This window comes from Sphingobacteriaceae bacterium (assembly GCA_002319075.1).
In the GTDB taxonomy this organism is placed as follows: domain Bacteria; phylum Bacteroidota; class Bacteroidia; order B-17B0; family Aurantibacillaceae; genus Aurantibacillus.
Genome location: NVQB01000001.1, coordinates 115,343 through 173,013 on the forward strand (window position 1 = coordinate 115,343; position 57,671 = coordinate 173,013).

General features: G+C 38.7%; 52 protein-coding genes (1 of these 52 cut by a window edge). 22 read left to right on the forward strand and 30 right to left on the reverse strand.

Annotated features, from left to right (window positions below; translation table 11 throughout):
* The 5 genes from CNR22_00515 to CNR22_00535 form a co-directional block, all read right to left on the reverse strand.
* Positions 1–1,869, reverse strand: the 5' portion of a protein-coding gene (locus tag CNR22_00515) for a hypothetical protein (protein ID PBQ30303.1). It extends 456 nt beyond the left edge of the window; only the first 1,869 of its 2,325 coding nucleotides appear in the window; its start codon is at positions 1,867–1,869; its stop codon lies off the left edge, out of view.
* Entirely contained in the window at positions 1,751–2,662 is a 912-nt protein-coding gene (locus tag CNR22_00520) for a hypothetical protein (protein ID PBQ30304.1), read from the reverse strand. Before CNR22_00520 ends, CNR22_00515 begins: the two co-directional genes overlap by 119 nt.
* A gap of 26 nt (positions 2,663–2,688) precedes the next feature.
* Positions 2,689–7,479: a hypothetical protein gene (locus tag CNR22_00525; protein ID PBQ30305.1), complete on the reverse strand. Its 4,791-nt coding sequence runs from the start codon at positions 7,477–7,479 to the stop codon at positions 2,689–2,691.
* A 232-nt stretch (positions 7,480–7,711) separates the two neighbouring features.
* Positions 7,712–8,767, reverse strand: a complete 1,056-nt coding sequence (locus CNR22_00530) for a UDP-glucuronosyltransferase (protein PBQ30306.1) — start codon at positions 8,765–8,767, stop codon at positions 7,712–7,714.
* A 71-nt stretch (positions 8,768–8,838) separates the two neighbouring features.
* Positions 8,839–9,606: a hypothetical protein gene (locus CNR22_00535; GenBank protein PBQ30307.1), complete on the reverse strand. Its 768-nt coding sequence runs from the start codon at positions 9,604–9,606 to the stop codon at positions 8,839–8,841.
* Between the two features lie 114 nt (positions 9,607–9,720).
* On the opposite strand from CNR22_00535, the gene CNR22_00540 reads away from it, so the two are divergent.
* Together CNR22_00540 and CNR22_00545 are read left to right on the forward strand one after the other, a co-directional pair.
* Positions 9,721–10,785 carry a hypothetical protein gene (locus tag CNR22_00540; GenBank protein PBQ30308.1) on the forward strand — a complete coding sequence of 355 codons (1,065 nt, stop codon included), beginning with the start codon at positions 9,721–9,723 and terminating at the stop codon, positions 10,783–10,785.
* 7 nt (positions 10,786–10,792) lie between these two features.
* A complete protein-coding gene (locus CNR22_00545) occupies positions 10,793–11,425 on the forward strand; it encodes a hypothetical protein (protein PBQ30309.1) in 633 nt (210 codons plus the stop codon).
* Here the strand turns inward: CNR22_00545 and CNR22_00550 are convergent, their stop codons facing one another.
* Positions 11,426–11,845 (reverse strand): hypothetical protein, encoded by a 420-nt coding sequence (locus tag CNR22_00550; GenBank protein PBQ30310.1) that lies wholly within the window; start codon positions 11,843–11,845, stop codon positions 11,426–11,428. It abuts the gene before it with no gap.
* 264 nt (positions 11,846–12,109) lie between these two features.
* Between CNR22_00550 and CNR22_00555 the strand changes: the two genes are divergently transcribed.
* The 3 genes from CNR22_00555 to CNR22_00565 are packed head-to-tail and all read left to right on the forward strand — an operon-like array spanning position 12,110 to position 13,840.
* Complete coding sequence (locus CNR22_00555; protein ID PBQ34781.1) at positions 12,110–12,793, forward strand: Tat (twin-arginine translocation) pathway signal sequence containing protein; 684 nt, start codon at positions 12,110–12,112, stop codon at positions 12,791–12,793.
* A gap of 24 nt (positions 12,794–12,817) precedes the next feature.
* A complete protein-coding gene (locus CNR22_00560; protein PBQ30311.1) occupies positions 12,818–13,648 on the forward strand; it encodes a hypothetical protein in 831 nt (276 codons plus the stop codon).
* 9 nt (positions 13,649–13,657) lie between these two features.
* Entirely contained in the window at positions 13,658–13,840 is a 183-nt protein-coding gene (locus CNR22_00565) for a twin-arginine translocase TatA/TatE family subunit (protein ID PBQ30312.1), read from the forward strand.
* 102 nt (positions 13,841–13,942) lie between these two features.
* Here CNR22_00565 and CNR22_00570 read toward each other — a convergent pair whose 3' ends face one another.
* Together CNR22_00570 and CNR22_00575 are read right to left on the reverse strand one after the other, a co-directional pair.
* Complete coding sequence (locus CNR22_00570; protein PBQ30313.1) at positions 13,943–14,878, reverse strand: hypothetical protein; 936 nt, start codon at positions 14,876–14,878, stop codon at positions 13,943–13,945.
* A 157-nt stretch (positions 14,879–15,035) separates the two neighbouring features.
* Positions 15,036–16,463: an ATPase gene (locus tag CNR22_00575; protein PBQ30314.1), complete on the reverse strand. Its 1,428-nt coding sequence runs from the start codon at positions 16,461–16,463 to the stop codon at positions 15,036–15,038.
* 237 nt (positions 16,464–16,700) lie between these two features.
* Here CNR22_00575 and CNR22_00580 point away from each other — a divergent pair, with 237 nt between their 5' ends.
* Genes CNR22_00580 through CNR22_00590 form a run of 3 tightly spaced genes read left to right on the forward strand, consistent with a single transcriptional unit; the run spans position 16,701 to position 20,679 of the window.
* Positions 16,701–20,003: a hypothetical protein gene (locus CNR22_00580; protein PBQ30315.1), complete on the forward strand. Its 3,303-nt coding sequence runs from the start codon at positions 16,701–16,703 to the stop codon at positions 20,001–20,003.
* A 1-nt stretch (position 20,004) separates the two neighbouring features.
* Entirely contained in the window at positions 20,005–20,226 is a 222-nt protein-coding gene (locus CNR22_00585) for a hypothetical protein (protein PBQ30316.1), read from the forward strand.
* Positions 20,227–20,268: 42 nt separating this feature from the next.
* The gene (locus tag CNR22_00590) at positions 20,269–20,679 is read left to right on the forward strand and encodes a hypothetical protein (protein ID PBQ30317.1); all 411 of its coding nucleotides are present in this window, start codon (positions 20,269–20,271) and stop codon (positions 20,677–20,679) included.
* A 4-nt stretch (positions 20,680–20,683) separates the two neighbouring features.
* On the opposite strand, the gene CNR22_00595 is transcribed toward CNR22_00590, so the two are convergent.
* From CNR22_00595 to CNR22_00605, 3 genes are read right to left on the reverse strand one after another with little or no spacing between them, the layout of a single operon-like run.
* Complete coding sequence (locus CNR22_00595) at positions 20,684–21,439, reverse strand: MBL fold metallo-hydrolase (protein ID PBQ30318.1); 756 nt, start codon at positions 21,437–21,439, stop codon at positions 20,684–20,686.
* 45 nt (positions 21,440–21,484) lie between these two features.
* Positions 21,485–21,886 carry a hypothetical protein gene (locus CNR22_00600; protein PBQ30319.1) on the reverse strand — a complete coding sequence of 134 codons (402 nt, stop codon included), beginning with the start codon at positions 21,884–21,886 and terminating at the stop codon, positions 21,485–21,487.
* Positions 21,887–21,905: 19 nt separating this feature from the next.
* Positions 21,906–23,252, reverse strand: a complete 1,347-nt coding sequence (locus tag CNR22_00605; protein PBQ30320.1) for an amino acid permease — start codon at positions 23,250–23,252, stop codon at positions 21,906–21,908.
* Between the two features lie 98 nt (positions 23,253–23,350).
* Between CNR22_00605 and CNR22_00610 the strand changes: the two genes are divergently transcribed.
* Positions 23,351–23,734: a hypothetical protein gene (locus CNR22_00610; protein PBQ30321.1), complete on the forward strand. Its 384-nt coding sequence runs from the start codon at positions 23,351–23,353 to the stop codon at positions 23,732–23,734.
* On the opposite strand, the gene CNR22_00615 is transcribed toward CNR22_00610, so the two are convergent.
* Complete coding sequence (locus CNR22_00615) at positions 23,727–24,119, reverse strand: hypothetical protein (GenBank protein ID PBQ30322.1); 393 nt, start codon at positions 24,117–24,119, stop codon at positions 23,727–23,729. The genes CNR22_00610 and CNR22_00615 overlap by 8 nt on opposite strands.
* Before the next feature lie 82 nt (positions 24,120–24,201).
* Positions 24,202–24,516: a hypothetical protein gene (locus tag CNR22_00620; GenBank protein ID PBQ30323.1), complete on the reverse strand. Its 315-nt coding sequence runs from the start codon at positions 24,514–24,516 to the stop codon at positions 24,202–24,204.
* Between the two features lie 335 nt (positions 24,517–24,851).
* Here CNR22_00620 and CNR22_00625 point away from each other — a divergent pair, with 335 nt between their 5' ends.
* Complete coding sequence (locus tag CNR22_00625; GenBank protein PBQ30324.1) at positions 24,852–25,172, forward strand: hypothetical protein; 321 nt, start codon at positions 24,852–24,854, stop codon at positions 25,170–25,172.
* A gap of 2 nt (positions 25,173–25,174) precedes the next feature.
* Here CNR22_00625 and CNR22_00630 read toward each other — a convergent pair whose 3' ends face one another.
* Positions 25,175–25,597 carry a hypothetical protein gene (locus tag CNR22_00630; protein PBQ30325.1) on the reverse strand — a complete coding sequence of 141 codons (423 nt, stop codon included), beginning with the start codon at positions 25,595–25,597 and terminating at the stop codon, positions 25,175–25,177.
* A 521-nt stretch (positions 25,598–26,118) separates the two neighbouring features.
* On the opposite strand from CNR22_00630, the gene CNR22_00635 reads away from it, so the two are divergent.
* Positions 26,119–26,535, forward strand: coding sequence for an energy transducer TonB (locus CNR22_00635; GenBank protein PBQ30326.1), 417 nt, complete (start codon positions 26,119–26,121; stop codon positions 26,533–26,535).
* A gap of 7 nt (positions 26,536–26,542) precedes the next feature.
* Here CNR22_00635 and CNR22_00640 read toward each other — a convergent pair whose 3' ends face one another.
* Positions 26,543–27,727, reverse strand: coding sequence for a hypothetical protein (locus CNR22_00640; GenBank protein ID PBQ30327.1), 1,185 nt, complete (start codon positions 27,725–27,727; stop codon positions 26,543–26,545).
* Positions 27,728–27,986: 259 nt separating this feature from the next.
* Entirely contained in the window at positions 27,987–29,921 is a 1,935-nt protein-coding gene (locus CNR22_00645) for a hypothetical protein (GenBank protein ID PBQ30328.1), read from the reverse strand.
* 323 nt (positions 29,922–30,244) lie between these two features.
* Here CNR22_00645 and CNR22_00650 point away from each other — a divergent pair, with 323 nt between their 5' ends.
* Together CNR22_00650 and CNR22_00655 are read left to right on the forward strand one after the other, a co-directional pair.
* Positions 30,245–30,673, forward strand: coding sequence for a VOC family protein (locus CNR22_00650; GenBank protein PBQ30329.1), 429 nt, complete (start codon positions 30,245–30,247; stop codon positions 30,671–30,673).
* Between the two features lie 179 nt (positions 30,674–30,852).
* Positions 30,853–31,302, forward strand: a complete 450-nt coding sequence (locus tag CNR22_00655) for a molecular chaperone DnaJ (protein ID PBQ30330.1) — start codon at positions 30,853–30,855, stop codon at positions 31,300–31,302.
* 152 nt (positions 31,303–31,454) lie between these two features.
* On the opposite strand, the gene CNR22_00660 is transcribed toward CNR22_00655, so the two are convergent.
* A complete protein-coding gene (locus CNR22_00660) occupies positions 31,455–34,268 on the reverse strand; it encodes a hypothetical protein (protein ID PBQ30331.1) in 2,814 nt (937 codons plus the stop codon).
* Between the two features lie 55 nt (positions 34,269–34,323).
* Here CNR22_00660 and CNR22_00665 point away from each other — a divergent pair, with 55 nt between their 5' ends.
* The 3 genes from CNR22_00665 (at position 34,324) to CNR22_00675 (ending at position 36,692) form a co-directional block, all read left to right on the forward strand.
* A complete protein-coding gene (locus tag CNR22_00665) occupies positions 34,324–34,701 on the forward strand; it encodes a response regulator (GenBank protein ID PBQ30332.1) in 378 nt (125 codons plus the stop codon).
* A 510-nt stretch (positions 34,702–35,211) separates the two neighbouring features.
* Positions 35,212–36,183 carry a ribonuclease BN gene (locus CNR22_00670; GenBank protein ID PBQ30333.1) on the forward strand — a complete coding sequence of 324 codons (972 nt, stop codon included), beginning with the start codon at positions 35,212–35,214 and terminating at the stop codon, positions 36,181–36,183.
* A 182-nt stretch (positions 36,184–36,365) separates the two neighbouring features.
* Positions 36,366–36,692 carry a hypothetical protein gene (locus CNR22_00675; protein ID PBQ30334.1) on the forward strand — a complete coding sequence of 109 codons (327 nt, stop codon included), beginning with the start codon at positions 36,366–36,368 and terminating at the stop codon, positions 36,690–36,692.
* Here the strand turns inward: CNR22_00675 and CNR22_00680 are convergent.
* From CNR22_00680 to CNR22_00690, 3 genes are all read right to left on the reverse strand, one after another.
* On the reverse strand, positions 36,681–37,904 hold the full coding sequence (locus tag CNR22_00680) for a hypothetical protein (GenBank protein ID PBQ30335.1): 1,224 nt from the start codon (positions 37,902–37,904) through the stop codon (positions 36,681–36,683). The genes CNR22_00675 and CNR22_00680 overlap by 12 nt on opposite strands.
* Entirely contained in the window at positions 37,905–39,119 is a 1,215-nt protein-coding gene (locus tag CNR22_00685; GenBank protein ID PBQ30336.1) for a hypothetical protein, read from the reverse strand.
* Positions 39,120–39,349: 230 nt separating this feature from the next.
* On the reverse strand, positions 39,350–39,577 hold the full coding sequence (locus CNR22_00690) for a hypothetical protein (GenBank protein ID PBQ30337.1): 228 nt from the start codon (positions 39,575–39,577) through the stop codon (positions 39,350–39,352).
* Positions 39,578–39,807: 230 nt separating this feature from the next.
* Between CNR22_00690 and CNR22_00695 the strand changes: the two genes are divergently transcribed.
* From CNR22_00695 to CNR22_00705, 3 genes are all read left to right on the forward strand, one after another.
* The gene (locus tag CNR22_00695) at positions 39,808–41,523 is read left to right on the forward strand and encodes a hypothetical protein (protein PBQ30338.1); all 1,716 of its coding nucleotides are present in this window, start codon (positions 39,808–39,810) and stop codon (positions 41,521–41,523) included.
* 122 nt (positions 41,524–41,645) lie between these two features.
* Positions 41,646–42,077, forward strand: a complete 432-nt coding sequence (locus CNR22_00700) for a calpastatin (protein ID PBQ30339.1) — start codon at positions 41,646–41,648, stop codon at positions 42,075–42,077.
* Positions 42,070–42,831, forward strand: a complete 762-nt coding sequence (locus tag CNR22_00705) for a hypothetical protein (GenBank protein ID PBQ30340.1) — start codon at positions 42,070–42,072, stop codon at positions 42,829–42,831. The genes CNR22_00700 and CNR22_00705 overlap by 8 nt, the downstream gene beginning before the upstream one ends.
* Before the next feature lie 68 nt (positions 42,832–42,899).
* On the opposite strand, the gene CNR22_00710 is transcribed toward CNR22_00705, so the two are convergent.
* The 4 genes from CNR22_00710 to CNR22_00725 all read right to left on the reverse strand — a co-directional run bounded on the left by CNR22_00710 (position 42,900) and on the right by CNR22_00725 (position 44,873).
* Positions 42,900–43,229, reverse strand: a complete 330-nt coding sequence (locus CNR22_00710) for a hypothetical protein (GenBank protein PBQ30341.1) — start codon at positions 43,227–43,229, stop codon at positions 42,900–42,902.
* Positions 43,230–43,301: 72 nt separating this feature from the next.
* On the reverse strand, positions 43,302–43,940 hold the full coding sequence (locus CNR22_00715; protein ID PBQ30342.1) for a DNA-binding response regulator: 639 nt from the start codon (positions 43,938–43,940) through the stop codon (positions 43,302–43,304).
* A 48-nt stretch (positions 43,941–43,988) separates the two neighbouring features.
* Entirely contained in the window at positions 43,989–44,423 is a 435-nt protein-coding gene (locus CNR22_00720; protein ID PBQ30343.1) for a hypothetical protein, read from the reverse strand.
* A gap of 252 nt (positions 44,424–44,675) precedes the next feature.
* Complete coding sequence (locus tag CNR22_00725) at positions 44,676–44,873, reverse strand: hypothetical protein (GenBank protein PBQ30344.1); 198 nt, start codon at positions 44,871–44,873, stop codon at positions 44,676–44,678.
* A gap of 344 nt (positions 44,874–45,217) precedes the next feature.
* Between CNR22_00725 and CNR22_00730 the strand changes: the two genes are divergently transcribed.
* The gene (locus CNR22_00730) at positions 45,218–45,424 is read left to right on the forward strand and encodes a hypothetical protein (protein PBQ30345.1); all 207 of its coding nucleotides are present in this window, start codon (positions 45,218–45,220) and stop codon (positions 45,422–45,424) included.
* A gap of 144 nt (positions 45,425–45,568) precedes the next feature.
* On the opposite strand, the gene CNR22_00735 is transcribed toward CNR22_00730, so the two are convergent.
* Positions 45,569–46,312 carry a hypothetical protein gene (locus CNR22_00735; GenBank protein PBQ30346.1) on the reverse strand — a complete coding sequence of 248 codons (744 nt, stop codon included), beginning with the start codon at positions 46,310–46,312 and terminating at the stop codon, positions 45,569–45,571.
* A 294-nt stretch (positions 46,313–46,606) separates the two neighbouring features.
* Here CNR22_00735 and CNR22_00740 point away from each other — a divergent pair, with 294 nt between their 5' ends.
* Positions 46,607–47,509, forward strand: coding sequence for a hypothetical protein (locus CNR22_00740; protein PBQ30347.1), 903 nt, complete (start codon positions 46,607–46,609; stop codon positions 47,507–47,509).
* Between the two features lie 30 nt (positions 47,510–47,539).
* On the opposite strand, the gene CNR22_00745 is transcribed toward CNR22_00740, so the two are convergent.
* The 5 genes from CNR22_00745 to CNR22_00765 all read right to left on the reverse strand — a co-directional run bounded on the left by CNR22_00745 (position 47,540) and on the right by CNR22_00765 (position 56,020).
* Complete coding sequence (locus tag CNR22_00745; GenBank protein ID PBQ30348.1) at positions 47,540–51,382, reverse strand: hypothetical protein; 3,843 nt, start codon at positions 51,380–51,382, stop codon at positions 47,540–47,542.
* A gap of 99 nt (positions 51,383–51,481) precedes the next feature.
* Positions 51,482–52,984 (reverse strand): MFS transporter, encoded by a 1,503-nt coding sequence (locus CNR22_00750; GenBank protein ID PBQ30349.1) that lies wholly within the window; start codon positions 52,982–52,984, stop codon positions 51,482–51,484.
* 63 nt (positions 52,985–53,047) lie between these two features.
* Positions 53,048–54,583, reverse strand: a complete 1,536-nt coding sequence (locus CNR22_00755) for an MFS transporter (GenBank protein ID PBQ30350.1) — start codon at positions 54,581–54,583, stop codon at positions 53,048–53,050.
* A 180-nt stretch (positions 54,584–54,763) separates the two neighbouring features.
* Positions 54,764–55,510 (reverse strand): beta-ketoacyl-ACP reductase, encoded by a 747-nt coding sequence (locus tag CNR22_00760; protein PBQ30351.1) that lies wholly within the window; start codon positions 55,508–55,510, stop codon positions 54,764–54,766.
* A 102-nt stretch (positions 55,511–55,612) separates the two neighbouring features.
* Positions 55,613–56,020 (reverse strand): dehydrogenase, encoded by a 408-nt coding sequence (locus CNR22_00765; GenBank protein PBQ30352.1) that lies wholly within the window; start codon positions 56,018–56,020, stop codon positions 55,613–55,615.
* A gap of 296 nt (positions 56,021–56,316) precedes the next feature.
* Between CNR22_00765 and CNR22_00770 the strand changes: the two genes are divergently transcribed.
* A complete protein-coding gene (locus CNR22_00770) occupies positions 56,317–57,495 on the forward strand; it encodes an RlmI/RlmK family 23S rRNA methyltransferase (protein ID PBQ30353.1) in 1,179 nt (392 codons plus the stop codon).
* Positions 57,496–57,671: the final 176 nt, after the last annotated feature.

Here is a 57,671-nt window from a genome sequence, read left to right on the forward strand (position 1 = left end):
TTTACTGTAATTTGAATGTTTACGCAGGTAGCCTTCTTTCTCTATATAAATATCATAGTTCAGAAAATCGTTTAAACGTTTTTCAGGTAACTCTTTAATGTATTGTCCGTTTGCGCCCGTTATAATCGTTTCGGTAGTTTTAGCAAGAACATCTGTAATGGTTATTTTCACACCCTCTAAAGGCGTTCCCGTTTTTTTATCCGTTATCAAAGCCACAATAACAATGTTAGGATGTTTTTCGAGTTCAACATTCGCTATAATTACGTCTTGCGGTGAAGTGCTTTTAACAGGAGTAATTCCATCAAAATATTTTTCTTTTGTTCCTCTTAATTTGAAGTTGCGATTTTCTTCTACATCAAAAGAATAAGCACCGTCTTCCTTTGTAATAACCGTGCGTAATACAACATCATTGCTATCCAGTAAATTTACTTCAGTATTGGCTAAAGTAGTTCCTTCGAGATCTTTTGATGTTCCTTTAATTGTTTTTCCAAACACAAAAGGTTTTAATAAATTGAAACCGTAAATATCGTCGTTGCCTTTCCCACCGTCGCGGTTAGATGCCATATAGCCCGACTTTCCATCTTCACTCAAAATAAAAGCAAAATCGTCTTTATTACTGTTGGCAGGCACGCCAGGATTTACAAGCTTGCTGAATTGATTATTCGTAACCTGAACTGCAAAAATATCGAGTCCGCCCAGGCCAGGATGTCCATCTGAGGAGAAAAACAAGACGCCGCTTTCATGAATAAATGGAAATACTTCGTTGCCTTCTGTATTGATCTTTTCACCCAGGTTTTCTGCTGTTCCCCATGTACCATCTGCATTGCGGGTTACTTTGTATAAGTCTGCCCCACCCTTTCCACCGGGCATATCTGAAGAGAAATACAAAACATTACCATCTGCACTCAGCGCTGGTTGAGCTACTGAATAGTCTTTATTATTTAAGGGAAAGGTGATTTTAGATCCCCACTTACCATCTTTAAATTTACGTTCATAAATTTGAAGGTTACGAACTCCGTCTTTGCTTCTCTTTTTATAATTATCGCTCGTGTAAAAAAGATCATTTCCATCTTTTGAAAAACTTACGGCCCCTTCATGGTATTTTTTATTTAAGTTTTTTACGGGCTTTGGATCCATGATCTCACCATTGGCATTTCTTTTTCCCGAATAGATATTTAAAAAATGTAATTGATTAGCGTTCCAACTATACCAGGTAGGACCGATTTTATGATAACTCGAAGCATAAAAAACCTGGTCTTTATAAAACACTGCTCCAAATTCCTGCTCTGCTGAATTCACAAGTAAATTTTTTAACTCAAATTGCCCTTTGTCTTTCAAAAGTTCAGCAGTGTAATTCGGATTTTTATTGAATAACATAGCTCTGCTATCGGACGCGTTTAATTGAGCATAAGCCGTCATTTGAGTTTGCGCCTCTGCATGCTTGTTATTTATTTTAAGAACCTGCGCATAGTCATAAACATCTTTCGCGGTTCTGTCATTCGAGCTTACCACTTTTTCATACGTAGATTCAGCTTTCTGATAATTGCCGGTTCTTCGGTAACTATCCGCTAACTCACGGTTAGCATTGGTTGGAAGGGTTTTTCTATCCTCCAGTTTAAAAATAACTTTAGGATAATTGTAGTTAAGGTAATGCTTATGCGCTTTTTTCAGATAGGCTTGTCCGAAAATTGCCAAAGGGAAAATAAGCGTAAGAAGTAGAAGTATTTTTTTCATAGTATAATGTGTGATGTTAAAAATAGCGCATGGATTTAATCTTGCGTGTCGACTTGTAAATAAGATCGTAACGCAACATAATTTCGTGACTTCCCGAATTATACTTTCCCGTAGTATTTTGGGTAGAGAAATCATAAGAGTAACCGGCAGTGAATTGATCAGTGAATTGAAAGCCTATGAGTCCGCCAAAAGCATCACCTGTTCTGTACATTGCACCCAGGCTAAACTTGTCAAACATTAAAAAACTAGCTGTTACATCGCCTTGAATTGGCGCTCCCGCAGTAGCTTTAATAAATCCGGTAGGTTTAAATTTGAGATTCTTATTCATAGGAATAACACCTCCGATGATAAAATAAAAATGTCTCTGTTCCTGTGAAGCTGAAACCAAGCTACCATTCAGTTTATTTTGTAAAAGTTGCGGTGTAGATATTCCAGCATAAAAGCGTTCTCTGTAATAATAGATTCCGGCGCCGGCGTTTGGCAATGTAGCATTGTAATTTTGGCCGAAGGAATTATCGGCATCGTCGTTTAATCGTAAGGTACTTATAGAATTTTTATAAATATCCACAAGTCCCTTTATACCCAAACCTAATTTACTTTTCTTGGTGAGTTGGATGTGATAGGCGACATCTACAGCTATCATTGTTCTTTGTACAGGGCCAATCTTGTCGTTCACTACACTTAATCCCAATCCCATTTTTCCATTAAGGACAGGCGTGTGTAAAGTTAATGACTGATCTTGCGGCGCGCCGTCAAAACCCACCCACTGAGAGCGATGGATACCTGTAATAGTCAAAGCTTCCCGGGTTCCGGCATATGCGGGATTCATCCAAAGCGTGTTGAACATATAATGCGTAAACATGGGGTCCTGCTGCGCCCATGAAAGACGGCTGATAAAGAGCAGGCTGAGTATTAATATTCTATTCATAGTGAGTTATAATTAGGCAAAATAAATTAACGTACTGATCTGTTTAAATAGATGTATCCTTTTAAAGGTTTTTGATCGGTTCCTAAATCTATGATGTAGAAATAAGTTCCTTCGGGAAGATCGCTGCCACCATATTGAAGGCCTTCTTTGCTTGTACCATCCCAACTATTATCATACTGAGCTTTTGAATAAACAAGGTTACCCCAACGGTTTAAAATACTCACTTCCATATTCGGATACTCTTTAAGGCCTTTTATTTCGAACCTGTCGTTAACCCCATCACCGTTAGGAGAGAATCCTTGTGGAATCTCAAAGTCCTCGCTAGGTTCAAACACGGTAGGTTGATTTTCATCTTCGTCGCGTGCACTATTATTATTGTTTAAATCAGGATTTGTTCCGTTCGTGGAAATATCAACTCCTGTAAAACCTCCATTCGGAATGCCATACGCATAAGCTGTCGCCGTGTTTGAGAAAGTTCTAACTTGCAAACTACGGTACTTAACACGCAGATATAAAGTGTCGGTTGTACCAAACCCTAACTGACTGGAATATTGAATAAGATTATTATTGGCGGATCCATTGTAAGAATTATCCGGAATCAAAAATCCGTTAGCGCTTGTTGGTGATCCAAGAACTGTATAGTTAGCCGGTGAGCCAAAAGTCATATCCAAATTATCAAAAACCAGCACGTTGTAGATATTCGCGCTTCCGTAGTTTTTAACGGTGAATTTGAAAGTGACCTCATACAAGCCGTTACCCACGCTTTGTGATCTGCCTGCTGACTTGGCAATACCTATTTTTACAAGATTGTAACTAAAAGTCGTAGCGGCGGTATTATTAGAAGGATCAAAATCATTATCCGGATCAGGATTTATACCATTTACAGAAACATCAGAAATACTTGAATCGCCAAGTAAAGCTTTTCCCAGAGCACTGTTTGAATAAAAAACCAGCACGTCATGCGGATCAACAGCTACTGTAAACACAAGCGTATCTGAGCGACCCGGAGCAAGTGTAGATGCTCCTGGAACGAGTAAGTCTATACCATTGCCTGATCCTGTATACTGATTATTGACAGCGATTTGTGATAAAGGCAGACTTTTTAATTGCGGTGTAGCGATGATAGTATAAGTGCTTGGAGAAGGAAAGGTCGCTGAAAGATCATCCGTTATCGAAACATTAACAAGCTGTGTACTGCTGTAATTTTTTACAACAAACCTATAACTCAATTCAATGGTTCCGTTATTCGGATAATTTACCTTTTGTATAGATTTAGCAATACCAATGGCAGAGCCACCATTCGAGACCACAAACGTTACGGTGGTAACACTGGTTTGAATTTGCAAGGCGCCCACATACTGAGAAAGCGTGTAACTGGTTACTGTACTGCCTGTAAATCCAGCAAAAGGAGTAAATGTAAATTGACCTGTAGAACTATTCACGACAACAGTTCCTACCGTTGCAGGAATTGGACTTACAACAACACTGTAAATGCCTCCGGTAACAAGCCCTGAATCATTGGTAGCTAAATTACCTGTAACAGACGAACTGATAACGGCATTTACCAAATCAGGATTTGCTTTCAAGAGCGGATAAACGGTAAAAGTAAGAACTGCACTCGCACAAGGTGGTGAAATTGCTGTACAAAGCGTATAACTTACAGAGAGCGTTCCAGTGAATCCGTTTCCGGGAGTAAAAGTATATTCACCTGTTGCAGCATTCGTTGTGAGTGTTCCAGAAGATGGATTTGCAAAAGAATAAGTTCCGCCCAGAGTGTTTGTATCATTTGTACTTACATCTCCACTCACCGTTGTATTCAGCAAAGTATAAGTAGCATCATTTGCAGCCATCGGAAAATTGCCCACTGCAATAGCAATGGTTGCAGAACTACACTGCTGAGGATTCACGCTGATGTTACAAACCGTGTAAGTAGTCTGCGCAACACCTGTAAACGTTGGCGCAGGAACAAATGTGTAAGATCCGCTTGCCGCATCCACAATTAAAGTACCCGTTGTTGCAGAAATTTGAGTGATAGATACGGAATACGACGCGCTTGTTGTAATACCATTGTCGTTGGTTAACAAATTTCCATTAGCAGTTGTAGACGGGGTTGTTACAATAGCATCTGCAACTGCGTTAATAAGTGGATAAACTGTAAAAGTAATTGTAGCTGTAGAACAAGGAGGAGGACTCAAATTACAAAGCGTGTAAGTAACAGAAGTTGTTCCGGTGAAACCAGCGGCCGGAGTGAAAGAATATTGTCCCAGTAGATTTCCTGTTATTGTTCCGGTAGAAGGATTGAGTATACCGAAAGTATAGATCCCCCCTAAGGTTCCTGAATCATTCACACTTGCATCTCCGGTAACAGGTGTATTTATTACTGTTGCAGCTCCATCATCAATTGCTACCGGTAAATTAGAGACATTTATAGTTATAGTAGCACTACTGCATTGCTGAGGATTGACGCTTATATTGCAAACGGTGTAAGAAGCTTGCGCCGTGCCATTAAAAGATGCTCCTGGAGTAAATGTATAGTGGCCTGTAGCTGGATCAAAGGTAATGCTTCCCGACGAAACTGCAGGCTGTGTTAATGAAACGGAATAAATGGCAGTAGAAGAAATGCCAGTATCATTCGTAAGTAAACTTCCGCTTGTGGCGGTTGAGGGGGTGGTATAAATAATATCTGCATTGGCTACTAATAGTGGGTATACAGTTACATTAATTGCCGCTGTTGCACACACAACCGGCAAACCATTACAAACCTGATAAGTGGCAGTGGTAACGCCCGTAAAGTTTGCAGCGGGAGTAAAAGAATAAATTCCAGTAGATGCATTCATGGTTATAGTGCCGTTAGCCGGCTGCGTAAGAATTGCAAATGTTCCGTTAGGAATTCCGTTAATATCGTTGGCTGCTGCATTTCCACTAACACTGGTATTGATTACTGTAGTAGTAAAGTCGTCGGTAGCTGCTGGCGGACAATTGATAACGCTAAGCGATGTTGTTGCAACAGCAGAACAAGTGGTAGCAGGAATAGTGAGGGTAACTGTATAAATACCCGAAAGAGAAGTAGTAATCGCAGTAAGCGTTGGTGACATGCCCGTTGCCGTATAAGCATTGGGACCAGACCATACATAACTTGCTTCCGGATCAAAACTCGCATTAAGAGTAACACTACCCCCTGAACAAGCCGGAGAGGAATTTGAGGCACTGGGTGCAGCACAAGTAGAAGTACTAACGGTTGACGAGGTGACGCCTGAAATCGCGCAGCCATTTGTAAATGTCCCCGGAGTACTCAAAGACGTTACGGTGTGATTGAGCGCTGCTCCTACCCCACTGATAACAGCCGATGCGGTAAAAGTACTGTTGCAGGATAATCTTAAACAACTTGATGAAACCATCACACTATATGTAACAACAGTACTGTCAACTCCCGAAGAAGAATTAGTAATTGTTCCACCAGTTGTTGCCGAAGAGCCGCTTCCAACTCTTATTCTTAAAACATGCGTGGTTGCATTGTAGTCGACTTCGTCATCGCTTGAGGCATCTGTTTTAGAGCCTGTACCCGATCCATACACTATAGAAGTTGAGTTAGCTATATACGATACACGGGGATCGAGTGAGCATGTAATAATAGAATTAATGGCATTGTCTGTGCCGACATTATTTCCTGTTGCTCTGTAACGCACAATATCACCAGGCGCAAGACTACCTCCGTTCACATCAGACGCACTTAAGGTTACTCTAAGATCCGGCTCCTGCGAATCGATCGCAGATGTTAGAACCTGTGCCAGGTAATTATCTGTTGCTGTTGTTAACTGAACAGTAGCCGTTGTTGCGCTGTTATTCAAATAAGGAGTCAACACAGGTGTATTAAGCGGAACAAAAATATCTGCATCGTAACCGGTGGTATTTAACACCGAAGGATTTCTAAAACTGCTGCTGATTCCATTGTTAGTGGCAGTGCTGTTAAACACATCACCTAGGGGATTTGAAATATCAACCAGGGGGGTAAAGAGTAAGCTTCCGTTAAACGAAATGCCATCTGTTCCGCTTCCTCTGTCACCATCATGACTATAAACACCAATTTCAAATGAAGGAGTTAACACTGCCGGAGTTAAAAACCCCGAGATGGGAATATTGATCAAAGGAGATAAAGCTGAAACATACGCCAGACCATTATAAACATTCAGATGGCGCATTGTCATTGCGTCGTTCTTATAAACAACAACAAGATTCCAGCTTCCAAAAACATTTGCCAATCCCACAGAGGATGAAGGAATATCTGCAACTGTTATGGTGGCATTACCTGTGGCACCCGCCAGTAAGGCAGTTACATCCGCATAGCAGTGGTAAGAGTTAAAACCGGTTGTATTGGCCAGAGACGATGTAGAAACTACATTCTGATAAGACCCACTGTTTACCTTTAGTTTAATCTGGTTGTAACCAGGGGTAGTATTGTCAGATGCTCCCCAAAATAAAAAAGCTTTCGTTATTTGTGAACACGAAGGTAAATTAAGTGCATCCGAGCTTGACATAAATGTAGTTGCATCTCCATCAATATCAATATATGCAGCCGTGTAATTGTTATTAGTTGTAGTACCAAGGAGCGGAAGTTCCTGAGATGCAACCTGGCAGGTTCCTGTAGCCGTTGAAGGGTCGGCCGAACATCCCAGCGCAGAGTTAGAAAGAAATACGATTCCACCTTTCTGGTGTGTTTGATAAATACTCGAAAAAGGCGTTACTATCTGGGCTTTTGTAAAAAGAAAAGCATGCAACATTAAAAATAGCGCACTTGTTTTTAGGTAATGTTTTATCATGAAGATGATTTTATAAGATCAACGTTAAAGTTCTAGAGGCACTACCACGTATGTTAATTTTATGCCAAAAAATCAAAAATTGATATTATTTAACCCTCCTTGCTCGCCACGCATAAGGCTATGTAGGCCCTCCACGGTTTTTCAGATGGGAGAATAATTGCCGAAGCTGGGATCAGAAGTCAAACACGTAAAGAGTGGGAAGTATTTTTCCCAAAACAGGAATCAAGGATATCTACTTTATTTTTTGCAGAAGGCGGTCCAGATTCGCAAACAACAGGTCGTTTGCTGACTGATGATAAGAAGACAGATTTTTTTTAAAAAGCGGAAGATCAAAAAGAAAAGCTTTTAAATTATCAGGGTGAAGATCTTTAAAGTGCCTTCCATATCCGAGCCGTTCAATATAAGCTGCATTCATCCATTGCTCAAATTGATTTTGAATTGGAAAAGAATAAATGGGTTTCTTTAAATAAACGGCTTCACTTATAAATGAAAACCCGCCATTAGCAACCACCGCTTTTGCCGAAGCTAAATCGCTGATAAATCCCTGTTCGCTGAAAGATTTAAAAACAACATTTCCATCTGTTTCATCCTGGTTCATACCATAAACATAAAATACTTCAGATGGAATTTTATGTAAAATTTCGCGAACTGTTTTTAAACTGCTACTAGTCTGATACATTAAAATATGGTTCCCTTCACTTGTTTTTTCTTGCTGAATGGCCTTACGCACAATGGGTGGAACTATACTGGTATTTTTTTTCCTTATATCTGCATCAAAAAAACTGCTTATCAAATAATGATCACAAAACGGAACTTTTGCTTTCACAATGTTTTTAGCTAGTTTATAATTATTTTTCTCTTCACTGCTTATGTCAATAGCCAGATCACAGCGGTCCATTATCTGCATATTGTCAATACTTACAATGGGAAGTTTATGCGTTTTTGCATAGAAAAAACTGAAGCTCTCAAAATCACTGATCACAAAGTCTGCCACAAATAAGCGCTCTATCTCCAGTTTTTTATAAGTATTGTGAATCAAATTTTTAGCTGCAGATTTCAGATTACTCAAAAATGTTGCACTTTTAGAAACCTTCGCATTTTTATAAGCAAAATGAAATCCTTTAATTTCGATAACCTTTCCAGGGAAACTTTTATCCAAAAACTGAAAAGCTCTTCCGCTCGACACGATACATAATTCATGTCCCTTCCCGAGGAGATGGTCGATTACAACCTTACTGCGTGTTGCGTGTCCCATGCCTTCTCCAGGCACTCCATAAAGTATATTCATATATCCGTTTAACTGCTTTTAATTAGTCTTTATTGGTACTCTTTTAATAGCCACCAGAATAGATCAGGATCTTAATTTTTTCGGGTTAACCAATGCCTTGTCTTACCCATATACAAAAAAAGAAACCCTAAAATAATTCCCAAACCAGCGCCGGCGCAAACATCAAATGCTGAGTGAGCGCCAATAGCAACACGCGACACTGCTACCAATACCGCCCACACGAAAGGAATCAAAAACAAAAAACGCAGCTTCGGATAACTGCGGTTCAAATAAATAGCGTATGACAAAATCATAGCAAATAAAAAAGCATTAAAACTATGTCCGCTTGGAAACGAAAAGCCTGCTTCATCCACCCAGTGATGCTGGATCTGCGGGGCTATCTGACTGAATTCAGCAGGATGGGTTTTGACAAGGGCATCAAAAAAGTCTTTTCTTGCCTGTTTGTCCAACTGGTAAAGGGAATCAATGACGTTGGAGAGTCCTGTTTTATTTAGCATATAAACGTGACTCGGTCTTTGTGATTTTAAAATAGGTTTTGTATAACGCTCATTTATAAATGCCAGCACCGCAAAAAAAACAACAAGGGTTAAAAACGATTTGCAAAAAACAAGAAGTTTATCCCGTTTCCCCTGAGCACTCGAGGCATAAAAAAAGCTGGTAATAACCAATAAAATAAAGAAACCAATTGGTCCCCCCGAACTCGTTATAGCATAAGCTATCTCGCACCAATAACTGTTTGGTGAACAGGCCGTAAACGGGATAGCCGTAAAAAACACCAGAAGCAGTAAGACCGCAAGGGAAATAGTGGCAGTATAAAATATGGTTTTGATACTCTTGATTTAGAAATGAAAGATAACAATAAAAGAGATAAATTTCTTAAAAACCAGTATCTTAGTGCATAGCAAGTATTTAATTTTTACCCAAATTCTCATCTCTATAATTTATACTTAACAATGAAGAAATCACGTTATAAAATCGGTCTGCTGTTTTTTTTATATACCTTCTCTTTGCACCTTACCGCACAACTTTCATTTTCAGTAAATACTTCTACAGGCACAAATACCATCACTTGTACAAATTCATTAATTACTCTTTATGTCTCTTCAAATTACAGCGGGCCTCTCACCTATAGCTGGGTAAATACCGTTACAGGTAGTCTTGTTTCAAACTCCAGCTCCTTAGCACTAACAAACCCTGGTGTATTCTCTATCACTATAGCCTCTGCAACAAGCGCTAGTAGCCAAACTTACCAGGTAACGTCCAACACTACTGCTCCCACAGTTTCTTTAACGTCAAACCTCAACGCTCTTACCTGCATCATAAACACGGTTCAACTGCAGGCTTCAAGTAACATGACCGTAACACATTTTAGCTGGGGCTCGGCATTCCCTTGTGCTCCCGGGCCCAATTGCGTTGCCGGAACGGCTGGCACTTATACCGTTACTGGAACTAATCCCGCCAATGGCTGCAGAAACACTGCTACTCTCAGTATCACGAATAATAAAATTTATCCTGCTATTATTTACAGCGACCCTGTTGGTTTGGCTTGTCCGGATGGTACTCTAAACATAAGTCCGAATCTTCAATCAACGGTTAACCTCACCTACTCATGGACCCCACCTTTTAACGTAGTAGCCACCGGGTTAAATAGTAAGACGTTAACAGTAAACAGTCCTGGAAATTACAATGTCGTAATAACTAACACAAGCAACGGCTGCGCTAGTAGTGGTGCCATACAAGTATATGTGTGCTTAGGAATTCAGGAACGCTCTTTAAAAACAAATTTCGCCGTTATCTATCCGGTTCCTGTTTCGGATTACCTTTCAATAGTATTACCTGCAGGATATAAAAACCTTGATTACAAAATCATAAATGGGTTGGGAAAGACACTCCTCTCGGGGTCCGGCAATGATCCCCTCACCCATATTTCAATAGAAACACTCGAAAATGGCCTCTATATGTTAGAACTTAACTGCGACGGTAAAACACAACTCGAAAAAATCATAAAACTGCACTAAACAAAACATGAAACGGCTTCTTACAATCGTTCTCTTTGCTTCAATGAGTTTGATTTTTCACTCTCATGTGAAGGTGTATGTTAAAGGTGCTAAGTCAGATAAAAGAAAAGTAACCGCAGTTAATGCTCCCATTGCATTACAGAAATTCAGCGAAGCGCTCGCATTTTGCAGAAAACAAAAACTCGATACTACCATCGCATTTTTTTCGGATATGAGTTTACATTCAGGAAAAAAACGTTTTTACATCGCAGATCTTCAGCAAAAAAAGATTTTATGTTCAAGTCTTGTTTGTCATGGTATGGGTAAGTATAGTACTCCTGAACTCCCTGTATTTAGTAATGAGCCAGGGAGTTATTGTAGTTCTCTCGGAAAATATAAAACCGGAAAACGCGCCTTCAGCAATTGGGGCATCGGCGTACACTACAAAATGTATGGACTTGAAAAAACAAATTCCAACGCTTTTAAAAGGATAGTTGTGCTTCATTCTTACGATCCCGTTCCTGAAAATGAGATATTCCCTCAACATTTGCCGATGGGCTGGAGCCAGGGCTGTCCGGTTATTTCAAATGAAACGATGAGAGAAGCGGATAAGATTTTACAGAAAAAGAAAAAACCGCTCCTGATCTGGCTTTATAATTGATCAGGCATTAAAATAATTTAAAACCACTTCCTGAGTAGCTGGTTTTGCCTTAGACGAAGGGGTAAAACTAAATTCAGGATGTATGTGAATGGCAAGAAAAAGTTGTTCCCGGGAATTTAATTGCTTTAGCGCATCCATTTTGCAGGGCAACGTTCCAAAATCCTTTGACAGATCAGCGCATAATTTAATACCCTCTTCCAGATCTTTTATAGGAAACTTGCAGGTCCAGCTTGATTTGTTCATGAACTTTTTATCCATAGAAACAAAATAGGAACCTGGATCAGCGGTAACACTCAAACTCCAGAATTCACGTTTATGAACGCTTAAATCACTTATTGGCAATACCTCCAGTGTTTTTTCACCAGGATACTCCTGTCCTCTTTCAGAGTAAATTTTTTTGATTATGTCGATTGCTTTCATGATAAAAAATTAAGATGCCTTACAAATAACATTACGAATATCTGCACACTTCGGATCATCAAAACATGCACTTTAACCGCTCGCATCAAAAAAAAATAAAAGCACTCCGCTCAAAAAGCATGCTAGTACTGGGATTGGGCAATTCATTTCCCAAACTGTTAAATCTAAACTTAATAAAATCCAGGCTCAGAATCCTCTCGTATACTTCTAAAACAACATAACTCTATACTTATGAAAACAAATGAAAATGAATTATTAGACTTTATGAAAAAACCTATCGGGAGAGGTGGTTTTTTAAAATACACAGGCGCAGTTCTGGCAACTACAGGACTTGTAATGGCAGGTTGTAAAAAAGATAAAAAAACAGAAGAAGAAGCGCCACCAGCTACAGAAGATAAAGGCGTTAACCTTGGAAGCGGAGATATTGGAGTTTTAAATTATGCTTATGCACTTGAGCAGTTAGAAGCTGCTTTTTATACGAAAGTGATGGACTCCCCTTTTTCAGGCATGACTGCTGAAGAAACACAAATTCTTTCCGACTTAAAATTACATGAAATAGCTCACCGCGAATTTTTGAAAGCAGCGTTAGGAGCAAGCGCTATTCAAGCCTTAGAGGTTAATTTCGCATCTATTGATTTCACTAACCGTTCAAGTGTATTAAATACAGCTAAGGCATTTGAAGACTTAGGAGTAGCGGCTTACAACGGCGCTGGAAAATTAATTGTAGATCCTAATTATTTGCTCATTGCAGGTAAAATTGTTTCTGTAGAAGCAAGACACGCGTCAGCCATCCGCGATCTGCTAAACCCAAAATCGTCCGACTTTGCAGGCGACGATGTAATCGACATCAATGGTCTTGACGGCGCTAAAACTCCATCGCAGGTATTGGCGATTGCCGGATCTTATATCAAAACCAAAATTGACGCAAGTAATCTTCCAACAAGCTAATTATTTATTTTAAAAACATATTTTATGAAACTATTAAACATATTAGAAAAATTAGGCGATACAAATTTCGATTTAACAGAAACAAAATCGCAATCCCGTCGTGAATCTCTTTTCACTATAGGAAAATCAGGAAAATCTATTTTACAGGCAGCCCTTCCGCTGGGTATTATTGCAGCACTTCCAACCGACGCAAAAGCAGGTGGCGGTGGAAGATCTACTGCATCGATAGTAGATGTGTTAAATTTTGCCTTAACACTTGAATATTTAGAGTCAAGCTTTTACAATCAGGGAAATGCAGCACTCGCTTTAATTCCGGCATCTGATAAAGCTATCTTTACACAGATTGGAAAACACGAAAATCAACACGTAACGTTTTTAAAATCTACCATCACTTCTTTAGGAGGTACACCGGTAAATTCTCCAAACTTTGATTTCACGGCAAATGGTGCATTTAACCCGTTTTTTGTTTATGGCGATTTTCTAGCTTTGGCTCAGGCGTTCGAAGACACTGGAGTGCGCGCTTATAAAGGACAAGCCGGAAATCTCATCACAAATGACACGGTACTTCAGGCAGCACTTCAAATTCAGGCTGTAGAAGCTCGTCACGCAAGTGAAGTAAGAAGACTTAGAGCTAAGAATGGTGATACCAGCACTAAAGGATGGATTACCGGTAACAGCCGCGGAACACTACCTTCAGCAACTCAGGCCGTTTATAACGGAGAAGACAACACAACGCAAGGTACATTAAACTTAAGTAGTGTAACAACTGTTGGCACAAATGCTATTACCGAAGCCTTCGACGAACCACTAACAGATACAGAGGTTTTAGCTATTGCAAATTTATTTATTGTATAATCTACTGTCATGATACATCAATTTTTACTGGCATTTATGGGAGCACAGGAAATCATTATCGTTTTAATTATCGTTCTGTTATTATTCGGAGGTAAAAAAATTCCTGAATTAATGAAAGGACTTGGGAAAGGAGTTAAAGATTTCAAAGAAGCTTCTCAGGTGTCTGATGACAAAGACAAACAAGGAATCTAACAGCAGGCTTATAACTAAAAAGCAGGAATTTTATTCCTGCTTTTTTTTTAATATACCTATCTGAAAATTCAAGTATAATTCGTGTGCCGGTAATTTAATGGTTTAACAAAAAGAAAGTTCTTCCTTTAACATAGCATTTTGAGGAGCCAGCAAAATATCTCTAAGAAATTTAAGGGCAATTCTGCTTCTTGATTTCACTGTGCCCAGTGGAAGTTGTTTCATTGTCGCTACTTCTGTTTGAGTAAAACCTTGTATAAAAAGAAGTTCAATAATCTCCCGTTGATCCAGTGGTAAACGCAATATGAGCTCTTTCACCTGTTTATTTTCAAAATCTGAAACGGTTTCTTCATAAGCAGGCTCTGGCGCACAGTCATAATTCTGAGTTAACTGATGGTATCTGAAATATTTTGAGCGCAGGTAATCCTTGCAGTGGTTTCGCGCAATATTTATAAGCCAGGTATACAATTCTCCTTTTGTTGCATCGTATTTTGACATGTTGTGCCATGCCTTTAAAAATATTTCCTGGCAAAGATCTTTTGAAAGCGTGTTATTATACGTCCATTTATAGATCTCTGCCGTTATGGCTTTTTTGTACTTTGAATAAAACATTTTGAAAAAAAGAGGATCACTGTAATCGTAAAATCCATTCTCAGAATGACCTCCGATATCGCTAGTGGTGCCGATAATTTTTTCAGGAATTCCGTTCTTAGAACGGATAATTTTTGCCTGCGTCTCCACAAAACCGAGGCTCCCGTTCTTTTTAATAATACGACGTTTAAAAGCGTATCCGTCACTTTTACGCAATGCTTCGTTAATGGTAGCAGTAATACGCTCAATGTCGGATGGATGAGTAGTATTGATAATAAAATACTCATCGTTGAGTATAAGTTCGTTTGGTTCGTAGCCGTACAAGCTAAATTGCTCAGGAGACCACGATAAATTATTTTGTTTAAGATCGAGTTCCCAGTTTCCTTTTTTTTGCTCAGCACCAAACAAATTTTGTTTACCGGCTGAGCTTGTATGTGAGAGCATGCCCATAGTCTTGTGGAATTTATACTATTCAGTTCAATTCTAATACCAGATGTTAAAAATTGAAAAAAGGCGTTAAATCAAGGAATACCAGTAGGAATAGAAAAGTCCGGAGGATATTATTTCCCAAACTGGGTACTTTCAGAAATACGTAGAAGAAAAAAGCTTATACCTGTTCAAACAAGGCAGTCATGTTTAGATCGCTTTGAACGTTTCCGGAATATAAATTAGGCTGTAACCCAAAGGTAGTTACCATGGTTAGAAAAACAGATTTGCGTGTACCTGTTTCATTTTTAAAAGTTCCGGCTTTATGGCGCAATTCCCGGTCGTATTTTTTATCTATCACAAACCGATTAATAGAAAACTTCATTTCACACAAATTAATGACATTATCCCGCCTGTCAATTATAAGATCTACCTGAGCGCCATCTTTTGTTTTTATGCTTCGCCAGGCCGATATTTCTGTTTCAACACCTCCTATTCCAAGAGCTTTTTTTAACTGCGCTGTATGATTAAGACATACCTGCTCGAACGCATAACCACTCCAAGCTCTGTGCAGAGGATTATCTATCATTTTTAGCCAATAATCACGATCCTTTGATTTGTGATCTTTTATAAAACGGATATGAAACAAAGAAAATAAATCGGTTAACTGATACAAGCTATTGCGCGATGTTTTTCCGAAAGGAATATATTTTCTAATAAATCCACTTTCTTCCAGTTCGTTTAACAACCTTGTGAATCCACCTCCATTGGCCAACTTACTTGCTTTACTTATTTCTTCGCGGCTTAGCCCCCTGCTCTTTCTTGCCAGCGCTGTAACAATTGCTTCATGCCGCTCGGCTTTGGCAAATAATGATTTAAATAAATTATCAAACTCACCGGTTAACAGCCCGTTTGATCCAAAACAAAGGGAGTTGATTGTTTGCGCCGCGCTCTGTCCTTTTTTTATCGCATCCCAGTAAAATGGATTGCCACCAAGCACCATATAGAGCTGAATAAGCTGGTAGCGGTCTAAGTGATTTTTTCTTTTTCTCAGTAACTCCTCGCATTCTTCCAATGAAAAAGGTGCAATCCTTAATTTTTGCGTAACACGGTTATGCAATCCACCTTTGTTATTTATCAGCGTGTTTATCATCCACGAAGCTGCAGATCCACACACTATAAGCAGAATATCTTTACGGGCAGAGGCCCAACTATTCCAAAAATGCTCTAGTGCGGGAATAAAGCCAGAATGAGGAGTATCGAACCAGGGCAACTCATCAATGAAAATTATTTTTTTCTTATGTTTTGATTTCTCGATAACACTTCTTAAACCACGAAAGGCATCCATCCAGTTAAGCGCTTTTTTTTGCCTGACTTTCGGATATTGCTCCTGCATCGCTTCCTGAAAATTGGCCAGTTGTAACTCAAGACCCGCCTGCCCCAGACCAGTCAGACGAAACGTAAATTTCCCTTCAAATAAATTCCGTATCAGAAATGTTTTTCCTACTCTCCGTCTGCCGTATAGAGCTACGAATTCAGATTTTGAAGAGTAAAACTTTTCATTAAGAATAGCAATCTCTTCTTTTCGACCTATCAGGTTAGTATTCATTTTGGCTATAACTATACAAATATACTTATTTATAGCCAAAATGATCGCAAAATGATTTGTTTGACCAAAAATTCATTTTGGCTATAACTCCTAAAAAAAACATAGTTATAGCCAAAATGAAAATAGCTCTATATGTATGTTAAACCACTATCTGAACATACAAATCCGTTAAAGCTTCGTTACTAGTGAGCCGTTTAACGTTAAACAACTAAAAAACAAACCCACTGTTAACGATGCATGAACACCATAAGTAAGACGTGCGTGTTGAATTACGAGCGCACCAGAAGAGAAATTATATCCAGGCCGGTTTTTTTTAACAACTTTGACCAACAAAATACCTTCACAGAGTTAATTTATTGTTTAATTTGTCTTTTATTTATTACTATTTTTTTAATGACCAGCAGTGATATAAAGGAGAAGAAGAGGCTTGATGAACTTCACAGATTAGATCTGTTGGATACCAAACCTGAAAAAGAATACGATGAAATTGTGGTGCTTGCGTCTTTAATTTGCGAAACTCCCATTTCTCTCATTACCCTTATCGACACAAACCGTCAATGGTTTAAGGCTCGTGTAGGTCTCGACATACAAGAAACCCGCAGAGAGGTAGCTTTTTGCGATCAGGCAATAAAAAAAGAAGGCCTTATGATTGTAGAAAACGCATTGGAAGACGAGCGTTTCGCGAATAATCAAATGGTGTTAGAAGATCCACACATCCGTTTTTACGCAGGAGCTCCCTTAATAACTTCTAAAGGTTACAAGCTGGGAACTTTATGCGTATTTGATCGTAAACCAAAAAAACTTACGCACTCCCAACAATTTAGTTTACAAATACTGGCCAAACAGGTTGTAAAACAAATAGAGTTCAGTTCACTCAACAACAAACTAAAAATAACCTCCGAACGTTTAAAACATGCCACTGAAGGAGCGCAGGTAGGCACTTTTGAGTATGATCTTGTAAAAAACACTTTGATCTGCGACGCAGTACTTTACTCTCTGTATGGGGTAAAACCATACACCTACCCTACTGCCTTTGATGCCTGGCGTGCGCACCTTCATCCAAAAGATTATGAAATAACCAATCAAAAAATACAAGCTGCTATTCGCGGCGAAATTAAGTTTGATACCGAATTCAGAGTTATATGGCCCGATGGTTCGGTACACTATATAAAATCGAAAGCTGAAATCTTGCGTGAACCCGGCGGAAAAGCTACTCGTATGCTAGGTGCTAACTGGGACATAACCGCTCAGAAACAAACAGAAAGGGAATTAAAACTCAGTAACGAAAGAGACAGGATTTTCGTAGAGCAATCTCCAAATGCTATTGCAATGTTTGATACAGATATGCGTTACATGGCTGCATCCGAACAATGGATTAAGGATTACAAACTTTCTAATGTAAATATTATAGGGCGTTCGCATTACGAGATTTTCCCTGAAATTAGCGAGGATTGGAAAAAAATTCATGCAGACTGCATGAAAGGAAAGATCAATAAGTGTGAAGAAGCATATTTTGAAAGAGCCGATGGTGTGAATCAATGGATTACCTGGGACATTCGTCCCTGGTACATTTCAGAAGACATTATTGGAGGACTAATGATGTACACCGCCGATATCACCAAAGCTAAAGAGAGAGAACTTGAAAAGTTAAGAGTGGAAGAAATTCTAAATAAAACCAATGAGATAGCCCGTATTGGCACCTGGGAGGCCGTTTTAGGAACACGAAAAGTTACCTGGAGTAAAATTACCAAAGAAATCCACGGCGTTCCTGAAAACTACCAACCCGACTTTGACTACGAACTGAATTTTTTTCCGGAAGGAGAAAATAGGGATAATCTGATAAAGGCGATTGATACTCTTATAAAATTTAACAAGCCGTACGACCTGGAGCTGGAAATTATTACCACAACAGGAGAAAGAAAATGGGTGCGTTCCATCGGTCAGGCGGAATTTGAACATGGCGTATGTAAACGTGTTTATGGCATGTTTCAGGATATACATGAAAGTAAAAAAGCCAAAGAAGCTATTATTGAAGCTAAAAATCTCGCTGAACAATCTGCGCTTTTAAAAGAAACCTTTTTGGCAAACATGAGTCATGAAATCAGAACTCCTATGAATGCCATTGTGGGCTTCACTAACCTCTTGTTAAAAAAAGATCTGGGTGATGAAGAACGTGAATACATGCAGATTGTAAAAAATTCGGGTGAAAATTTACTCCGCATTATTAATGATATTCTCGATATATCGAAAATTAATTCAGGGATGATGACTTTTGAAGAGCATCCGCTCAACATAAGCGAAATATTCGCCAGCCTTCGTTTGATGCTTTTACAAAAAGCTACTGAAAAAGGTATTGGTTTAAGTTTTGATACACCCCCATCGCTCTCGCTCAATATATTGGGCGATCCAACACGTTTAACGCAAATACTTCTTAACCTCCTTGGTAACGCCATAAAATTTACCCAGAAAGGAAGCGTAAAAATAAAAGCCTCGCTTGTAAGCGAAGATAAGGAGAGTTTTGTAGTGAAGTTTTCAGTGAAAGACACAGGTATTGGAATAGCAAAAGACAAATTAAATTATATTTTCGATCGCTTCAGTCAGGCCGAACAACACACTACACGTACTTATGGGGGTACAGGACTTGGACTAAGCATCGCCAAACAATTGATTGAATTGCAGCACGGCACTATTGAATGCATAAGTGAACCTGGTGAGGGCTCAGATTTTATTTTTACGCTGCCATTTAAAAAAACAACTACCCATTTAAAAAATCAATTAAACAGTATTAAACTTGAGAAGGCCAGATTTGACAACCTTAAAGTTTTGATAGTAGACGATAATCCCATTAATATTAAGCTCATAAAGGGGATGTTTTCTGAATTCAAGATGCAGATTGAAACGGCCGAAAACGGACTGCAGGCGGTAGAAAAAGTAAGACAGTCTACTTACGACCTGGTTCTTATGGATATTGAAATGCCTGAAATGAGCGGCTATGAAGCTTCAGAACACATCCGGAAAACTCTCGGGAACAATGTTCCTATAATAGCCATGAGTGCACACGCCATGTCTGAAGAAAAAGAGCGGTCTCTGCAACTGGGCATGAATGACTACATTTCAAAACCGCTTAAAGCAGAATTACTTTTTGAAAAAATACTGCAGGCAGTTTCAACAGACTCTTCACTAAAAAAACAAGAGCGCCTCGTAAATTTAGATCCGCTTAAGGCATCGATACACGGACGAAACGATTTACTACGTGAAATCCTGGATCTGTTTCTTCAAGGCGTACCTGATGACCTTGACACAATCTATCATGCTATTGGGCAGAGTGCTTTCGATACTATTAAAAGGCGCGCACATCGCATGAAATCTACTATTCTGGCTGTTGGGATAGCACCTTTAACCACTATCCTTACCGAAATTGAAACCTTAAGCACTTCTGCAACATCCATACATCGCATTGAAGAATTGTATACAGAGCTTCTTCCTCTTTGCAGACAAGCACTTGAAGAGGTAGATATGAAAAAAAAGAAACTTTCATAACATGAGTAAACCGGTAATAATTATTATGGATACTACCCCATCGTTCTTTCCTTTGATAAAAGCAGCAGGGAAAGATAACACTTACGACCGGTTCTTAAAGGAAAAGGACACTTGCTCAATGCATATGACACTTGCACCCTATAGTAGTAATTCTTTTCCTGATAAAAAAAAGAAGCAAACATATAAACTGGGAGTCTCCATAAAAAACAGGTTAAAACTTTAGCAAGATTAATTCAAAAATTATTTACCCTTTTCACACCTAAACATGAAAGAAAATGTACTCCTAAAAAAAGAATCAAAGTCTGGCGTATTTTTTATAGTGGAAGATAACGAAGCTTATGCAAAAACATTACAGTCCTTCATAAAAGTAAATTTTCCGGAGGCGAAAGAAGTAAAAACCTTCCCCGTTGGAGAAACATGTGTGTTAGAACTTTATAAAAAACCAGATGTTGTAATTGTAGATTATTTTCTGGATGGTGAAAAATTTAATGCCGAAACAGGTATCGAAATCATTCGCCAGATTAAAGAAGAAGAACCCGACATGAACATAATACTTCTGAGCTCAAACGATAGTCCTGCTGTATATAAAGCTGCTGTCGAAAATTATAATTGTCCTTTTGTAAAAAAAGATGCAGGGGCGTTTGAAAAAATTTACGACCTCATCGCGCAAATCTGATTTCTTAATTAACGCTGTACCAGTTACGCAAACGTACCTCAATATTCTTATTAGCCGATTGTACGCTATTTTTAAAAAGCTCGGTATCGCTCATCTGGTCGCGGCCACGGTAATGGTATGGATAAACAATTTTAGGTTTAAATTCAAGTACTGCCCGGGCTGCATTTGCAACGTCCATTGTGTAAGGCATGTTCATACAAACAAAGGCAATGTCAATATTTTTGAGACTTAGCATTTCCGGAGTACCGCCTGTATCGCCAGAAATATAGATGTTCTGACCTCCAAGATTAAAAACATAACCATTTCCTCTTCCCTTAATGTGCATTGCATCCGGTTGTTCAGGATAGTTATACATGGCAACTGCCTTAAATGTAATACCTTGCTGAGTGGTACTTTTATCATTTGCCAGGATAATGACTTTTTTCTTTAATAAGGCAGGCATCTTTTCTGCTACCGCTTGAGTTACAATAAATGTTGCTTTTTTTGTATCAATATCATTCAATGTTTGCAAATCTAAATGATCAGGATGTATGTCTGTAATCAGGATTAAGTCGGGTGCGGCTAATCCTTTAAATCCGGCTTTTCCATTATAGGGGTCCACATAAATAGTTTTTTTATTCCATGTTAAAACCATCGCAGCATGAAAAACAGGCTGGATAACCAGTTTGCCTTGTAAGGTTTGAATCGTATCTGCAGCAGGAAGCTGAGCCAATACCGAACTGGAAAAAATTACGAATATAAAATTGATGAAAGCTTTCATGTGACAAATTAAAAGACTAAAGTAAGGAAAAACATAATGTAAAAATTAAAGCAGATCATAAGATTTTTTGAGGAGGGTCAAAACTTTTAAAGTGATCTGATCCGCTGAACACAAACGGATATGGTTCTCAAATTTACCCGCACTTAAATTACTTTTTTGTATGAGCGTACTCTCAACTTCTGTTTTAGAATAGAATTTAAGATCCAGCTCTTTTTTCATTGGACGAATAATTAGAAAAGTTTTGGTATGTACAAAAACAATGCAATTCTGCGTGGTACTAACAAGAACGTCCTTCCACTGCATAATTTCAACTAACAATTTATCAAATACCAGTACTAATTCAGGAGATTTGCCTTCGAATAAAGAATTCAAATTTACCTTGACACAATTGTGCCAGGCATTTTTTTGTTTTAGTTCTCTTTCGCACTTCGGACAAATCCAGCTCATTACATTACCTTTGCAAATTCTAATCCAGTAGTTTATTTTCTTCCTGCTTAAATGGCCACTCTTTTAACCTGTTCGCTTTTATTAAATAGACGGTCAATCCTAAAATTATGACTAAAAGACCCGTTAGAACCATTTTAGAACCTGTAGATGCAAGAATACCAATCCACATCAGAATAGCCAGGTATACAGGAATTGGAAATAATGGCATTTTATAAGGAAACGACTCTTTAGCCCTTGTTCTTCGCAAGAGGAGTAAACCAACTGCCTGGCCGATAAACTGAATTAAAATTCGCATAGCAAGTATGGCATTAATCACATCGCTTAATCTGAAAAGTATGCTAAATACAAATGCAATTGCTCCCAAAACCAAAAGAGAAACATGAGGAAACTGGCGCGTAGGGTGCAATTTCGCAAATACTTTAAAAAATGCACCATCGGCAGCTGCAGCATAAGGGATACGACTATAACCCAGAGTAGCCGAAAAAACAGACGCAAAAGCAACCCATAAAACAAGACACGTCACAACTATAGCCGCGGTATCTCCCATAAGCCGCTGCATGAAAAGACTTATAACATGTTCACTTTCTTTCGCCTCCTGCCAGGGTATAACGCTTGTGACACTTACATTCATTGCAAGATAAAATAGTGAAATACCTGTGATAGATAAAAACATACTGCGGGGAATGTTCTTAGCAGGATTGGTAATTTCTCCGCCAAGGTGACATACGTTATAATAGCCGAGGTAACTATAAACCGTTTTTACACCAGCATAACCCATAGCTGCTATAAAGGCGTAATTTATGGTGAGATCGTTATTAATTTGCTGAACAGGTCCAAAAAAATTGCCATGAGCTATCCCGCCGCCAATAATCCATAAAAGGGTGAGGATAACCCCTCCCCACAGGAAAGTACTTATTTTACCGATAGCTTCAATTTTCCGGTAAAGAAGAATTATTATTAAAATAACGACACTTCCGCTTACTGCTTTTGATTCGTAATAACCGAGGGGCAAAAGGTAAGAAAGATAGGATGCAAATCCAATCGCAGCAGAGGCAATTACCAGTGGTGCCTGAATCATTGTTTGCCAGACAAACAAAAAACTCATCATCTTTCCGGCACCTTGAGAACCGTAAGCTTCTTTCAAAAAATTATAGGACCCCCCGGCTTTGGGAAAAGCAGCCCCCAATTCACTCCAAACCATTGCATCTACAAAAGACAATAGCGCGCCGGCAATCCAGGCATACAAAAAGTAAGGACCATTCATCATGCCTATTACCATTGGCAGAGTTATAAAAGGTCCTATTCCAACCATGTCTATCATATTGATAGCCGTGGCTTGCACTAATCCAAGACGTCGTTGAAGCATAACAAAAAGCTTCGGTAAACATCGGCATTTTATTTGGGGACAAATGTTAAGCAGTAAACTTTAAAACTAGAAAGTTTATATTTGATTATCCTCAACACATGACACTTTCAAGACTATTTTTTGTACATAGTAGTATCACGCTTCTCGCCGCATTGGTACTTATTGTAAAACCCGAAGTAATTCCAGCCACAATTAATATTAGCATAACTGAGCCGCAATTCCTTATTTGTTACTTGTTAGCTGCTGCTGAATTAGCAATTTCTCTACTTTCGTTTGGCGCAGCTTATTTAAAAGATATTAAAGCCCTGCGCCTTATCTCCCTTTGTTTTATAGCTTTTCATTTATGCACCGCCACTGTGGAGCTAGCAGTACTTTCCGATCAGGCAAGTTCTAAAATTTTAATAAACGTCATGTTACGACTAAGCGTTTCAGCGCTCTTTTTTTACTACGGAAGATATAAACTGAAAGTTAGCGCTACTTAGACACAGGAAGTACACGTTCAAGATATTGAACAAGACTTTGCAGAGTAGAAGGCTTTTGAAAATGGTCGAACGCCCCCGCTTCTAATGTTTGGTACTTGATATCCTCATTTATTGAAGTGGAATAGATGATTACCGGAATATCCACCGCTTTTGATATTTTTTTTATCTCTTGTAAACATTCTAAACCATTCATAGGCATCATGTTAAGATCAAGAAAAATATAGTTCGGACTAAGCTCTCCTGATTTCAATTTCTGCAGCGCATCTTCTGCTGAAGAGGAATAGTGAAAATCTACTTTTTTGCTAAGTTCTTTTAATGCCAGTTGAAAAAAATCTCTGTCATCCGCGTCATCATCAATCAATAAAAAGCTAAGTATGTTTTTCATAATGTTGTTGAACAGGATTTAAGGAGTTGTTACTTTGATCAAATATATACAATGTTTTAGAGAATGGAATCATACTGGAAGGCTAAGAAGGGAGAATAGCGTTAATATTTAAATCCTTTATGTATTCGTACAAAATATCTTCATCGTCCTGCAGATTTACTTCCTGTAATTCATTGCTAAATTTGTTTACATATATCTCCACATAAAATGTGTCGAGTAGAAATAATGAAATGTAAATGTCTTTAGTTTCTACAGTGGTAATAATTTCTCCATAATTCCAGGTGAGTTCGGTTTTAGAATCTGCACTCAGTTTTGTAAAATATGTCTTTTCCATGGGCTTCAGTTTTAAAAGGAGCGTGCTCCCGCCTTTAAATACCAAATTGTTTGCCAGCGCCATTTTTATCGAAATTCCCAAAATTGCATAGTACTAAAAAAAGTTAAGATCAATGATAGCAAAGGATACAGCGACTGTTGATTTTTTAAAGGCCATAAAAAACCGCATTTTTTTCCACACTATTTAATTCATTCCACACTTAAAAAGTACAAAACGAAAACACGATAAAAAAAAACGAGAAAATAATTCTTCGAATGATTATTACTTCTTTCACCAACCAGGGTATTGGCACTAAATTTTAAGGGTACGTACAGCCTATTAGTTAGTTCATTAATTATTATCTCCCTTTTAAAACGTTGGAAAAAAACCATCGCAAGAAATTTAACCCGTACTCTAAAATGCAAAACACCCCAATTACCCTATTAAACGCACTTGAGGATTGCCGTGAACAGTGCATTGATTTTATCACGGAAAATCAAACTCGTGAGGAACCTTTCGCTATAAAATGTCTGGATTTATGCAGAGACTGTGAAAAATTATGCGAGGTCACGTTTATGTATGTGAATCGCAGATCTCATTACTCGAAAAAAATTCTTAAGCTTTGCTCCGAGGTATGTCACAAATGCGCTGATGAACTTTTAAAACATTTTTCGCCTTTGGCTAAAGACTGTATTGAGATGTGCAGATTCTGCGCGCAGCAATGCGCCACGGCCAGTTAATATTAGTCTATTATTTTATCCAGACTCTTAAAAATCAATTCTCTACAAGTAGAGTCGTCTTGAATTTCGAATTTTAGATTTTTAAGGACTGCTCCGCTATACCCTTTGCCTTTATTTATCTGAATTCTTCCCAACGAGCTCCAATCTTTAACTGTCATTAATGCTTTTGCGCAAAGATCTTTGCCCTGAATTCCTACCAGCATGTAATCCTGCTCATTGTGATGTTCATAGCCCTCAAACACAAATCGCAATTCCGACTGATCTATGTTTTTTAATTCTTTAAATAATTCCACTTTATATTCGTTTGTTTCGGGAGCAAACTGATCAAAAACCGGATTTGTATTTTTACAATCGGGCTGATCACAGGCAATTGCAGAAGCTACGAGTCCTGCAACCATAATTAAGTTGATGAGTTTTTGTTTCATTGCACTGATAAAATAGTATTCCCGTAAAGTTATTATTTATTTGATTTTATTGCGTTTTTTCATAAATACTTTTTGTCGGCAAGCTTCCGGCATAAAACAAGGTGCAAAGTGTATTTATAGGGGTGCTTTTTAATCATCACAAATTAAGTAGTAGCAGCAGTTTCTGTATCTCCGTTTATGGCGCAAATTTCTGCTACTCAACAGACGAGTCTGGCATGTGTATAAAGGCGAAGCATCCACCTCACCTGTCTGAACCCTTTGTTTTATAGGGTTTTGATAACACTAACGGTCGTGGGCTTAGTTTAATTTATACAAGCGGGACTTTTTTCGGCTATCCAAACGATCTCAAGTGCTTTTCGAAGACATTTAAAAATTGTAAAACTACTTAAGTCTGAGAGGCCCGATTTCTTTCACATTTTTTCGGTTTTCGCCCGCTGGAAGCTTTCAATTGTGAATAACTCTGGTGATATCCTCTGTACATCAGTCGTTTTGGCACTTCTTTTGCCTTGTAATTTTACAGTATGAAATATTTTACCCTCCTAGTCCTTTGTATTCTCACTTTTTCATTAGGTGCCCAAAACCCTTTTGGTCCCAAGCCTGAACCGGTAAGGGCTACACCTGAGATCATTCACGACGACCTTGAAGAAATGCCCCTATTTCCGGGTGGTACAGTGGCTATGCAGAAGTATCTGGATGAGCATATTGTGCGCCCAAAAGTAATGCGGGAAGTTTGTAGCGGAACCAGAATTATAGCAGGTTTTGTTGTTGAAAAAGACGGGAGTTTAAGCCAAATAAGCATCGTAAAAAGTGTGAACGGTTGTCCTGATTTTGATTTCGAAGTACTCAGAGTGATTAAAAATATGCCCAAATGGGAACCGGGAAAATATAATGGGCGCTGGGTAAGGTGCTATTACAGAATGCCTGTTTATATTGATTAGCGATTTTCTACAACCTGTAATCTATCAGATTTAATTTTCGGAGAAACCTCTTCTCTTGTTTTTCTACGGAGAATCGGTACCCTACAAAAATTCTGAATTTGCCGGAGGAATAATTAAAGGTAGACCCTTTCTTGGCGTCGAAATAATAAAAGTCGAATAAGCCCATTGTGCCATAAAAAAATCTTCCGCTATCGTAACCCAAAGCAATTCTCAAATTTTGTTTACTGGAAAACCTGGCGGCTAATTCATATTTTGACCCATCTTCTCTTGTAATGTTGGTATTGTCATGTCCCAGCCCCTGCACCAACGACAAGGTCATGTGAATTTTTTGCCTGAGAACAAGCGTGTAAATATACCCGATGTTAATGCCAACATTGGCCACTTCTCCTTTTTTAATACTGGAGGCTGAATCAAAATAAGGAACAAAAGTATTAGAAATCAAATTAGAATCTGCCCGAACTCCCAACACAGAAAAATATCCTCCGCATAGAAGCGAGCCGGCACTTTTCTTTTGATATTCTGTAAATGCAAAGGAACTTCTGTAGGAAAACCTCTTGTAATTAAAAATATAATAGTAGTTGAAACTTAAAGCGAAAACGTTCACATCTGGCCGTACTTGATATGCTTGCGTGTTTGTTTTCTGAAAGGTTTCATATTTCCTCGAATTCTCTATGTAAAATCCCTGGTAGGTTTGTAGCGCCAAATCGATGGTCGTTTTTTTACCATACAAATTAAATTGATAATCCTGGTAACTGGTTTTGCCTTTTGTGCCCTGATCGTTATCAAAAAGCGAAACTCCTGAATTTAAAAGGAAACTGGCGAATCTCGAATTGATGCTTATTCCCAAATCGTATTTGCTGTTGGGTTGAAATCTGAGAAAGTTGGCGGTTAAACCATCTCTCACTTCAAAATTTAAAAAGCGCGTTGAAACAGGAAGTGTGAGCACTAATTTTCCTTTGTAAGAAGAATAAAATTCCTGGTTCCAGTATGGCAAACGTTCTTTCATAAAAGCGAAAGCAACACTGCGGTGAATCCACATCCACTTTTGTTTCAAGGTCTTATGCGGAATGTCTTTAACCGATTTTACTGTTTCAAATTTAATGGTATCCTGACCAAAAATTGGCGCAGCAGGTAACATCGCCATAAGCAAGACCTGCATGTGAACTACAGTAACCTTTAAAACTGAGCGCATTTGGAATCGGTTGAGGATTTAATTCCAAAAATAAATAAATAAAAAGACTGCTTTACAGCAGCCTTCATCTTTTAATAACTTAATTCAGTTAGTTTGCTTTAGCGTTTTTGTCTGAAGTTAGCAATACTCCAATCGCTACACCAGCTACGATTCCTGCCAGGATTGTTCCAATTATTCCTTTCATAATATATGTTTAAGTATGCTCTACTAATTTTATGCCAGGGCAAAATGCTCTCACTGCAAATCTATGCATTGTAGTTTACCGGTCTGTTTTCACAAACCTGCCCTTAAACGTGCCTGTGGTAGTCTCCACCAAAACCAGATAAGTTCCGGGTTTCAATGCTGTTACATCTACCGTTTTAGATTTCCCTTGCAGTATTACTTGTCCTGTGGTGCTCATAACGGTTATCACTTTGATAAAAACACCTGCCTTAACACTGAGATTAAGCTCGTTAGTAACAGGATTAGGAAATAAAGAAATACCGGTGATCTGCTGGGTGGAATTAGTGAGCCCCGATAGCACGTAGGCGTAGCAGCCAGACGTATCCTGGCAGGAAGAACTGTTGGTAACGACAGCGTAATTGCCATTGGACGCCGGTGTAAATACCTGACTGGTTTCGCCACTTATCGCGGTGTTCGCATTGTCGCAGTTGATCCACTGATAAGTATCCGCGGTGTTTGCCTGAAGCGATGAACCTTGCTGTGTAACCACTGCTGCATGCGTATTTACAAGTACGTTTACTTTAGAACCCGTTGCAGATCCGCATGCATTGGTCATGGTGCATACCCATGTACCAGCATTTGCAGCGGTAAGATTGGTTAATGCAAGCGTAGCGGTTGTTTGTGACGTAACAGGAGTGCCATTTTGTGTCCATACATAATTCAAGGCATTGTCTGAATGAATTGCAAATGCCAGTGAGCTTCCGAGACAGGTTTTAAAAGTAGTATCCTTTGCCGGGCTAAAAGTAGGTTTGCGACACACAGAAGTAATAGCGGGTGTTGCCGGAGAATACCACCCCATGTTTACTGGAAAGCGCGCTCTTGCTGTTTTTACATTGAGCGAAGGATGGTATTCAAATACACCATTTGGCGTAACGCCATATAACTTTCCATTGTTACCATTGATAAGGCTAAACGGAAATGGTCCTACATTCAAATAAGAACCGTTGCCATAAGTAAAATCGAGCTTTTTGGTAAACTGATCAGTTGCCGGATCAAACTCATAAAGTATTCCACACCCGGAAGGATAATATTGTTCGGGTGTTCCTCCATCAGCAGTGCCGTAAAATTTACCGTTAGCCGCTTCCACCATGGTAGAAGGTTGCATGCCCGTTAGGCCACCCAGAAAACTATATTTATTGGTGTAGGCACTTGTAGCGGGGTCAAATGAATAGATAACACCTTTGTTACCATTTGCGCCGCCAAACCTGGCAACGCTATAAAGTTTGTTATTGTAAGTAGCATAGTGGTTATCAAACTGAAAGCCGTTATTGCCGGTGCAGGGACACAAATAGCTTATAGAAAATGTAGTTGCTACAGGATCGATTTTCACAATCGATCCAAAATTAGGATTTGGAATGGGACACTGAGAGTTGCCGTAAGTTGTACCGTAAAGATATCCGTCAGGCGCAAAGTAGAGTGTGCCTTCCAGGCGATTGCCCAGCGTGGTATTACCACTGCCGCCCTGAAACGTTGGGATAGTAAGTACAGTAGAAATATTTTGAGTAGCTGCATTCCAGGAAAACAAAACCCCTGTTTGGTACGGGCCCCTGATCTGCCCATATATAATGCCGGGATAAACTTCCGTTAAGGTCCGTAAACCATCTCCCGCAGGGCGAACTCCTGTGATCTGCGTGTTGCCGGCTCCAAATTCTTGCAGCACTTTAAAAACAGAAGTACTCAGATCATATTCATAAAAAACGCCGCCACTAAACAAACCTTGTGCATACTGACCACCCGCCGCAGTTAAACCATAGAGCTTGTTGTTACTGGCCGCTAATAGTGCGCCAGGGTCTCTGCCATTGACGGCTTCCTGAAAATGATGAACTATAACCATATTATTGCCGATGGAATCCGTTTTAAAAATATATCCATGGTTGTAATTACCGCCATTACTAACAGTTCCCCACAATTCACGCTGAGAATAGGTTAAGGTAACAAGAGTGCAGAAGCAAAAAGTAAAAAATGTTTTCATGATCAATTTAACCGGGAGTTTATATATGAAGTTCAATTTATCTTATAAATATAACTTAAAGCCACTTTTTCTCCCCACCATACACAACATTTTTCGCACAACTAACATTTGCAGTGACTCTGAAACGACTTCATTAAAAATAAGGCCATCGGCAGACGAACCGATTTACATTTTTCCGGCACAATAGGCTTGCTTAATTTGGGGTGATTAAGACAAATTCAGATACTCTACTATTGTCGCAATCACCCTCTTTATTTGTCATTTTCGGCCTGCTAGAAAAACATCCGCCCGCCTAACTTTGCCTAAACTAATAAATAAAAATTATGAGCAAAGTAGCTATCTACCTTAATTTTCAAGGCAACACAGAGGAAGCCTTTAATTTTTACAAAACTGTGTTTGGAACAGAATTCTCTGCTCCTATCGGACGGATTCGTGATATTCCGGCCGATCCCAATGGCCCGAAATTTTCTGAAGCTGATCTTAATTCGGTAATGCACGTCGCGCTTCCCATTGTTGGCGGAACCGAGATCATGGGGACTGACATGCTGGAATCTATGGGACATAAATTGGTAGTAGGTAATAACGTTACCATCAGTCTTCAATTGGACACCAAACAAGAAGCGGATAAGTATTATGCAGCGCTTGCTGAAGGTGGTTCAGACAAGGCTCCCATGAGAGATGAGTTTTGGGGCTACTGGGGCTGCTGCCTCGATAAATTTGGTGTCCGCTGGATGTTTAATGTTATGAAATAGAAGGCCCCAGGGCGGGGCCATAAACGTATTACACAGAAGCCTTTTCGATAGAGTAGAAAAGGCTTTTTCTGTTAATTCTCATTAATCTCTGATATTCAGACGTTTTAACAAGCTTGAACCTATAAAAGTAGTATCTTTGCGGCCGCTTTAGCAGCTTAAAACTTAGAACCGATACAGGCATGAAAAAAATTGTTGAATACAGAAAATTAATGGGTGCCGATAAAGACATCAAATTAAACGATCTTAAATCTTTATACCGCAATTTTATGAAAGAGTATCATCCTGATAAATTCCAGGAGGATAATGAGGAGAAAGCTGCCGCAGAAGAAAAAAGCAAACAGATCATTGAAGCGTATCATACTTTAGTGAGCATTTCAAAGGAAACAGCTGAAGCTAATCTTGAAGCCTATACAAAAACCATCAGTACGTGCGGAATAACAGACATGGAATATAAAGGCAAGCGTCTCAGAGTTGAGTTTGCTGATGGCAGTGCTTACGAATACATTGGCGTTCCGGAAAACACTTACATCAAACTTATTAATGCCGATTCACAGGCGCGTTTTGTTCGCAGGCATATCTCAGCTTCTTTTCTTTACAGACAAGTAAGCAAAACAGCAATGGAAGTTTAAATTTAGTTTAGCTGCGCCGCCAAAAATGGCGCGTTCTGGCTAACTCAATTTTAAGAAATTTTCATAGAAGATCCCTCTGCTACAAGTCTCTCTCCTTTTCATCGTTGCGGGTTAACTCCCGATACGTTATGACATTTGATCCTTAGAGTAATTTAATTTGCGGGGCCATGCAAAACAATGTTGAAAATTGTTCCAACACCCGGTTCTGATTCTGCAAATAAATGTCCACCGTGGTTCATGACTATTCTCCGGCAAAGCGCCAATCCAATTCCTGAACCCGGATAAATATCTTTGCTATGTAAGCGTTTAAACACTTCAAAAATTTGTTCTGCGAATTGAATGTCAAAACCAATTCCATTGTCGCTAACCGTTATCTTATAATACTTTTCGCCAACAAGAGGTTTATGAATATAAAGTTTGGTTTCTTGTTCAGATAAGTCTGTTGATTTGATTGTAACTACGGGCGTTCTGGAAGGATCGGTGAATTTTAAAGCATTGTTAAGCAGGTTATAAAACAGCTGGTTCATCTGCAAAGCCAACGCGTTTATTACAGGCAGCGGTCCAACATGTATTTCTGCATTTTTTTCTGTAGCAATCAATTCAAAATCTGTTACCACCTCCTTTAAAATTCCGTTTAAATTAACGGGGGTCAACGAAATCTCTTGTTTTAACACGCGCGAAAACTCTAACAAATCTTTTATAAGGAGCGTCATACGCTCTGAAGACTTGTTTATTTTTTTTACAAGCGATTTACTTTCGTCGGGAAGATTGCTTTGTTTATCAAGCATGCCCGCGTAAACACGGATTTTACGCAGGGGTTCCTGTAAATCGTGGCTCGCTACATAAGCATATTGTGAGAGTTCTTCGTTTGAACGGTTAAGGCTTATGTTTGCTTCTTCCATTTCTTCATTTGTGGCCGTCATCTCTTCGTTCATGGCCTGAAGCTCTTCGTTGGATGCGGCAAGCTCTTCATTCGTTGCGGCAAGCTCTTCTGTGCGTTCCTGAACCTGTCTCGTTAATTCTAATTCTATTTCTCGTTCTTTGGTAACATCGCGCGACGATCCACTGATCCGGTAGGGAATGCCGTTAGCGTCTTTGAATGTTTTACCCTGCGTGTGTAAAATCCGCCTTACGCCGGTTTTTATATTTTTGATTTTATACTCCACGTCATAAGTCCCTTCACTTCCAGGCGCTATGGCGTCCATCATAGCTTTCTGTAAACGTGGCAATTCTTCCGGTTCGCATGGCAAACCAGACTTTTCAGGAGTAATTATTTCATCTTCGCTAAATCCAAACCAACTTCGCATTCTTGCATCATAATGCCGCGCACGCTCTTTAATGTCAATACTAAATGTTCCCAGGTTGGCTAAATCTACGGCTCCCTGTAAAGCAATCTTAGATTCTTCTACTTTTTGCCTTGCATGTACCTGTTCGGTAATGTCGCTTGCGGTAACCATTATGCCGTAGATTTCGCCTGAGGCGTAACGCAGCGCTTTGTAGATATAAGTATAAAAGCCGGTATAAGCCTGTCCATGTCGAATTAATGTAATTTCTTCTTCAGGTTGTGTGAATGATTCTCCGGTTCTGAAAGTATGCAGCATGCGCTCCATGAAAACAGAATTAGTGAGTTCTGGTAACATTTCTGTAAACGTTTTGCCTACTTGCGATGCATCTCGCCCTAACAACTCCTGCATTTTTTCGTTGATGCTATCCACCTTCATTTCCGCACCCACCAAAACCAATTTTGAAACAGGAGAATTAAATAAAATTGAGCGTGCAAAAACGGCATTGTCTTCCGCTTGTTTTTTAGCTACCACCAGAGGCGTTACATCGGTTGCCACCACTAAAATACCTGTTGAATGGTTATAGGTATCGCGAATGGCTGTATAACTGAAATCTATAAAAAAATCTTTTACATTATGATTATGCAGTACTTTCACTGATATAGCTTTTCCGTGGTAAGGAATGCCGGTATCATATACCTCATTTAATAACTCTATAAACCCTTGCCCCACTATTTCAGGCAAAGCATTTTCTAACGGTTGCCCTATTACCGCTTCGTCACGTCCCCAAATATTAAGAAGACTCTGATTAGCGGATTCTATAATATAATTTTTTCCAACTAAAACACCAATGGCAACGGGCGCCTGATTAACAATACTTTTGATCCTTTGCTCACTCTGCTGAATTTTTTCCGCCATCTCCACGCGGTGATGCACGTCCATACAAAAGCCAACGTATCCTGCGTATTGCCCTTCGTCATTAAAGTATGGATCGCCCGACGCACGACACCACATAATGGAGCCATCTGCTTTCGTTATTCTAAACTCTACGTCGTAATGCGTTCTGCTATTTAACGCTGCTCTGTACACTGAAGCCCCGCGTTCACGATCTTCTTCCACTATTGCATTCGCCCAACCTTCTCCCAGCAAAGTTTCATAAGACATACCCGTCCAGTCTACCAAGGTTCTGTTTAAATAAATCAATCCACCCTCTGCGTCTGACATCCAAAGACCCGTAGGAGCATTTTGAGTAACCTGTCGGAAGGTGGTTTCACTCTTAAGCAGTTTTTTGCGAGCTTCTAACTCAGGTCTTAAATCGCGAACAGTGGCACTTCTCCCTATGCTCTTCCCCGTGGATGGATCCTTTACTGTTTCATAACTTGCAAAGCCTGGAAGTAATTCACCCGTTTTAAAGTGCTTTAAAGTAATAGTTCCCTTCCAACTTCCCTCTTTTTGAACTGTTGCATGAATCATGAGCATACGATCCAGTTCATGGGGGGCATAAAAATCTGCAGATCGTAAACTTTTTAAGTCCGTATTTTTATCGATTCCAATAAGATCATACGCTGCCCTGTTAAGATACTCAACAACACTCTCATTGTTCGACATCCCCATAAAATCAGGACTGTTGTCAACAAGAACTTTTAACTTTTCCCTTTCACCACTTAATGTATGCATGCTCATTTTTTAAGCTTGCAAGGTAAGAAAATTTATTATTTTTGCGCTTTAGACCTAACCCTTGAAAACTGTTTTTTTAATAGACGACGACCTTGATGACCGCGAAATTTTTCAGGAGGCTCTCCATTCTATTGACCTGTCTGTAATTTATCTGGAAGCTGGAGATGGCCAACAAGCGCTTCAAATGATCATGCAGGAAAATTTCGTTTTACCGAATCTGATTTTTGTTGATCTCAATATGCCCCGCGTTGGTGGTCTGGAATTTTTACAAAAAGTAAGGCTATTTCCTGATTATAAAAATATTCCGATTTATGTCTATTCTACCTCCTCTGCGCAAGCGGATGCAGACAAGTGTTTAAAAGCAGGGGCTACAGGATTTATAACCAAACATAATTCTTTTGATGATCTCAAAAAGGAATTGACAAAACTTCTTAAGTAAAATTTTATTGCAGGTGAATCATAGCGTGTTAAAAATAGTTTGACACGCTTTTTCTATTTCCCATCCAGACTACCCGGCTACTTTTTTTTATCAGAAATTTAAAGTCTTTAGCAATAGCTTCTGCCTCCGAGAATATCCCTGGAGACAAACTCTCATCCTCTCTAAAACTTAGTACTTTTCTTTTAGCCTTAACTCACTGGAAAATCCCTTTTTTGTGCAGATATTTTTGAATGAATATTATTAAACGATGTTCTTCCTCAGTAATGAAATCAGCACCGTGCATAAACCAGGGGTAAGTGATGCGCCATTAAAACTACTGTATTCATTCTTTATTTCACTAAAAAAGGCCCCATTAAAATTCATTTTTGCTGGCACATAAATTGAAACAAGTCTGTACTATGACACTCAAAACTCAACACATTATTAACCCTGAAATATGTCTTCAATGTCCGCTTAAGAAAGCTGTGCTTGCTTTAAAGGCAAAAAAGACAGAAGAAAAAAACTAAGAATATGTTAAAGGTCAAAAATTATTTTTCAGGCATCTGGAGCATCACTAAAAAAACCGGCAAAGCCTGGATGGATGCCGATCCTTTTAGACAAAGCGCAGTAGTTGCCTATTACGCCATATTTTCAATTCCAGCATTATTGGTAATCATTATTAGTTGTGCCGGCTTAGTGTTCGGCAGAGAAGCTGTGCAAGGACAAATATCAGATCAGATAGGTTCTGCTATAAGTGCAGATACTGCCGAACAGGTAGAAGAAATGATTGCAAAAGCCAGTGAGCAAAAAGCCTCGATAATGGCCACCATCATCAGTGTAATAACGCTTATCCTTGGATCGACCGGAGTTTTTTCGCAGTTGCAAACTTCCTTAAACCAGATCTGGGAAGTTAAAGCATCAGAGGAGAAAAAATTCCTTAAGACATTGCGCGACCGTTTATTTTCTTTCGGCCTGGTTTTGTCTATTGCTTTTTTAATGTTGGTATCACTTGTCTTAACGGCAGGCCTCGAAGCCTTTAGCGGTTGGATAAAGGCCCATCTTCCTGATTTTATGCTCGTAGTGTTCCGGTTAATTAGTTTTATATTATCCCTTTCTATTTTAAGTGTATTGTTTGCACTTATGTTTAAAATTTTACCAGATGCTAAAATTAAATGGCGTGATGTATGGATCGGGGCCATTGCCACTACTTTACTATTCCTGCTTGGAAAATTCGGTTTGGGAATCTATTTTGCTAAGGCTGAGCCCGGCTCTACATACGGCGCCGCAGGATCAATTGTTCTTATTATGTTATGGGTATCTTATTCATGTATGATCTTATTTTTTGGCGCAGAATTTACAAAACAATATGCTTTACATCTCGGAAGAAAAATTGAAGCGAAAAAAGGCGCTGAGCTTTTAAAAAATAGCGATGACCTTAACAACGAAGAACAAGCCATTATCCATCTCAAAGATTATAAATCTAAAAACAAAAATGTGTCATAAGAAATCATTGTGGTAAATACGGTACTTTCAAAAATTTTTCAAGTTTCATCGGTATAAACCCGGATATTCAAATTTTAAAAAGTCGAGGAAAACAATTTTGTAATTATATTTAACCCGTAAAAAAAAACAGATTTTAAAATGTTTTTTTTAACCTAACTATGATCTACCTGTTTTCTTAAAGTATGCAAAAAGATCTCTCTGTAACTTTACTTCTACTTTCTCAATGCGTGGAAGCCTGCGACAATTTTAACGAGACTATCGCTCTTCGTAGCGATATCCCAAAACTCAACCGCCTTATAGGGCTTTGTTCTGATTGCTCAGAATTTTGCAGCCTCACCAGCGATTTTTTACAAAGAGAATCTTCGATCTCTAAAAAAATGTTACGTTTTTGTTCGGAGGTTTGTCATAAATTTGCAGATGAACTTACTAAAAATCCGCAGGTAGACGGAGATAAAAATTGCTATAAAGCCTGCAGATCCTGTGCTGAACAGTGCGCATTAATTGGTTGATGAGCGCTTTGGGGTAGAACTACGAAGTGTGTACCAGACCTTAAAAGCTTCATATTTTTTCGCTAGAATTTCTGTTTGTCGTACTGCACAATTTATAATTGGCTCCTGCCAATTTGTATTTTCTCCAAAGAGTATTAGTTCATCGGCACTTGCAGAATTCTGTCGTCCTGCACTGCGCAGTTGCGCTGAAGCCGCAAGAACGGCCATATCGTTTACAACCTTGTAAATTTTACGGTATTCGTGTTTTATAAGTTTTAAATTAATACTGTCTTTAGTAGGTTGTAATTCCTGCAATACATAAGCGGTTCCTTTAAATACAGTAGTACTCAACAGAAATGGTACAATATTCTGCATACGTTGCTGAATGGCAATAATCCTTTCTGATTCGTTTGCCCAGGAAGGCTGTTTAATTTTTAAAACTTTCGCTAAGGATGACGTTCGCGATTCCTTCATGTCCAACAACAGGTACTTTTCTTTAACATTGGTGCTCTTAAGAAGAAATAGGTATCTTTTTAATCCAAGACTCCCTATTCCGGCAATGCGAAATACTGCATCTATAACTTCGTAATTGTAAGGACGCCCGCTGTTATTAAGAATCCATTCGTCCATATGAGTGCAAAGCTCTTGTTTTTCGGGTTGACCTAAGGGAAGATATTTTGCATCTGTATTTAGAAAACGCTTATTTCCTTTTTTAAAAGTTCTTTTATCTAATAAATCTTTCTGTTTTCGCCTGCTCACAGCCGTTAAAAAATCGCACACGATTCCGCTGGCAGAGTGAGGTTCAATGTAAAAAGATTTACCGCGGGCAAGGGTTTCAGAATAGACCTTGAGAAAAAGGCGGGACATATTGTATGCCTTTTTTGAAGCCAGGTTAAGGGAATCAAAAGCGATAAAAATACTACTCACAAAATGAATTAATTCCCAGGAGACAGGAGCTAAAATAGCTTCGTCAAAATCATTGAGATCAAAATAAACGAGTCGGTTATTGCCTTTGTAACTTCCGAAATTCTCCATGTGCAAATCACCGCAGATCCAGGCGTTGGGTGAAAATGGAAGTTCTTTTTCTTTCGCCAGAGAATCGTAATACAAATGGCATGTACCGCGAAAAAAACGGTAAAAAGATTTATTCATAAGCGCATACTTATGCTCTACCCTGTCTTGCAATAAAGCTTTATTAAATGCCAGAATTTTTGATAAGTCGGCTCCCATCATTTATCTCTTTGATGTTTTTTTGAGCTCGGTTTTATCTTTGTGTTCTTTTTTCTTGTGTTCTTTCTCTTTGCCGTCCTTGTCTTTTTTTCCAAAAACTTTCTGAAGAAAAGTTTTCTTTTCATCAGCCTGCTCAACCTTTCCGAGATCAATGTCATTATCTACAGAAGGTTGCAGGGCCAAAACAAAAGCGTTCTTAAGAATATAACTTATGGCTGTCCACAATCCTGTATCCGGCTTATCAAAACGTCCTTCCACAGGAAGTTTGGTAGCGACCTGTTCCTTCTTGTGATTTTCCAGGATCCATTTTACTCCTCCCACAACATTGGCCCATACAATTTCCCCAAAAGTTCCTTCTTTAGCTATATCTACATCTTTTAATAATGGTTTTACATAGCCTTTGAAAGCCCCTTCCTTAGCGGCAAATTCAGTGTAGAGCCCGAAGTTTCCTTTCTCAACCTTAAAGTTTCCGTAAGCTTCAAAAAAATCATTCAGCTTGAGCATATCTACATTGTTAATACCTGCATTTAAATCAAAGGTTGGCTTTTTCTCAAGTGGATTCAATTTAACATTCATGTTGAAATTTCCACCATATACGTCCCCTGTTGCTTTTATGGCAGAAGGCAATACTTTATTACTGTCGTTTACATTAGAAAGATTATCGGCTGTCACCTGAATATTTTTTAGCGGCACATCAATTTTTGGCGAGCTGTTAGGATCAATAAAATGAATTTGACCGTTGTTGATCTGAAAGTGATTGATAGTTAAAGGCATCAGTGTTTTTAATACGTCCTGAAAGTCTGTTGTATCCTGCTTAACATCTTCCCCCTTGTGTTTGCCCTGCACGAAATTCAACACGGGTGACTCAATTATTATTTCACCAACTATTCTTCCTTTAAAAATAGATTTCCATTCCACAGATAGATCAATTTGCGGAGTTTTAAAAAAAGGAGTGGTGTCTCTTTGATGGGTTACCGAATCTACTTTTGTAAGAAGTAAATCATTTATCTGGTAGGCCCCACGAATTAAAGCCAGATCAATGTCTTCTACGTGACCGTAATAATTTTCGATGGCTGCAAGTTTTTTATTAACGACCTTTAATATGACATAAGGTAAAATAAAGCGCGCTATAATTAATAAAAGTATAATAGACACTATTACAATTCTGAGAGTTCTGCGTTTCTTTTTGGGATGAATAACAGTGGTATTTGAATTCATGAGATAGATTATAAGATTGTTTCACAGACTATAAAATCGTGCCACAGGGTTGGATACTTATTTCACGCTTTCAAAAATGAAACGCGCAAACAATTTACTTTGATTCATAAGGGGTAACCCTTATTATTTAATAGATTCTTTTTATCCACCTTAACTTTCTTCTCATGTATCCGGATAGGAATAACTCCTGCAAACTTTGTTATACAAATTCAGCGAGCAAGAACTTAGCGTTACTTTTTAGGCGTGGTGTTTGTGGGTAGTAAAGGTTCCGAATTGGCTGGAATCATTTGATCTGGGCCCGCCTTAACAGTTAGAGAATCTGGTAGCTGCGGGGTGGAGCCAGGTGTGGATTCTAAAACAGAATCGGATGCCGTAGCAGTTTGAACCGGATGATTTGAAGTGCCACAACTGGCGCATGCAAACACCGAAGCACATAGTAAAGTTTTTATTTTTTTCATAAGTCTAAGTGATTATTTGTAGATGTGTGTTCCCACAGCTACTATGTTTTTACCCTGTTTTATTTTAAAATGTTTATTCTGCTGCTATGTAAAATTAATGCCAGCCAGTAGTGATCGAAAAAGTTCCAGGAGTTTCCTGTAAACACAATTACAGGAACAGTGTTTGTATAATAGCATACTGTAATTAAAACTAAACAGGAATAATTAAAAGAGTTTAGCCTACTTATTTTATGACGATGGAAAACAAGAAAAGAATAGCAATTATTGGCGGTGGACCCAGCGCCTTGTTTATGCTAAAGCGTTTAGTAGAAAGTGGAGAGGAAGATTTAGAAATTGAAATTTTTGAAAAGTCTGATAAACTTGGAGCTGGCATGCCATATAGCCAGGCGGGTGCTAATGACGAGCATGTTACAAACGTATCAGATAATGAAATTCCGACTATCCTAACCTCCATACACGAATGGTTGGCGGTAGCTCCCAAAGAACTTTTACAACGCTTTGATATTACGCCCGAAAAATTTAATGAATACAAAGTTTTGCCCCGCCTATTTTTTGGAGAATATTTATCCGGACAATTTCACATGCTCCTAAAGAAGGCTGAAGAAAAAAAACTGAACATAAAAATAAATCTACAGCAACCGGTAATTGATATTATAGAAGACTCTGTTACAAATCTAATAAGCGTTGAAACAACTCAAATGATTAATAAATCATTTGATGTTTGTGTTCTTTGCACAGGCCATCATTGGCCCACTAAATATGAAGGTAGTGTAAAAGGGTATTTCGACTCTCCCTACCCTCCTTCAAAATTAGCGTTGCAACTAAATCACCCTGTTGCCATACGTGGCACATCATTAACTGCCATTGATGCTATTAGAACTCTGGCACGCAATAACGGCACATTTGAAAAAAAAGAAGATGGCACACTCTCTTACAATTTAAACCAGGTAAGCTCAGGCTTCAAAATGATTCTCCATTCACGAAGTGGACTTTTACCTGCTATTCGGTTTCATTTAGAAGATTCACATTTATCAAATCATTCTCAACTCACAGACAGCCTGATACAGGAGAACCGAAAGAACAACAATGGTTTTTTATCGCTGGATTTTGTTTTTGAAAAAGCTTTTAAGGAAGTTTTTAGAGATAAGGATCTGGATTTTTATTTAACCATAAAAGATCTGTCGTTAGAAGAGTTTGTCGAAAAAATGATGGACTTGCGTGAAAGGCTTGATCCATTTGTGCTATTTAAATCTGAGTTTAAAGAGGCTGCCAAATCTATTCAGCGCCGGGAGTCTATATACTGGAAAGAAATGCTCGCTATTTTAAGTTTCACTATGAATTACCCTGCCAAACATTTTTCTGCAGAAGACATGCAAAGACTTCAGGCCCATTTAAGTCACCTCATATCTGTTGTGATTGCTTTTGTTCCGCAGACTTCAGCCAGAGAATTAGTGGCACTTCACGAAGCGGGCTTGCTAAACATAGTTGCAGTAGGCCCGGAAAACAGAATTGAAATCGAGCAAAAAGGTGGAGTTACTTATCATTACAAGGATGATGAGAATGTAATGCAGTCTGCGTATTATCACACATTTGTAGATAGCATGGGACAAAAACACTTATCCCTTGAAGAATTTCCATTCAGGTCGCTTTTAAAAAACAAATCGGTTAGCCAGGCCAGGATAAAATTCAGGAGTGCGGAAGCCGGCGAGAAAGAATTACAAAACGGCAATACTAATGTAGAGAAAGACAATAACCATACTTATTATTTAAGGGTTCCTGGTATAAGTATTAACGATGACTTTCAATTGCTGGATAATTACGGGGCATTAAATGAACGCATATTTATAATGGCGGTGCCTTACATCGGTGGATTTAATCCAGATTATTCGGGGCTTGATTTTTGCGAAGAGGCTTCTAAACGTATTGTATCGAAAATTTTCAGATAGACCGCCGGAGGTTTAACAACACTAAAGGTGAAATAATTGGTTATTAAAGAGGAAGGATTGCAGCACGATGTCATGTCCTTTAATAGTGACTAGTAGTAATTAAAAGCAATAACACAGTTTATATGGCAGATTTAACACGCTTCATAACCGCTCAAAACGAAAGCTACGAGATAGCTTTAGCAGAAATAAAAAATGGGAAGAAACAAAGTCACTGGATGTGGTACATTTTTCCTCAATTAATTGGATTGGGACAAAGCAGTGCTTCTACTTTTTATGGAATTGTTAACCTGCAAGAAGCAAGAGCGTATTCAGACCACCCGGTGTTAGGGCCCCGGTTAATTGAAATTTCAAACGCCCTGCTTAATTTGTCTGAAACCACTGCTTATGCAATTTTTGGCAGCCCGGACGATAAAAAACTAAAGTCTTCTATGACTTTATTTTCTTTGGTAAAAAATAGCAATCCGGTCTTTAAAAAGGTTCTGCAAACATTTTTCAAGGGAGAGTGCGATGTAGCAACCCTTAATCTGATTGAGAAAAAACTGAAAAATGACTGACTCAAAATTATTACCGAACTTATATACCGGCTTAAGCGGATTGATTGTTCCTGTTCCCAAATACGGTTTTCCCGAAGAACACAAGCTCTCGAGCCGTTTAACTTATTATTCTACTTTCTTTAATAGCCTGGAAATAAACAGCACCTTTTATAAGCTGCCTCTTGCAAGCACCCTCACTAAATGGCTGCAGCAGGTACCCAGCCACTTCCGATTTACATTTAAACTTTGGAAAGAAATAACCCACGTTAAAAATCTGGATTTTAAAGTCGCCGACGTAGAAAAATTCTTCCATGTGATAAGCGCTGCAAATTCTAAAAAAGGAACTATCCTTATTCAATTTCCGCCAAGTCTTGGCAAATTTTTCTTAAAACAATTAGAATTTCTCTTAGAGTGCATTGCAAAAAACAATGAGCAAAATAACTGGAGCATTGCAGTAGAGTTTCGCAACAAATCCTGGTATGAAAAAGAGGTCTATAAGCTCCTTAAAGATTACAATGTCGCCTTGGTGATACAAGACATTCCGAAATCTGCCTCGCCAATAATAACGGACCTATCAGAGAATGTGTACATAAGATTTCACGGACCAAAGGGAAATTACAGAGATAGTTATCCCGACTATTTTTTATCAGAATATTCAACTTTCATAAAAGAATATCTCGACGAAGGAAAAACGGTATACGTGTATTTCAACAATACAATGGGCGATGCTTTTAAAAATTTAGAGGTCCTGAACAGTTTTTGTTGTCGCACTTAATTCGCTGATTAGATTGTGACGTGGGGAAATTTACCTAAGGTTTTTAATACGTTTGTAAACCCTACAACTCAGGAAGCGTACTCGCAAGCTTCCGCAGTAGCCCTGCAAACATCCCTGCATTCCATTATTTTAGGATCATTTGGATGCATTTCAAGTTCATCTGCCGCGCGATGAAGCAATTCGGAGCAAAATTTCAGAGCGCGTTTTGAATTAAAAGAATTACGTAAAAGGAAAGCCGAGGTTGTGTGCGACATTTGCGCAGCATCTTTACAAAGGGAAATGCTACGTGTTTCTTTTTTAGTCACCATATCTGATTCGGCGGAACCTACTAGTGTTGTGCATGACTCATAACATTGAGCCAGTAGTAGCAAGAGTTCAGATTTTTCTTTGAGTTCCATAAATCCGTTTAAAGGCTTGCTAAGTATCTTATTCCTGTATCTGTTTCCAAATAAACAAAAGGAGATTTCATCCTATTTAATGAGTCCGTTCAAAACCGCATAACGTATAAGTGTTGCAGTATTTACACTCCCCGTTTTTTGAAGGAGATTTTTCCTGCGTGTTTCTATGGTTCTGACACTTGTAAATAATTTTTTCGCCATTTGAACATTTGTGAGGCCAAGTGCTATAAGATCAAGCACCTGCGATTCCCGTTCCGTTAAAACCGGCAAATTAGCTGGCTGTAATTCCTGCGACTTGTGCTTGGTAACAAGATCAATAATTACTCCCGGATTCATATAAGTTCCTTCAGTATTCACTTTTTCGATAGCTGCAACCAGTTCGTCTTTACTTGTATCTTTTAGCACGTAGCCGTCTGCCCCTCCCATTAAAATTCTGGTGAGTGAACTTTCGTAATCATGCATAGTAAGAATAAGAATTCTTATTTCAGGATGTTTCTCTTTTACTTTTTTTGTAAAGGCAACAATGGCCTCTACAGGAATATTCATGTCTAACAAAACAACTTCTGTTTGAAGAAGAGCTAGTTTTTCATAAGCTTCTACTTCATTGTTTGCTTCTCCGGTTAATATGATATTCTGTTCACCGCTCAGCATAGCTTTTATGCCTTGTCTTACAATCTCACGCCCTTCTACTAAAAACACTCTTACAGGCATATATCAGAATTTACTATAAAGGTTATCATTTGGTATGTGGTATAGTGTTTATCTTATGAACAATAATTTTGAAGGCTCCATTTTCAATTCTTCCAGGGCTTTATCCGTTTTAAGTACAAAATCCATAATTTTGTTATGACCCGAACCTTTCTTAACAAAACCAATGGCGCCAAGCCTTTTACATTTTTCCATTTGCTCCGAATCACTGGATGTAGAGTACATAATTACTGGAACCTTAAGCCCAAAAGAAGCCTCTATTTTTTCAAGCGCTTGTATTCCATCCATTCTGGGCATATTTATGTCAAGCAACACCTGATTTTGTAAGCCATTTGGTTCATATTCGCTTGCTTGCAGGTAGTCGACCAACTCTATTCCATCATTAACTCGGGTAATAGGATGATTTATAACTTCGTTGAATATTTCTTTAACACTAAAAAAATCATCTTCGTCGTCTTCTGCTATAACACTATTAAATTCCGTCATAAAACGTTGCGAAGTTAACAGAAGCTGCTAGTATTTATGATTGGGTAAATACTGATTATTGTTTTCAACCCTGTGTAAAACCGCAATGTTAAGGGTTTAACCTGATTAAGGATGGCATTTATTTTGAGGGACGTTAAGATGATTAAATGTGATTATACAAATTGCATAGAAGCATGTCTTCAGTGCGCTGCAACTTGTCATCGTTTCGCGAATGCCTGGTTAGTTAAAAACGAAATGAGCGATTGCATAAAGCTAAGTCTTGAATGCGGGGCTATAACAACTGCGGCTGGTACTTTGATGAATTTTAAAAGTGAATTTTCGAAACCCGTCTGTTTGATTTGTATTGAGATCTGCAATAAATTTATTAACGCCTGCCGTAAATACACATCGCAGGAATGCCGTGATTGCGTAGCTTCCTGCCAGAGATGCATTTATGAATGCCTTCAACATCATAATTTGAAAATTAGTTAAATTCGAAGTACAGTAGATTCTTTTACCAAGGTTTACTGATTGGCCCTGCGAAGCTCCCTTTTTCTTCTTTTGAATATAGCGAGGGAGACGAAACTTCCACAGAAAGAGTTTATTTGAATGACGTGGAGCGTTTTTTCCGCAAAGAATCCACTAAGAAGGTCTCGGGCAGCTGGCACAACTTTTCCATAATCAGTTATTATCAGTTACTACTACTATGAGAACATTACAAGAAATTGCTCAAACGATAATTATGGCCTTATTAACCGGTCATTCTCATTGCGAAAATTCAGATTCCAAAAACGACCTCTTATCTTAAAAAAACCATGAAGACCATTTTATTTCTATTAGCGCTAACCTTCAATATTTTCCTTTGTCTTTATCCCGGAAATAGACTTCCTGCAACAAAAGGTTCAGACTCCGCTACGGAGAGGATTCAAATTATTGAAACTGTTGCTGAACAACCACAACGTCAGACTATGACTTACAGTGCTATGCTAAAAAACAAAGCGTCTGAATTGAGCCAAAAATAATCTCCGGTTTACTTTATAATAACAACAGCCATAGCTTCCCTTTTCAAAAGAAAATCGGTACCAGCAAGACTCGAACCAAAAATTCCTGCGATTGAAGGCGGGCTTTTCATTTTACGCATCGCACGCTGAAACAGTTTTAAATTATCATCTTTTTAAAAACGTCCATGTAGCACTTAAAGAAGCATAGTGCACGGAAGAAAAGTTATACACCTCGTCATTATCTGCTCCTCCTTCCAGTATCCGGTAACCGAGTTTAACACTCAGTGGCGCGCTAACCTGGTAGCCCAATGCAACAAGTACATCTTCTGCCCTTCCCTGTGCGCCGACCAAAGCGTCACCGTCAGCAATCAAATGCCATTTGTCTGCAAACTCCCAATTCGCGTAAAAACGAATGAGTGGTACAATTCCAACGTTGGTTTTTTCTGCACTTACATCGCCATTAGCTAAAGCAATTTTTGCATCGCGTATTTTACCGGTTAAACCCAGGGCCAGGGTGAAACGCTCACGCAGAATAAAACTGTATTGATAAGTGAGCCTGTAGGAATTAAATTTCCAGGTGTAATGCGTTAAACTCCCTTCCTTAAATAAATTATTTTGAAAATAAAGGTCGCTCGATATAATTCCCGAACTTTTTACGGACAAAGGTGCGTAAAGCGCGGAAAGCGTGTGACGGCGTTTAAAAGTATAATTAACCCTCGCCCGATAATAAGGACTTAGTGTTTTATCAAAATCACGCGATAAAGAAAAACGAGTTCCTTCCTTGCCCGGAATCTGAACATCATTATAACCAAAAAAACAAATTCCTGTCTCAAGATCAATTGCTAATTGAGCCTTGCATGTCCATCCCAAAATCAGGATGGCCAACGATAAAATATACCTGTGCATCATTTGTAAGTCTTGTTGAAAACCATGAAAATGTGATGCCAACGCTAAGTTCTTCCCGGTAATTTATTGCCTTTAGACATTGTAGATTTTACGCGGCGCGAAAACTTAAACAATATCCCTGAAAAATCTATAGTCTATAAATAAGATAATCCGGAAATGAACATTCCACATTTAACAACTTGAAAGGGACAAACAATTAAACCCTCCTTATTTGGATAACTTAGATAAGGTGAAACAAGTTCGGTACCCCGCCTGTCCTCGACCAAGTCCTCATTTTTTTATTTAAAACCTTATATCATGAAAAACAAGTTATTACTACTTGCGCTCTGTACTTATGGTTATTTAATGCAGGCGCAAGCTGACAGAGATTATTCTGCTTATTACGATCAAATAGTAATTATTGAACAAGCTAACGCGCGCGAAGACTTCGACGAAGCATTGCGTTTGTACATGCTTGCTTTTGTGAAATTTGACAGGGTCTTTGCCCGTGATGCATACAATGCTTGCCAGATAGCCGCTTTAAAGAACCACAAAGATTTCAATACTTTTTTCATGTACTGTGCCAAATCGGGAATCGAAAAATCAAAACTGACACGCAATAAATTAATCGCAAGACAGTATGTTACCGATTCTATTAAACTCAATTATCTTTTTGTAAAGGGTTATAAAATTTATTCAGAACGCATCGATACAACTTTAAGATCTGAATTTAAAAGACGATACGAGCTCGAACAGGCTCACAAGGATTCGGCCGATTATAAAAAAATATGCAAAGATAATTTCACCAGAATTAAAACACTTGCAAGGCAAGACCGTTTTCCGGGCGAAAATTTAATAGGACCCGACCCTAATCTGGAAAATGGCTATGTTACGTCCACTCTGCTTGATTACCCCTATGCCTATGTTCAACTCCAGCCTTTTCTGACGCAAGCTGTAAAGGCTGGCAAAATACAACCATTAAGCGCTTTGTATCTTTACGGCTTTAACCAGACCCGAACAGGCAAGTTATACGATGCCAGCGTACCCGCGGACACCGCAAATTTTAAAGCCATCTACAATTTGCCATTTGGACTTAGCTCTGAAAATTCAGCAGAGGTAAACTCGCAAAGAAAAGCAGCAAGAATTTTTTCTACCGATGTAGAGGCCTCTCTTGAGCTTATGGCAGAAAAAAATAAAATTGATTATTTGTTTGGGTATTAAAAGCACTCATACATTTATAAATTCTTTCTTTTAATTTAAAACAGCCCTATCGAGATAAGGCTTTTCATTCATAAATAAAAGTTTCGAAACCAGTATTCTCCAGCGCTCTGGGGCATTTTCTCTTAGCATCAAAATTCCTAATAAACAGGTTCGGGCTTTCATCTCAGCTGTCATGGTAAACAAAAGTTTATCCGCTTCACTAACTTTTTTGTCTTTTGTAAACTCTACAAATTGATAAAATGCCTTTGCGCAAGGGCCATAAAATTCGTTTATAGATTCCTGATAATTTGTTAAGGATTGACGCTTCTGAACAGCGAGAGCAAGGGCAGGAATCAGAATATTAGGATAAAGTCTTTTCTGTGTGTTCATCATCAAAGCTTCGTTTCTTCGCCCTTCTTTCACCCCGTCAGAAACTGCCGCCTGCGCCAGAATTTCGGTGTAAACAGCCGAATCCTGGCTACAGTGTTGCAACGCTTCTTCTATTTTGCCTTCAGCTAAGAGATGAAAAGCAAAAAAACTTCCGGAAGCAGGCAGAGTGCTCCCAGCAATACTAAGCACATAATCAAGGTAAGGTGTATGAAGGTCAGTATACTTGATAAAAGAAGAGTGTGCGGGTAATAGATTATATATTCTTTTCATATCCGCTTCCACAGCTTCACGCATATAAGGTGACTTCTCATATACCTTACTGTAACATTTTATAGTTTTTTCCCAGTCCTCTTTTTGTGAGTAACAATATCCTGCACCGTAAGCCAACCAGATATTTTCCGGCCATCTTATATTACCTGCCAAAAAAGCACTATCCGTTCTTGATTCATTACCAAAGCATCTGCAAGCCAGATAATAAAGATCAGGATTGGAAGGGTCTTTCTCAAACATAAGCCGCTGCGCCGCACAAGCTTGTTGTTTTTCTTCCGTGGTACCCATATCCTGTTGTAACCTGAGAGTAGCTACTTCGTAAGGATTTCGTTTTAACCTCTTCTTACAAATTTCGCTTCTATCTGCAAGATCAGCAGTCAACATTAAAGAGGACACAAGCGTTGTAGAATTTTCATCTTCCCATAAAGCGTGAGAACGGATAAAATTCTCTCTTTCTTCGATGTTTGAAACTAGTGAAGCTATTTGAGCAGGATGAAATTTGTAAGCGGTTACAACATCGCGTGTAACTGTTTCTCCAGCTTTTACTTTTACACTTTCTGGTGGATCTGAAAAGTAGTCATCCATATCCATTCCCACCCACCGCGGCGCGCCAAGAATGGTTTCATGTGAATTAGCGTTATCAAATCTGTTTCCATAAATGGCCTTCCAGGTAAAAATTACGGCGGCTTGTCCAATATTGTAAACATAAGTTCTCGAGTAATCTGCAAGCTCTGGGGTAAAAGACTCTATTGTATCTTCATTGAGGGTCAGTGCAGTCACACGAAATTCTGTTGAAGGATCTATTTCCAGTTCCGCGGCGCTTGCAGGATCTACAATCACAGACCTATCTCCGGCATGCACTATTACCGCCACCGGCAAACCATTGTAGCTTACCATAGTCGAACTGCCTAGTCCGGTTGCCAGGATTACAGCCGCTATAATAATAGACGCTGCAACAGTTATTCTGGCCGCCGTAAACCAGGGGCCCGCACCCGATTGAAATCGCGCGAAAAATCCGGTGCGTTTTGGTAAAGGTTTTTCAGAGTCAGTTGTATAAGCGTAATAAAAATCAGGCAGAACCAACGGCAGGGGCGATTCTTTAACTTGATTTGAACTCAACCTGAATGTCATTTCCACATACTCTTCAGACAACAACAATTCGTCAAGTGCCGCCTCGCGAATAGTTGTCAGCACTTTTAAAACCAGTTCTATCCATGATCCCGCTACGTCTATCCAATTATTTATATTGGCATTGTTAGCCGAATTCAATTCAAAAACCCCAAGCTGACTCACAAAGTCTTCACCATCAAGACGTGCCAGGAGTTCTTCATTTAATTTAATAGCCGCCGCTTTTTCAAAAGGACTTTTTAATGCATCATGTAAATCATTTGCAGCTCTTAAAAGATCGTCCATTTCAGAAGAACTCACTTTTCCGCCCGAAGTCATAATAGCCAGAACTTGGTAGAAATGCTCAGCGCTTTTTTCTACAAGTTTTTGCGAGTGTTCGCAGTAGTGTATGAGTTTTGTGAGCGATAACAAATAAAGATCCCAACCCTTTCCTATTTTCTTTGCAGCTGAATAATGAAGGTTACGCACTCTCGCATCGTGCTCTTCAATTTTACCTTTTTGAACTCTTACTTCTTCTTTCACGATTTCTATTGCACCGGGAAGATCTTTATGACTCAGTTCTCTGCCTCTGTATTTTATTTTTCCATCGTTGGTATGTAATTTTTTATGCTTTAACCCTTCAAGCATTTGAAGTTCGTCTTCCAGGTCCTTAAGAGTAGATAGCTCTGTTTGCAAATGTTCAGGATACAGATTCTCAAAATCTTCCACGCGCGTATACGGATTAAAATTTTGATTAATTATTTCAGAAAACGATTTGTGTACTATAAAAAGTGGCCTGTTCAGATACATCCCTCTATATTTAGGAAGTAGAAAACTTCTTTGAAACTCTTTATTTTGTAGGGCGAGACTCTCCTCTTTTGAAAGAAGTGCCATTTTTTCATCAATATGTTTAAGAAGTTCAGACGTTAATTTACGCTTTGTCTCTTCCGGGTCTTTGAAGAGAATCCATGAACTGCGCTCATCAATGAATGCCGGGATGTATGTTTTTTTCGCATTATGTTCGCGCTCAATACTTGGCGGATGCGTCATCCACATCTTAGGTGTCTGCGCCATCTGTTCCTTAAAAATTCTAAATGAGGCAGCACCCTCCAAAGGTATTCTGGGAGAAAGTCCATAGTCGGAATTATTTAATACAACAGCCATTTTTTCAATCGCATTGGCCTGTAGCGCATAGATGTCAGTAACTTTTTTCTTTTTTTTGAGTTGTAAATTCACAAACGTTATAGCTTCTTCATAGGCCTGATCTGCAGAGTTTAACTTATACAGGGAGTTTATAAGTGCATCGCTGCCGGTTAAAGAAACCGCAACAAGATCTGCGTGAAATTCCATCTCGCGTGATAAGGCACGTTGCGTAATCAATACAAGTTTGAAAAAAAATTCAGAGAAAGAACGAATAGACCAGATCACAATGTTTAGCAACCATCCTATCCAGGCCAAACGAAAATCAACTCCTGACAAGCGGTTTAAAAAATCGTCAAGCGCATCGCGCTTTGAAATTATCTGGTAAGCTACCTGGTGAGCAATGTAAACCCAACGCCCGATGATCATACTGCGCTGCGTAAAATGTCCAAATTCATGAGCTAGTATAGATTTAAACTCTCCCAGATTAAGTGTGTTTACTAAACCCAAACCAATTTCCAGATTTTTTTTCGAAGGAAATATTAAATTGATAATCGAGATGTCGTAAAATACACTTGCATTAACTACATTCGACAGAAATATTTTGTGCGGTCGCGGAGCCCTGGCATCATCGGCTACTTTATAAATAAATTCAAATAAATCAGGTTCATCTTCCTTCTTAATTTCTATGTCGTTGGATTTATTCTTTTTTATAATAAAGAATAATGCCTTAAACATAAAAACTCCCAGGAATCCCAAAAGTACTGCCACTACAAAACTTAAAAATCCATCTTTGCCACCCGTGAATACATTGGCAAATAATTTAATACTGGTATAAAAGAACCATCCTGATAATGAAATGTAAAAAAGAATAAAAAGCAGCAACACTGCAGATGCCAGCCAAACGTGTTGTTTGTAGCTTTTTGCAGGAACGGTAAGATTAGCAGGAACAGAATCTGGTCCTTTTGGATAAGAAGTATGAGTCATTTAATTTCTGGGTTATAAGAACTCTAAAACTAGAATAAAAATTGAGTGCAGGCAAATTAATTTTACCTGGTCCAAAAATTAATAAGAATTTCTTTTGAGTTACTTTACTCCACCCATCAACTTCTTTACCACTGGAGAAATCACTATCAAAATAACTCCGGCAATTAAAGCATAAATAGCTAACTGTTTATAACCCTCCGCATAGATCATCAGCTTTTCAAGATTTGTAGAGTTCTCAGAGGCACTCGAAATGTTTGCGCCTAATAATCCGGCAAAGTACTGACCGTAAGCGCTTGCCAGAAACCACATACCCATAACTACGGCCTGTGTTTTTTGTGGCGAAAGTTTTGTCATTACCGACATACCAATCGGCGACAAGCATAACTCTCCAAAGGTTATGATAAACCAACCGAATGTGAAGATATTTAGAGATGTAACACCATTTGCATCGGCAAAAAACTTAGTATAATAAAAAATATAAAAACCAGCCGCCAAAAACAGAAAGGCCAGGCCGAATTTTACAATGGTGTTTGGCTCTAATTTAAGCTTGTTCAAACCAATCCACACCAGTCCTATTAAAGCGGCGAACACGATCACAAAAAAGGAATTGGCAGAGTTATTTACGCCATTAGGATCAAGGGTGAAACCCAGGACTTTGTTATCTAAATTACTGGCGGCAAACAAGCTTAATGAACCGCCACTCTGTTCGAAAAAGGCCCAGAAAAAAATCGAAAACACCATGAAAATAACTGCAGCAATCAACATCTTATTTTCGCGCCAGGTGAAATTTCGCATTTCGTAACCCAGATACAGTAATGATGCCGGACCAATAATATACATAAAGATGTCTGTGTATTCCTGGTTAGACACCAGCATCATAATAATTGGAACAAAAATCAGCGAGGCTATGAACGTACTGTACTCAAAAATCTTTCTTTTTCCATCTGTTAAATGCAATAAAGGAGAGAGGCCTATGCTACCCAATTTTTTTTGCGTTTGTGTAAAGGTTAGTAAACTAATCACCATAAACACAGCAGAGATTCCAAAAGCTACATTCCAGCGTAAATGCTCAGGAATAGATTCCGAAAAAATAAATCCTTTACCAACGGCAATACAAACGTAACCACCCAGCAAGGCTCCAAGATTAACACCGGCATAAAACATAGAGAAACCGGCATCGGTGCGACTATCTCCGGGCTTATATAAATTACCAACGATGGTAGAAATATTCGGTTTAAAGAAAGCCGTTCCAACAACATTTAAACTAATTCCCAAAAAGAAAAAAGCTTTTGGATCTATAGATAAAACAATACTACCAACAATCATTAATAAGCCTCCCCAAAAAAGAGAGCGGCGAAAACCCAAAATTTTGTCGGCTATTAAACCACCAATAAAAGTAAACGCATAAACATAGGCCTGCGAAGCTCCATACTGAAGATTCGCCGTCGTATCATCCATCGCTAGCTCTGTGGTCATAAAGAAAACCAGCATTCCCCGCATGCCATAGAAACTAAAACGCTCCCACATTTCACTGAAAAACAAAAACCACAATTGTTTCGGGTATTTGCCTTTAAAACTTTGTATCTCTTCTATTGTTTGCATTTGCTGTATTTTAAAAATCCCGATGCAGGCACCGGGATTTTAATTTTGTGATATAAATAATTACTAACTATGAAGTTCTGCAGGCGGAACTTCCGTATGGTGTTCGTTCATCATCTTTTTCAACCACGAACTTAACACAAATAAAATCGCGGCTGCAATTCCAGTCATAATAATAAAAACCATAAAAAATTCATAAAGGTTAGTAATTTGAAATCCGAAAAAAGAAGGATAAACAACTGGTACATTCGGATCTATATTTTCAGCAGAGGGTGGAATTAAGGCGCTTAAAGTTCCTGCAAATTTATTCGCAGCGGCATTAGCTAAAAACCAGGTTCCCATCATTAAAGAAGATAAACGTAAAGGTGCCAGCTTCGAAACCATGGATAAACCAATAGGTGACAAACAGAGTTCTCCCATAGAGTGAATGATGTAAAGTGAAACTAACCACCACATGCTTACTTTTTCTCCAAGACCTAAACCTTTAACAGCAATTGCTATAACAATATATCCTAAAGCAACTAAAGCTAAACCGTAAGCCATTTTGTAAGGTGATGAGGGTTCTAAACGTCTTTTATACAAGAAGCCCCAAATAATAGTAAAGATTGGAGCCAATGTAATTACAGCAAGCGGATTGATCGACTGAAAATAAGAAGCTGGCATTTCCCAACCAAAGATTGTTCTGTTAGTTTGTCTGTCAGCAAACAAAGTCAATGACGCTCCGGCTTGTTCAAACGCGCCCCAAAAGAAGATTACAAAAAATGCAAGAATAAAAATTACAATGATCCTGTTCCTTTCGAGTTTTGTAAGACTTTTATCCGTCAAAATGATTATTGGCATAACAATCATTGCTCCGTAAATAAAGTAGCTGATAATGTCTACATCGCTTTTAAACATTTGTTTAAAATTCAGCATAAAGAACACGATTCCAATAGAACCTATGATCATCAGGATACTTTTCATATCCAATTTCTTTACAGGCAAACCAATTTCTTTCCCTTCTTCAGAAATAAGGTATTTTTTTTGAAATAGTATAAAGGCGAGTAATCCAAGCAGCATGCCAACGCAAGCGGACAAAAAGCCCCATTTAAAATCCATAGATCCGCAAACAAGAGGAGAGAAAAAAGCTCCAAGATTGATCCCCATGTAAAAAATAGTGAAAGCACTGTCAATACGTCTGTCTCCCGCAGGATACAATTGACCAACCATGGTAGAAATATTCGGTTTAAAGAATCCGTTACCGATAATGATAGAGGTTAAACCCAGCCACATAATTGCTATTCCGCCATCTGCACCCGCAGAGGCACTTAGAAACATACAAAATTGACCGATAGCCATTAATAAACCTCCGATAACAATACTACGACGGTTTCCCAAATATTTGTCGCAAAGATAACCTCCTAAAAGTGGAGTCAGGTATACTAAGCCAGTGTAGCTTCCATAAATTTCTGAAGCATCAGAGTCTTTCAATAACAATACTTTAGTCATAAATAAAATGAAGATCGCCCTCATTCCATAATAACTAAAGCGCTCCCACATTTCAGTGAAAAATAAAAAATAGAGCCCTTTAGGATGCCCTTGTTTCTCGGTAGTTTGTTCCATATTTATTTTTTGTGTTAGGCGCCTAAAATAGGTCTTTTATTTAAAATAACAAACCCCCAACCGGGGGTTAATGTAAAAGGTAAAGGGTAAATGAAAGAGGTACAAGATTATGGAAAACTAATAATTTTGAGTACGACCATCACTCTTCCCGTTGCCATTTACCTTCGTTCATTGTAAATTCTAATATACGTGCTGCCCTCCATTAATACTGTAATTTGCTCCCGTAATAAAACTGGTTGCTTCGCTGGCTAAAAAACTCACTAAATGGGCTACTTCATGCGTGCCGCCAAGACGCCCCATTGGCACTTGCGCCACAATTTGCGCCAGTACTTTTTCAGGAACCGCCATCACCATATCCGTACCAATGTAGCCCGGAGAGATTGTATTTACTGTAATTCCGTATTTAGCCACTTCCATAGCCAATGATTTGGTGAAGCCATGCATCCCCGCTTTTGCGGCACTGTAATTGGTCTGTCCGAATTGTCCACGCTGACCATTCACCGAAGAAATATTTATAATACGTCCGAATTTTCTTTCAACCATGCCGTCTAAAACCTGGCGCGAACAATTAAATACGGAGGTTAGATTGGTTCCTATAACGGCATCCCAATCTTCTTTTTTCATGTTAATTAAACGACCATCGCGCGTGATACCAGCATTATTTACAAGCGTATCAATCGGACCTACTTCATTTTCTATCTTACGTATCATTTCCCCCGCACTGTCAAAATCACTTACATCTCCGTAAAACAATTTTATATCAAAGCCTTCAGCCTTCATATCTTCTAACCATTTGTCTGCCTTTTCTTTCGTGTGATAATTTCCCACTACGTGATACCCATCCTTTTGAAGGTGTTTACACATGGCCGTTCCCAGTCCGCCTGTTGCGCCAGTTACCAATACTACTCTTTTGTTCAACTTGTCCATACTTTTAATTTATAGGTTAATTATTAATTATCCGTTAGGGAACGGGAGAGAATTAAACTTCCAGGTAAAAAAATAGTCCTGGTACATTACCAGGACTATTTTTTAATTTCTAATTTTTTCTGTATTGAGAATTGTGGCTTCACCACTGGTACAAACAAGGCCGTCAGGATTTTTTATAAGCGTTTCCACTACCGCTCTGTTCTTATCTTTTATAAGTTCTTTAATAGTGAACTCCGCTTTATATGTAACGTCCACATACATCGGCTTTAAAAAATTTAAAGATTGTTTTAAATAAATAGTTCCTTCACCAGGAAATAAAGTTCCGAAAACCTTACTAAACAAGGCGGCACCCAGCATACCATGCATAACCGGCTTTCTGAATAATGTTTTTGCGGCGTAGGCAGGATCTGTATGCACAGGATTTTTATCACCTGTAACTTCCGCAAAACGGTTAACTTCTTCTTGAGAAAAACTGAATTCGTGTGTATAAACTTGATTTACTTCCAGCATATAGGGGGTTTTGATAAAATTAAAAGTAGTAATTCGATTATCAATTCCAAAATTATTTTTAATACTACCACTAAGGTACTTAAAGCATTAAGCATCACTGAGTGTCATTTCCCTTAATGTATCTTCGTGCCCTTAGTGTCTTAGTGGCTTAGTAGTTTAGTAGTTTAGTAGTTAGTAGTTAGTAGTTTAGTGGTTAAAAAAAGAAATCTTAACTTCGCACACTAATTAATTAGCCCCGGTTTCTCTAACACAAGCATTTGTGAAATCTGCGTTACCTGTGGCAAAAATATAACTGTATGACCTATCCGCAAATCATTTTAAATAAAGGAAAAGAATTCTCCATGCAACGCAAACACCCCTGGGTGTTTTCAGGCGCTATCAACAAAAAAGACGCTACCCTTCAGGATGGAGACCTGGTAGAAGTATACTCCAGTAAAAATGAATTTTTGGGCATTGGTTATTTTTCTAACGGTGGAAGCATCGCCGTTCGAATTATTTCTTTTGAGAAAACGACGATTGACGAAAATTTTTGGTTCGAGAAAATCAACAAGGCCTGGAACTACCGTCAGCATCTAACTATTTTAAACGAGCATACAAATGTTTGCCGTTTATTTTTTGGAGAAGGCGATGGTGTACCGGGATTGATTTTGGATTATTATGCAGGACACGTTGTTGTTCAGGCTCATTCCTGGGGAGTTTACCTTCAAAAAGATAATATTACTGAAGCCATAAAAAGAACTTTAGGTGACTCTCTGAAAAGCATCTACGATAAAAGCGCTGAAACTTTATCGAAACATTTTGCAGGGAAAACCGAAAACGGATTTTTATTCGGATCGGAAGAAGAAATTATCGTTAAAGAAAATGACCATCTTTTTAAAATCGATTTCATCAACGGACAAAAAACGGGTTTCTTTATCGATCAACGCGATAACCGCAAACTCCTTGGAGACTACAGTAAAAATAAAACTGTTTTAAACACTTTTTCTTATACGGGTGGATTCTCTGTATACGCAGCAGCTGCTGGAGCTAGTCGAGTAGACTCTGTTGACGTGAGTGCTCCTGCAATTGCACTTTGTGACCAGAACATTACTTTAAACAACTGCAAGAATCACGAGAGTTATGCTATAGACACCTTTGAATTTTTAAAAGATAAAAAAGATGTTTACGATGTTATTGTATTAGATCCTCCGGCTTTTGCTAAGAGTCGCGATGCTAAACACCACGCGGTGATCGGATACAAAAGATTAAACACAATGGCCATGAAACTCATTAAAAAGAATGGGATCATCTTTACGTTTAGCTGCAGTGGCGTGGTCGACAAAATGCTCTTTTATAACACAATTACTTCTGCCGCTTTAGAAGCAGGAAGGAATATTAAAGTACTTCATTATTTATATCAACCTGCCGACCATCCAGTAACGCCTTTCTTTGCCGAAGGGGAATACCTTAAGGGAATGGTGCTTTGGGTAGAATAAAATTTATACTTACTAATTTAGTGCTTATACAGCCATAGCTACCTGTCTACCTACCCCTTACGTCTATTGACTATAAACTAGTGACTACGGCCTATTGACTTTCAACTATTGGCTATAGACTTTCAACTATTGACTTTCTCCATATTGACTAATTTTAGCATTTGTATTGGCATGCA

What these genes read in the sequence shown, in the direction of transcription:
- CNR22_00520 (PBQ30304.1), bottom strand. Translation starts at nt 2,662, where the DNA reads ATGAATAGAATATTAATACTCAGCCTGCTCTTTATCAGCCGTCTTTCA.
- CNR22_00525 (PBQ30305.1), bottom strand. Translation starts at nt 7,479, where the DNA reads ATGATAAAACATTACCTAAAAACAAGTGCGCTATTTTTAATGTTGCAT.
- CNR22_00530 (PBQ30306.1), bottom strand. Translation starts at nt 8,767, where the DNA reads ATGAATATACTTTATGGAGTGCCTGGAGAAGGCATGGGACACGCAACA.
- CNR22_00540 (PBQ30308.1), top strand. Translation starts at nt 9,721, where the DNA reads ATGAAGAAATCACGTTATAAAATCGGTCTGCTGTTTTTTTTATATACC.
- CNR22_00545 (PBQ30309.1), top strand. Translation starts at nt 10,793, where the DNA reads ATGAAACGGCTTCTTACAATCGTTCTCTTTGCTTCAATGAGTTTGATT.
- CNR22_00550 (PBQ30310.1), bottom strand. Translation starts at nt 11,845, where the DNA reads ATGAAAGCAATCGACATAATCAAAAAAATTTACTCTGAAAGAGGACAG.
- CNR22_00555 (PBQ34781.1), top strand. Translation starts at nt 12,110, where the DNA reads ATGAAAAAACCTATCGGGAGAGGTGGTTTTTTAAAATACACAGGCGCA.
- CNR22_00560 (PBQ30311.1), top strand. Translation starts at nt 12,818, where the DNA reads ATGAAACTATTAAACATATTAGAAAAATTAGGCGATACAAATTTCGAT.
- CNR22_00565 (PBQ30312.1), top strand. Translation starts at nt 13,658, where the DNA reads ATGATACATCAATTTTTACTGGCATTTATGGGAGCACAGGAAATCATT.
- CNR22_00570 (PBQ30313.1), bottom strand. Translation starts at nt 14,878, where the DNA reads ATGGGCATGCTCTCACATACAAGCTCAGCCGGTAAACAAAATTTGTTT.
- CNR22_00575 (PBQ30314.1), bottom strand. Translation starts at nt 16,463, where the DNA reads ATGAATACTAACCTGATAGGTCGAAAAGAAGAGATTGCTATTCTTAAT.
- CNR22_00580 (PBQ30315.1), top strand. Translation starts at nt 16,701, where the DNA reads ATGAACACCATAAGTAAGACGTGCGTGTTGAATTACGAGCGCACCAGA.
- CNR22_00585 (PBQ30316.1), top strand. Translation starts at nt 20,005, where the DNA reads ATGAGTAAACCGGTAATAATTATTATGGATACTACCCCATCGTTCTTT.
- CNR22_00590 (PBQ30317.1), top strand. Translation starts at nt 20,269, where the DNA reads ATGAAAGAAAATGTACTCCTAAAAAAAGAATCAAAGTCTGGCGTATTT.
- CNR22_00595 (PBQ30318.1), bottom strand. Translation starts at nt 21,439, where the DNA reads ATGAAAGCTTTCATCAATTTTATATTCGTAATTTTTTCCAGTTCGGTA.
- CNR22_00600 (PBQ30319.1), bottom strand. Translation starts at nt 21,886, where the DNA reads ATGAGCTGGATTTGTCCGAAGTGCGAAAGAGAACTAAAACAAAAAAAT.
- CNR22_00605 (PBQ30320.1), bottom strand. Translation starts at nt 23,252, where the DNA reads ATGCTTCAACGACGTCTTGGATTAGTGCAAGCCACGGCTATCAATATG.
- CNR22_00610 (PBQ30321.1), top strand. Translation starts at nt 23,351, where the DNA reads ATGACACTTTCAAGACTATTTTTTGTACATAGTAGTATCACGCTTCTC.
- CNR22_00615 (PBQ30322.1), bottom strand. Translation starts at nt 24,119, where the DNA reads ATGAAAAACATACTTAGCTTTTTATTGATTGATGATGACGCGGATGAC.
- CNR22_00620 (PBQ30323.1), bottom strand. Translation starts at nt 24,516, where the DNA reads ATGGCGCTGGCAAACAATTTGGTATTTAAAGGCGGGAGCACGCTCCTT.
- CNR22_00625 (PBQ30324.1), top strand. Translation starts at nt 24,852, where the DNA reads ATGCAAAACACCCCAATTACCCTATTAAACGCACTTGAGGATTGCCGT.
- CNR22_00630 (PBQ30325.1), bottom strand. Translation starts at nt 25,597, where the DNA reads ATGAAACAAAAACTCATCAACTTAATTATGGTTGCAGGACTCGTAGCT.
- CNR22_00635 (PBQ30326.1), top strand. Translation starts at nt 26,119, where the DNA reads ATGAAATATTTTACCCTCCTAGTCCTTTGTATTCTCACTTTTTCATTA.
- CNR22_00640 (PBQ30327.1), bottom strand. Translation starts at nt 27,727, where the DNA reads ATGCGCTCAGTTTTAAAGGTTACTGTAGTTCACATGCAGGTCTTGCTT.
- CNR22_00645 (PBQ30328.1), bottom strand. Translation starts at nt 29,921, where the DNA reads ATGAAAACATTTTTTACTTTTTGCTTCTGCACTCTTGTTACCTTAACC.
- CNR22_00650 (PBQ30329.1), top strand. Translation starts at nt 30,245, where the DNA reads ATGAGCAAAGTAGCTATCTACCTTAATTTTCAAGGCAACACAGAGGAA.
- CNR22_00655 (PBQ30330.1), top strand. Translation starts at nt 30,853, where the DNA reads ATGAAAAAAATTGTTGAATACAGAAAATTAATGGGTGCCGATAAAGAC.
- CNR22_00660 (PBQ30331.1), bottom strand. Translation starts at nt 34,268, where the DNA reads ATGAGCATGCATACATTAAGTGGTGAAAGGGAAAAGTTAAAAGTTCTT.
- CNR22_00670 (PBQ30333.1), top strand. Translation starts at nt 35,212, where the DNA reads ATGTTAAAGGTCAAAAATTATTTTTCAGGCATCTGGAGCATCACTAAA.
- CNR22_00675 (PBQ30334.1), top strand. Translation starts at nt 36,366, where the DNA reads ATGCAAAAAGATCTCTCTGTAACTTTACTTCTACTTTCTCAATGCGTG.
- CNR22_00680 (PBQ30335.1), bottom strand. Translation starts at nt 37,904, where the DNA reads ATGATGGGAGCCGACTTATCAAAAATTCTGGCATTTAATAAAGCTTTA.
- CNR22_00685 (PBQ30336.1), bottom strand. Translation starts at nt 39,119, where the DNA reads ATGAATTCAAATACCACTGTTATTCATCCCAAAAAGAAACGCAGAACT.
- CNR22_00690 (PBQ30337.1), bottom strand. Translation starts at nt 39,577, where the DNA reads ATGAAAAAAATAAAAACTTTACTATGTGCTTCGGTGTTTGCATGCGCC.
- CNR22_00695 (PBQ30338.1), top strand. Translation starts at nt 39,808, where the DNA reads ATGACGATGGAAAACAAGAAAAGAATAGCAATTATTGGCGGTGGACCC.
- CNR22_00700 (PBQ30339.1), top strand. Translation starts at nt 41,646, where the DNA reads ATGGCAGATTTAACACGCTTCATAACCGCTCAAAACGAAAGCTACGAG.
- CNR22_00705 (PBQ30340.1), top strand. Translation starts at nt 42,070, where the DNA reads ATGACTGACTCAAAATTATTACCGAACTTATATACCGGCTTAAGCGGA.
- CNR22_00710 (PBQ30341.1), bottom strand. Translation starts at nt 43,229, where the DNA reads ATGGAACTCAAAGAAAAATCTGAACTCTTGCTACTACTGGCTCAATGT.
- CNR22_00715 (PBQ30342.1), bottom strand. Translation starts at nt 43,940, where the DNA reads ATGCCTGTAAGAGTGTTTTTAGTAGAAGGGCGTGAGATTGTAAGACAA.
- CNR22_00720 (PBQ30343.1), bottom strand. Translation starts at nt 44,423, where the DNA reads ATGACGGAATTTAATAGTGTTATAGCAGAAGACGACGAAGATGATTTT.
- CNR22_00725 (PBQ30344.1), bottom strand. Translation starts at nt 44,873, where the DNA reads ATGTTGAAGGCATTCATAAATGCATCTCTGGCAGGAAGCTACGCAATC.
- CNR22_00730 (PBQ30345.1), top strand. Translation starts at nt 45,218, where the DNA reads ATGAAGACCATTTTATTTCTATTAGCGCTAACCTTCAATATTTTCCTT.
- CNR22_00735 (PBQ30346.1), bottom strand. Translation starts at nt 46,312, where the DNA reads ATGATGCACAGGTATATTTTATCGTTGGCCATCCTGATTTTGGGATGG.
- CNR22_00740 (PBQ30347.1), top strand. Translation starts at nt 46,607, where the DNA reads ATGAAAAACAAGTTATTACTACTTGCGCTCTGTACTTATGGTTATTTA.
- CNR22_00745 (PBQ30348.1), bottom strand. Translation starts at nt 51,382, where the DNA reads ATGACTCATACTTCTTATCCAAAAGGACCAGATTCTGTTCCTGCTAAT.
- CNR22_00750 (PBQ30349.1), bottom strand. Translation starts at nt 52,984, where the DNA reads ATGCAAACAATAGAAGAGATACAAAGTTTTAAAGGCAAATACCCGAAA.
- CNR22_00755 (PBQ30350.1), bottom strand. Translation starts at nt 54,583, where the DNA reads ATGGAACAAACTACCGAGAAACAAGGGCATCCTAAAGGGCTCTATTTT.
- CNR22_00760 (PBQ30351.1), bottom strand. Translation starts at nt 55,510, where the DNA reads ATGGACAAGTTGAACAAAAGAGTAGTATTGGTAACTGGCGCAACAGGC.
- CNR22_00765 (PBQ30352.1), bottom strand. Translation starts at nt 56,020, where the DNA reads ATGCTGGAAGTAAATCAAGTTTATACACACGAATTCAGTTTTTCTCAA.
- CNR22_00770 (PBQ30353.1), top strand. Translation starts at nt 56,317, where the DNA reads ATGACCTATCCGCAAATCATTTTAAATAAAGGAAAAGAATTCTCCATG.